The following is a 57155-nucleotide window of genomic DNA, read 5'->3' on the forward strand; positions in this document are numbered from 1 at the left end:
CGGCCGCGATCGTACGGGGCGGCACCGTGATCGCCGTGGTGACCCGCCGCCGCCGCGGCTCGCACCGCTGACGCGCCCCGGGCCGCCGGGTCGGCGGCCCGGGGCTCCGGGTCGGCGGCCCGGGGCTCCGGCGCGGGTGGCCGTGACGCGATATCCCGTGGCGGAACAGCGCGTGCGCCTGGCTACCCTGGTGGGGTGAGCGATCAGAGCACTCTCCCCGCGACCGACGACCTTCCCGAGCAGATGCGCGTCCGGCGCGAGAAGCTGGACCGGCTGCGGGCCGCCGGCGTCGACCCGTACCCGGTCGGTTTCCCCCGTACCTCGACCATCGCCGAGCTGCGGGACAAGCACCCGGGCCTGGCGCCGGACACCGCGACCGGCGAGCGGGCGGGCATCACCGGCCGGGTCGTCCTGGCCCGCACCGGCGGCAAGCTCTGCTTCGCCACCCTGCGCGACGGCTCCGGCGACCTCCAGGTGATGCTGTCCCTGGACAAGCTGGGCGAGGAGCGGCTGGCGGCCTGGAAGACCGACATCGACCTCGGCGACCAGGTCGGCGTCGAGGGCGAGGTGATCACCTCCCGCCGCGGCGAGCTGAGCGTGATGGTGGACCGCTGGGAGCTCACCGCCAAGTGCCTGCGCCCGCTGCCGGACAAGCACAAGGGCCTGACCGACCCGGAGGCCCGGGTCCGCCAGCGCTACGTGGACCTGATCGTCAACCCCGAGGCGCGCGAGATGCTGCACCTGCGCACCCGGGTGATCCGCTCGATCCGCCGCACCTACGAGGACCGCGGCTACCTCGAAGTCGAGACCCCGATGCTGCAGCCGATCCACGGCGGCGCCAACGCCCGCCCGTTCCGGACGCACATCAACGCGTACGACATCGAGCTGTACCTGCGGATCGCGACCGAGCTGTACCTCAAGCGCCTGGTGGTCGGCGGCGCCGAGAAGGTCTTCGAGATCAACCGGAACTTCCGCAACGAGGGCGCGGACGCCACCCACAACCCGGAGTTCACCGCGCTGGAGTCGTACGAGGCGTACGGCGACTACGACACCCAGGCCGAGCTGATCCGGGCGATCATCGTGAACGCCGCGCAGGACGCGCTGGGCACCACCGTGGTCCGGGGCCTCGGCCCGGACGGCGCCGAGCACGAGATCGACCTCGCCGAGCCCTGGCAGGAGGTCTCGGTCTACCCGGGCATCTCCGCCCACCTGGGCACCGAGGTCACCCCGGCCACCTCCGTGGACGAGCTGCGCAAGCTCGCCGACGAGGCCGGCATCCCGTACGAGAAGGAGTGGGGCCACGGCCAGATCGTCCTGGAGATGGTCGAGCGCCTGCTGGAGCACCACGCGATCAAGCCGACCTTCATCAAGGACTACCCCACCGAGGTGTCCCCGCTGACCCGCCAGCACCGCTCGATCGAGGGCGTCGCGGAGAAGTGGGACCTGGTGATCTTCGGCACCGAGATCGGCACCGCCTACTCGGAGCTGATCGACCCGGTCGAGCAGCGCGCCCGGCTGACCGCGCAGTCGCTGCTGGCGGCCGGCGGCGACGTCGAGGCGATGCAGCTGGACGAAGACTTCCTGCGCGCCCTGGAGTACGCGATGCCGCCCACCGGCGGCCTCGGCCTCGGCGTGGACCGCCTGATCATGCTGCTCACCGGCAAGAACATCCGCGAGACGGTGCTGTTCCCGCTGGTGAAGCCGGAGAAGGCGGGCAGGGCCGAGAAGGCCACCGAAGCCGACGAGGACACCGAGGAGTAGAACTCATGGAGTACGTCAGCGCGATCGTGCCGCCGCTGGTCATGGCGATCGGTTTCGCCTTCCTGGTGCGGGCCATCATCCGCAGCCAGGGCGGCGCGCAGAAGGCCAAGGAGGACGCCGCCGCCGAGGCGATGGCGACGCGTTCCCCGGCCGAATAGTCCGACCGCAGACCGGCGCGCCGTTCCCCCTTTCGGGGAGCGGCGCGCCGGTTCCGTTTGCCATTTGCCGCCCTTTGTCCGATTCGGTCCTATCCTGGGCCGCACTATGGTGCGGCAACTCGGAGAACTCGAGAACGACATCATGACCCGGGTGTGGCAGTGGAACCGCCCGGTCACCGTTCGAGAGGTTCTGCAGGATCTGCGTTCGGAACGTGAAATCGCGTACACGACCGTGATGACGGTGCTCGACAAGCTCTATCGAAAGGGCTGGGTGCGCCGGGAGCGCGCCGGGCGCGCATACCGATATGAGCCGGTCTCCTCGCGCGAGGCTTACACCGCCGCGCTGATGAACGACGCCTGGGCGACGAGTGACAATCCGGCCGCGGCGCTGGTGCACTTCTTCGGGATGATGTCTCCGGAACAGCGCGAGTGGCTGCGCGACGCGCTGCGAGTGGCGGCCGTCGATACCGAGGAGACCCGCGCGCCCGAGGCACGATAAGTTCCCAGGCATGGAGGTCACCATCCGCCGTGCGCGGACCACCGACGTGCGCGCCGTTCGCCGGCTCATCGACGCGTACTCCCGCGACGGCATTCTGCTCGACAAGCCGACCGTCACCCTGTTCGAATCCGTCCAGGAGTTCTGGGTCGCCGAACGCGACGAGGACGGCCGCGTGGTGGCCTGTGGCGCCCTGCACGTGATGTGGGAGGACCTGGCCGAGGTGCGTACCTTGGCGGTCGATCCGGTCTGCAAGGGCCTGGGCATCGGCCACCTGCTGCTGGACAAGCTGCTGGAGACGGCCCGCTGGCTCGGCGTCCGTCGGATTTTCTGCCTGACGTTCGAGGTGGCGTTCTTCTCGAAACACGGCTTCGTCGAGATCGGCGAAAACGACGATCGTACGGCAGACCCGGCAGTCGTGGCCACAGAAGTCTATGAAGAACTTCTGCGCTCGTACGACGAAGGCGTCGCCGAGTTCCTCGACCTGGAGCGGGTGAAGCCGAACACACTGGGCAACTCGCGCATGCTGCTGCACCTCTGATCCTGCTCCGCGGGCACGACCGGCGGCACAGGGGTTTGTGTTTTCCGGGAAAAGGCGCTTTCCTTTCACTAGGCAATGGACCGTTATCGCGGAAAGGGAAGCCCGTGGCACAGAGGGTTCAGGTCATTCTGGAAGACGATCTCGACGGCGGCTCCGCGGACGAGACGGTGACGTTCGCTCTGGACGGCGTGGCCTATGAGATCGACCTGAAGAGCGACAACGCGGAGAAGCTTCGCGGCCTGCTGGCCCCGTACGTCGAGAAGGGCCGGAAGCAGAGCGGTCGACTGACCGCTCCGCGTCGCGGCGGCGCCCGCAGCGCCGGCCGCTCCGCCGCCTCCGCCGGACAGGCCGACACCGCCAAGATTCGCGTCTGGGCGAAGGAGAACAACTTCCCGGTCAACGACCGCGGCCGGGTTCCGAGCAATGTCCGCGAGGCGTACGAGAAGGCCCACGCCTCCGTCTGAGCCCTCGCGGCTGCCCGCGGTTCGGGCACCCGGTGTTCTCCCGGGTGCCCCGGGGCGGCCTCGACCGGCACTCGCCGTTCGGGGCCTCGGCCGTCCTGACGGCCCGTCATCCCGGGCGTTCGACCGGCCGACTTCTCGCCAGGCGAACAAGCACCCCCCGGAAACCACGCGAAACCCGCCGCCCGACCGGGTATGAATGCAGGTGGACGGGGTCGCAGGAGCCCGGCCGGAGCACTGCGCGGGGCCGGTCCACCGGTTCCACCGGACCGTGTTCGCCGTTGGCGTAGCGGTATCCGGTGCATCGGGCCCGCCGCTGGGAACACCGTCTCCCAGCATCAGGTTGGGAAAGGTGTCGGCTGGTCGCGCAGCATGTTTCTCCCGCTCCGGTGGGAGTTCCGTAGCCGCGCCGCTGAGCGGGACTAGCATGCGGAAGGACAGGGCGGGGACGGCCCCCGAACTGACCGACCGCTCTGAGGAGCGATTAACGATGTTCGAGAGGTTCACCGACCGCGCGCGGCGGGTTGTCGTCCTGGCACAGGAAGAAGCCCGGATGCTCAACCACAACTACATCGGCACCGAGCACATCCTCCTGGGCCTGATCCACGAGGGCGAGGGTGTCGCCGCCAAGGCGCTGGAGAGCCTCGGCATCTCGCTCGAGGCGGTCCGCCAGCAGGTCGAGGAGATCATCGGCCAGGGCCAGCAGGCCCCGTCCGGTCACATCCCCTTCACCCCCCGGGCGAAGAAGGTCCTGGAGCTGTCGCTCCGCGAGGCCCTTCAGCTCGGCCACAACTACATCGGCACCGAGCACATCCTGCTCGGCCTGATCCGCGAGGGCGAGGGCGTCGCCGCCCAGGTCCTGGTGAAGCTGGGCGCCGATCTCAACCGGGTGCGCCAGCAGGTGATCCAGCTGCTGTCCGGCTACTCCACCAGCAGCGGCAAGGAGTCGGCCACGGCCGGCGGCCCGGCCGAGGGCACCCCGTCCACCTCCCTGGTGCTCGACCAGTTCGGTCGGAACCTGACGCAGGCCGCCCGCGAGGCCAAGCTCGACCCGGTGATCGGGCGCGAGAAGGAGATCGAGCGGGTCATGCAGGTGCTGTCCCGCCGCACCAAGAACAACCCGGTGCTGATCGGCGAGCCCGGCGTCGGCAAGACTGCCGTCGTCGAGGGCCTGGCCCAGGCGATCGTCAAGGGCGAGGTCCCGGAGACGCTCAAGGACAAGCAGCTCTACACGCTCGACCTCGGCGCCCTGGTGGCCGGCTCGCGCTACCGCGGTGACTTCGAGGAGCGCCTGAAGAAGGTGCTCAAGGAGATCCGCACCCGCGGCGACATCATCCTGTTCATCGACGAGCTGCACACCCTGGTCGGTGCGGGCGCCGCCGAGGGCGCGATCGACGCCGCCTCCATCCTCAAGCCGATGCTGGCCCGCGGTGAGCTCCAGACCATCGGCGCCACCACGCTGGACGAGTACCGCAAGCACCTGGAGAAGGACGCCGCGCTGGAGCGCCGCTTCCAGCCGATCCAGGTCGCCGAGCCCTCGCTCCCGCACACCATCGAGATCCTCAAGGGCCTGCGCGACCGGTACGAGGCGCACCACCGCGTGTCGATCACCGACGCCGCCCTGGTCGCCGCCGCCACCCTGGCCGATCGGTACATCTCGGACCGCTTCCTGCCGGACAAGGCGATCGACCTGATCGACGAGGCCGGTTCCCGGATGCGCATCCGCCGGATGACCGCGCCGCCGGACCTGCGCGAGTTCGACGAGAAGATCGCCGAGGTGCGCCGGGAGAAGGAGTCCGCGATCGACGCGCAGGACTTCGAGAAGGCCGCGTCCCTGCGTGACAACGAGAAGCAGCTGCTCCAGGCGAAGGCCAAGCGGGAGAAGGAGTGGAAGGCCGGCGACATGGACGTCGTGGCCGAGGTGGACGAGGAGCTCATCGCCGAGGTCCTGGCCACCGCCACCGGCATCCCGGTCTTCAAGCTGACCGAGGAGGAGTCCTCGCGTCTGCTGCGCATGGAGGACGAGCTGCACAAGCGGGTCATCGGCCAGGAGGACGCCATCAAGGCGCTCTCCCAGGCGATCCGCCGCACCCGGGCCGGTCTGAAGGACCCGAAGCGCCCCGGTGGCTCGTTCATCTTCGCCGGCCCCTCGGGTGTCGGTAAGACCGAGCTGTCCAAGACCCTGGCGGAGTTCCTGTTCGGGGACGAGGACGCGCTGATCGCGCTCGACATGTCCGAGTTCTCGGAGAAGCACACCGTTTCGCGGCTGTTCGGCTCCCCGCCCGGATACGTGGGTTACGAAGAGGGCGGCCAGCTCACCGAGAAGGTGCGCCGCAAGCCGTTCTCGGTGGTGCTGTTCGACGAGGTCGAGAAGGCCCACCCGGACATCTTCAACTCGCTGCTGCAGATCCTGGAGGACGGTCGCCTGACCGACTCCCAGGGCCGGGTCGTGGACTTCAAGAACACGGTCATCATCATGACGACCAACCTCGGCACCCGGGACATCTCCAAGGGCTTCAACCTGGGCTTCGCGGCCACGGGTGACGTCCAGACCGGCTACGAGCGGATGAAGGCGAAGGTCGGCGAGGAGCTCAAGCAGCACTTCCGTCCCGAGTTCCTGAACCGCGTCGACGACATCGTGGTGTTCCACCAGCTGTCCGAGGCGAACATCATCGAGATCGTCGACCTGATGATCGCGAAGGTGGACCAGCGTCTGAAGGACCGCGACATGGGCATGGAGCTCAGCGTCGAGGCCAAGAAGCTGCTGGCGAAGCGCGGTTACGACCCGATCCTGGGCGCCCGTCCGCTGCGCCGCACGATCCAGCGGGAGATCGAGGACCACCTGTCCGAGAAGATCCTGTTCGGTGAGCTGCGGGCCGGCCACATCGTGGTCGTCGGTGTGGAGGGCGAGGGCAAGGACGCCAAGTTCACCTTCCGCGGTGAGGAGAAGTCCCCGGTGGCGGACACTCCGGCGGCGGTCACGGCGACCGGACCGGATCTGACGAAGTAAATACGTCACAAAGCGGGTTTCGAGCCGCCGCCCCCGACCTGATCAGGTCGGGGGCGGCGGCTTTTCGCTGCCCGGTTTTTTCAGTTGAAAAACTGTTTAGGTTTCCGTGCGCTGTGAATGCGGGGGTTCGGGGGCCCGAACGGGTGGGCTTCGGCGCGGTACGAGTGCGACCGACCCGGAGATCACAGGCACCGTAGGTAGATTGACGGATCGTCAGATGATTTGAGTCGGCGGAGCATAGCGGCGTGACCATGCCAGGGTCAAGGTCTTTCTTTTTTACTCGACCTTGGGTCAAATGTCGTCCACCTGTCTTGCATTGGTTCACCGGCCCGGCCATCCGCCACGCCGGTAAGGGGAGGACGTCCCACGTTGAAGATGACCAAGAAGGTCGCCGCGGCCTCCGCCGCCATCGCGGTGTCGGCCGCGCTCGGCGTCGGCATGCTGCCGGGCACGGCTACCGCCGCCCCGGCGACGCCGGTGGCCAAGGACCCGGCCGACGCCATTCAGAACGACACCGTGCCCCGCGAGCTGCAGAGCCCGCTCACCGACAAGGTGCAGGCCGAGCAGAAGGCCGCGATAGAGCAGCTGGTCAACGGCACGGCGAAGGTCGAGAAGCACGGCAACGGCAGCTCCATCAAGCTGGGCCGCGACAAGTACGTCGAGCTGTCGCGTGAGCGCACCGACCGGATCTTCACGATCCTGGTGGACTTCGGCGACCAGGTGGACAGCACCACCAAGACCCCCGACGGCAAGGTGAAGTACGGCGGCACCCCCGGCCCGGCGCACAACCAGATCGCCTCCCCGGACCGCGCCAAGGACAACTCCACGGCCTGGCAGGCGGACTACAACCAGGCGCACTACCAGGACATCTACTTCGCGGCGAACAAGCCGTCGCTGAAGACCTACTACGAGAAGCAGTCCTCGGGCCGCTACTCGGTCGACGGCCTGGTCACCGACTGGGTGCGGGTCCCGTGGAACGAGGCCCGCTACGGCTCGGACTACTGCGGCCAGCACGTCTGCGCCAACGCGCAGGACCTGATCCGCGACGGCATCAACGCCTGGGTCGACTCGCAGAAGGCCCAGGGCCGCACCGACGCCCAGATCAAGGCCGACCTGGCGCAGTACGACCAGTGGGACCGTTACGACTTCAACGGCAACGGCAACTTCAACGAGCCGGACGGCTACCTGGACCACTTCCAGATCGTCCACGCCGGTGAGGACCAGTCGGCCGGCGGCGGCGTCCAGGGCACCGACGCCCTGTGGGCGCACCGCTCGTACGTGTACGCCAACCAGGCCGGCAAGACCGGTCCGGAGAACAACAAGCTCGGTGGCACCGCGATCGGCGGCACCGGCCTGTGGGTCGGCGACTACACCATGCAGCCGGAGAACGGCGGCCTGGGCGTGTTCGCCCACGAGTACGGCCACGACCTGGGCCTGCCGGACCTGTACGACACCAGCGGCACCGGCATCGACAACTCGGCCGGCTTCTGGACCCTGATGTCCTCGGGTTCCTGGCTGGGCGAGGGCCGCAACGAGATCGGCGACATGCCGAACGACCTGGACATCTGGTCGAAGCTGAAGCTGGGCTGGCTGGACTACGACACCGCCAAGGCCGGCAAGGACTCGGTCAACCTGCTCGGCCCGGCCGAGTACAACAGCAAGCGCAAGCAGGGTCTGATCGTCGACCTGCCGAAGAAGACCGTCACCACCGAGATCAACACCCCGTTCGCGGGTGGCAACGAGTGGTGGAGCGGCAGCGCCGACAACCTGAACGTCACCCTGACCCGTGACGTCGACCTGACCGGCAAGACCTCGGCCTCGCTCACCGCGAAGGCCTGGTACGACCTGGAGCAGGACTACGACTTCGCGTACGCCGAGGTCTCCACCGACGGCGGCCAGAACTGGTCGTCGCTGGCCGGTACCTTCAACGGCACCGCGCTGCCGGAGAACTCCATCTCCGGCAACTCGAACGGCTGGGGCGACCTGTCGTTCTCGCTGGACGCGTACGTCGGCAAGGCGATCAAGCTCCGCTTCCACAACACCACCGACCCGGGCGTGCACGGCAAGGGCCTGGCCCTGGACGAGATCGCGGTCACCGCGAACGGCACCGCCGTGTTCACCGACGGCGCCGAGAACGGCGACAACGGCTGGACCGCGTCCGGCTTCTCCCGGATCACCGGCAAGTTCGCCAAGGACTACGACCAGCACTACCTGGTCGAGAACCGCCAGTACGTGTCCTTCGACAGCACGCTGAAGACCGGCCCGTACAACTTCGGTTCGGCCGCCCGTCCGGACTGGGTGGAGCACTACGCCAACCAGAACGGCATCCTGATCTGGCTGTGGGACACCTCGCAGTCCGACAACAACGTGGCCAACCACCCCGGCCAGGGCCTGGTCCTCCCGATCGACGCCCACCCGGCCCCGCTGAAGTGGAACGACGGCACCCTGATGCGCCCGCGCTTCCAGGGCTACGACTCGACCTTCCGCTTCGAGCGCACCACCGGCCTGCAGCTGCACAAGGCCGACGCGCTGACCAAGATCCCCAGCGAGCGTGGCGTGACGGTCTTCAACGACCGCAAGAACACCTACTGGGACAGCGCGAACCCGTACAGCAGCGTCCAGGTGCCGAAGACCGGTACCCAGATCGAGGTGCTGTGGCAGTCGCACAACCAGCTGGAGGCCCTGATCTCCGTCAAGCGCAACAAGTGACGCTCGGCTGAGCACGGCTGAACAGCGGGGCCCCGGCGGTTTTCGAACCGCCGGGGCCCTGTGCCGTTCCCGGTCACAGCAGCGCGAGGAAGCCCGTCATCGCCTCGGTGACCTCGGCGGCGGTCCACTCCAGGGCGGCGGCGGAGACCGTCACCTCGGTCATCGCCGTGCCGGGCTGCGGGCCGGGCTCCAGCCAGCCGCCGAACAGCGACACGCCCTGCTCCTCGGCCTGCCGGTGGCCGGCCTCGATCAGGCGCTCGGCGGGGTGCGGCAGCCAGAGCTGGAACTGGTGGGTGTGCGGCGGCTCCGGGTTGATCCGGGCGCCGGGGGCCTCGGCGAGCGCGGCGGCGATCACCTTGGCGTGCGCCACGTACGCGGGCAGCCGGGGCAGCTCGTGGTCCAGGCCGGCCAGCGCGGACAGCACGGCGGGCCACTGCTGCCAGAGCTTGCCGCCGTAGCGGTGCCGCCAGACCTTGATCCGGCGGACGAACTCCTCCTCGCCGGCGACCAGGGCGCCGCTGTGCCCGCCGAGCGACTTGTAGCAGGAAACGTAGACCGACCCGGCGCGGGCGCAGATCTCCGGCAGGCCCCGGCCGAGGTGCGGGGCGGACTCCCACAGCCGGGCGCCGTCCAGGTGGACCGGCAGGCCGCGGTCGGCGGCGAAGTCGTACAGCGCGGTCAGCTCCTCCCAGCTGGGCAGCACGAACCCGGCGTCGCGCAGCGGGAGTTCCAGCATCAGCACGTCGAACGGCTCGTCCAAGGCGGCCAGCTGCGCGGCGGTGGGCTGCCGGGGCCCGGTGGTCTGGGGGACGCTGCGCAGGCCGCTGAGCACCTGGTGGGCGCGGCGTTCGTGGACTTCGGGGTGGGCGAGCGGGTGCATCGCGACCACCGGGCCGTGGGTGTCGGCCCAGGCCTTGAGGGCGGCCTGCTGGGCCATGGTGCCGGTCGGGAAGTAGGCGGCGTCGGGCTTGCCGAGCAGTTCCGCGGTGCGGACCTCCAGGGTGCGGACGATGCCGTTGCCGTACAGGTCGGTGGGTTCGTCGAGCGGGTAGGGGCCGTCGGCGAGCGCGGCGAGGTCGGCGAGCGACTCGCGGACGGTCTGCGGGCGGCTGCCGGACAGCAGGCGGTCGGCCCGGCGGCGGGCGGTGAAGCGGCGGTCCTGCACCGGAATGTCGTTCATCAGCTGATCATCTCCGACGGCTGGGTGGGATCGGATGGCGCAGCTGGTTCGGAGGCCGGTTCTACCCGGGGCGGTTCGGGTTCAAACCGGGCGCTTCCCGGGTGCTTCCCGGTGGCGATGGTCACAGGCCCGCGGAGAGGTACGACGGGCGGTAGGAGGTTTCCGGGCCGACCGGCCGGTTCGTCCGACCACGCGGGCCGCTATTTCGTGAGCTTCGCCCACTAGGCGCCGTCGTAGGTCACACTCTTGGGCCTGCCCCGGGGGGTCGTTTACAACCGGAGTCGTTCCACCAGTTCGGCGAGCCCCACGGCTCGGTCCCCGCTCTGGCCCCGTCCGTGAGGTACCGACTCCCGATGCGCAACTTCCCCGTCACCGGCCGCCGGATTCTCCAGGCGATCAGCATGCGCCACGTCCAGTCCGTCACCGGCTCCGACGCCTCCGCCATCGTCCCGGCCCGCCGGGGCCCGGCCACGGCGGTCGCCACCGGCGCCGCCGTGCTCGCCTTCGGCGCGATGCTGATCCCCGGCGGGCACGCCGCCGCGCAGACCGTTCCGGCACTGGGCGAGTCGCCGTTCAGCACGGCCGAGGTGCAGCCGGGCGAGCTCCAGCTGACCGAGCCGGCCGTCCAGGAGGACACCACCGGCCCGCTGGCCGTGATCGCCGCCAACCTGGAGCGGCTCGCGGACCCGGCGGCCGAGGAGCACCCGGCCGAGCAGCACGCCGACGAGCACCAGGAGCAGCCGCAGCCGGCCGAGCAGCCGGCCCCGGCCCCCGAGCCCGAGCCCGCTCCGGCCCCGGCCCCCGAGCCCGCTCCGGCCCCGGCCCCCGAGCCTGCCCCGGCTCCGGCCCCCGAGCCCGCGCCCGCTCCCGCTCCCGCTCCCGAGCCCGCTCCGGTGAAGCCGGACTGGTCCTCCCCCGCCCCGGGCGCGACGATCAGCAACCCGTACCACAAGACCAACGCCTCGTACGCGGCCGGCTACCACACCGGTACCGACTTCGCGGTCTCGGTGGGCACCCCGCTGGTGGCGGTCGGCAACTCGACCGTGGTGTCGGCGGGCTGGGCCGGCGCGTACGGCAACCAGGTCGTGCTGAAGCTGGAGGACGGCCGCTTCGCCCAGTACGCGCACCTGTCGCAGCTGGGTGTGAAGGCCGGCCAGCACGTGCAGGCGGGCGACCGGATCGGCAAGTCCGGCAACACCGGCAACTCGACCGGCCCGCACCTGCACTTCGAGATCCGCACCGCCAACCAGTACGCGAAGGTGATCGACCCGATCGGTTACCTGAAGGGCCACGGCGCGAACAACTTCTGATCCGCCGCTCCCCCTCCTGTCGACCGGAGCCCGTCGACCGTCGAGCCGTCCGTGCCTCAGCGCGCGGGCGGCTCGATGTGTGCGGCGACCTCCAGGGCGACCTCCAGGGCCGCCTCCATCGCCTCGTCCGGGGTGGTGCCCGAGCTGGTGTGCGATTCCTGGCCCGGATCGCACACTTCGGCCTTGAGCAGGAACATCGCCGAGTGCATGGAGGTCAGTGCGACGGTGGCGCGCAGCTTGTCGCGGAAGGTCGGCTCGGGCCCGTGCAGCAGGTTGATCATCTTGATCATCCGGTCCTTGAAGGCCAGCCCGGCGGCGGACTCCCGCAGTGCGGGCTGGTTCTCGTGGAAGAAGCGCAGCAGCGGCGCCCGCTCACCCATGCCGGCGGCGAAGCGGCGCAGCAGTTCGTCGCGCAGTTCCGGCGACCAGTCCTTGCCCTCGCCGAACGCGATGGCGTCGTCCAGCGGGGCGGCCATCTTCTCGACGATGCCCCGGACGATGTCGTCCTTGGTCTTGAAGTGGTAGTAGAGGGCGGCCTTGGTGACGCCGAGGCGGTCGGCGATCTCGCGCAGCGAGGTCTTCTCGTAGCCGTGCTCGGCGAACAGCTCCAGCGCCACGTCGATGATCCGCGCTCGGGTGTCGCTGCGGGGGCTCTGGGGAGTGGTCATCGCTGGCGGCCTGCCTCGTGAAGCGGTGCGGACGGGTGTCAAGGCCCGGTTCTGTTGGCATTCTCCCTGCCCAGAGGGGCTGCTCCGAAACTGGCTTGACGACCGGCTAGGTCACAACTTACCGTGCCGAACGGCAATTAACTAGCCGGTCGTCAAGTAAGTACCGCCGCGGGACAGCATCGCGGCACCTGCGCCCCCGGGAGAGACGCATGACAACCCAGCAGTCCGAGGCGGTTCCGGAGGACGGGCCGTCCGTCGATCTCGGCAAGCCCGCCGACGAGTTCGAGCAGCGGCCGCACCGCGAGGTGCGCCTGGTGATGATCGGCCTGGTGATCACCATGCTGCTCGCCATGCTCGACAACCTGATCGTCGGCACCGCGATGCCCACCATCGTCGGCGAGCTGAACGGCGCCGAGCACATGTCCTGGGTGGTCACGGCCTACACCCTGGCCACCGCCGCCTCGACCCCGATCTGGGGCAAGGTCGGCGACCTGTACGGCCGCAAGGGCTCGTTCCTGGTCTCGATCGCGATCTTCCTGCTCGGTTCGGCGCTGTCCGGCATGTCGCAGACCATGACCCAGCTGATCGCCTTCCGCGCCGTCCAGGGCCTGGGCGCCGGCGGTCTGATGGTCGGCGTGATGTCGATCATGGGTGCGCTGGTGCTGCCCCGCGACCGCGGCAAGTACCAGGGCATGTTCGCCGCCGTCATGGCGCTGGCCACCATCGGCGGCCCGCTGATCGGCGGCTTCATCACCGACCACCTGAACTGGCGCTGGACGTTCTACGTCAACCTGCCGCTGGGCGCGATCGCGCTGGCCTTCATCGTCGTGGTGCTGAAGCTGCCCAAGATCCGCTCCAACGCCAAGATCGACTACCTGGGCGCGATCCTGCTGACCATCGGCATCGTCTCGATGGTCCTGATCACCACCTGGGGCGGCCACGAGTACGCCTGGGGCTCGAAGCAGATCCTCGGCCTGGGCGCGCTGGCCGTCGCCTCGATCATCGGCTTCTGCTACGTCGAGCAGCGGGTCGCCGAGCCGATCCTGCCGCTCAAGCTGTTCCGCAACCGCAACTTCACGATGGTCTCGATCATCGGCTTCATCGTCGGTTTCGCGATGTTCGGCGCGGTCACCTTCCTGCCCACCTACCAGCAGATCGTCCAGGGCGCTTCGGCGACCAACTCCGGCCTGCTGCTGATGCCGATGATGTTCGGCATGCTGGTGATCTCGCTGGTGGTCGGCCAGGCCATCACCAAGACCGGCAAGTACCGGATCTACCCGATCATCGGCACCGTGGTGATGGGCGGCGGCTCGCTGCTGCTGTCGACCCTGTCGGTGGACACCTCCAGCTTCGCCTCGTCCTGCTACATGGTGGTGCTCGGCGCCGGCATGGGCTTCCTGATGCAGGTCACCATGCTGGTCGCGCAGAACAGCGTCGAGATGAAGGACATGGGCGTCGCCTCGTCCTCCGCGACCCTGTTCCGCACCATCGGCGGCTCCTTCGGCGTGGCGCTGTTCGGCACCCTGTACATCAACCAGGTCGACAAGAGCGTCGAGAAGCTCCCGCCGGAGGTCCTGCAGCACATGCAGCAGGGCGGCGGCGGCGAGGGCATGTCGGCGATGAACCCGGCCACCCTGAGCAAGCTGCCGGCCGACGTGCTGAACGCCTACCAACACGGCATCGCCAACGGCATGCACACCGTCTTCCTGTGGGGCGCGGTGATCAGCCTGATCGCCGTGGCCGCCTCGCTGTTCGTGCGCGAGGTCAAGCTGCGCGGTGGCGCGGACGCCGCCGAGGCGAAGGCCGAGGCCGCGCTCGAAGGCGCGATGTGACGCCCGTCCAGGCATGACGACGGCCCGGGACCGACTGGTCCCGGACCGTTCCGCGTCCGCTACTGCGGCAGCCGGTAGGTGCCCGGGCCGACCGGCTCGACCAGGCCGTCGGCGACGAGGCCGTCCAGCGCCCGGGCGCGCTGGATCGCGTCCGGCCACACCACGTCCAACTGGCCCTGGGAGACCAGGCCGTGGGCGTCCCGCAGCACCGCCAGCAGCTTGCCGCGCACCTGCCGGTCGGTGCCCTCGTAGGTCTGGCCGCGCCGGGCCGGGCCCTGGTACGGCGGGCAGCCGGCCCGCTGCCAGGCGCACTCGGCGAACAGCGGGCAGGCGCCGCACTCGGGGCCGCGCGCGGTGCACACCAGGGCGCCCAGCTCCATCACGGCGACCGCCCAGGTCGCGGCCCGCTCGTCGCCGGCCGGCAGCAGCTCGTGCGCGGTGCGGCGCTCGGCGGCGGTGGTGGCGTTCGCCGGGTACTCGACGCCGGTGACGGCGCGGGCGAACACCCGGCGCACGTTGGTGTCCAGCACCGCGTGGCGCTGCCGGAACGCGAACGAGGCGACCGCGGCGGCCGTGTACTCGCCGACGCCGGGCAGCGCCAGCAGCGCCGCGTGGTCGTCCGGCACCACACCGTCGTGCTGCTCGGTGATCGCGGTGGCCGCCGCGTGCAGCCGCAGCGCACGGCGCGGGTAGCCGAGCCGGCCCCACATCCGCACCGCCTCGCCGGGCGCGGCGGCGGCCAGCGCGGCGGGGGTGGGCCAGCGCTCCAGCCAGGCCGCGTACGCGGGCAGCACCCGCTTCACGGGCGTCTGCTGGAGCATGAACTCGCTGACCATCACCGCCCAGGGCGAGGCGTCCGGGGTCCGCCAGGGCAGGTCGCGGGCGTTGGCCTCGTACCAGCCGATGACGGTCGAGTGCAGCGCCTGGAGGGCGGCGGGGGCGGGAGTCGAAGCAGTGGCAACCATGGCCCCCCGATCCTGCCACGAGGAGCGGCGAGGGCTTAAAGCCCCAGGTCGTCGAGCTCCTTCAGCAGGTCCGCCCGCGGGCTCGCGGATGCGGCGGCGCCGCCCTTGCCGACGGCGGGCGGGCCGTCCTGGACGGCCGGGCCCTGCGGCGCGGCCGGAGTCCTCTTCGGGCCCCGGGTGCGGAATATCCAGGCGCCGGCCAGACCGCCGACCAGGCCGCCCAGGTGCCCCAGCCAGGACACCCCGGGGGTGCCCGGGATCGCCGTGGTCAGCAGGTACGCGAAGGACGCGCCCATCACCACGCCGATCAGCGAGTCGATCAGGTTGCGGTCGATCAGGCCGCGCAGCACCACGTAGCCGAAGTAGCCGAAGATCACGCCGCTGGCGCCGACGGTCACCACGTCCGACCGTTCGAACAGCCAGACCGACATGCCGCTGGTCACCACCAGCAGCGCCGTCAGGCCGAGGAACTTGCGCACGCCCCGGTAGGCGGCGAGGAAGCCGAACACGAACAGCGGGCCCGAATTGCCTTCCAGGTGCTGCCAGTTCAGGTGCAGGAAGGGTGCGGCCAGCAGGCTCGGCAGGCTGTCGACCTGGCGCGAGACGATGCCGTGCTGCAGGGCTATCTGTCCGTCCATCGCCCAGTTCGCCACCTGCACGGCCCAGATCATGCAGAGGAAGCCGAACACGGTGAAGAACGCCCGGCGCGCCTCGGCGATCAGCTGCGCGGGATCGAGGGTCGCGGGGCCGGGAGCGGAGTCGAGCGGGGAGGCCATGAGGGCGACTATAGGGCGGCGCACCGTCGTGTCGAGTCCCCCGGGAGGAGCAAATGGCGGATCATGTGAAAGAAGTGCCCCTGCTGAGGTGTTGATGCGTCAACAGGCGCACATGGTCTCGTAGAGTTTGCCCGTGCCTTCTCTGCGCCAGCCCGTCGGACCGCTGCCCGCCTCGATCTACTGGCGGCGCCGCGTCGTGGTTCTCGCCGTCCTCGCCGTCGCCCTGCTCCTGGTCGGCTGGCTCGCGTTCGGCACCGGCGGGGACGGCAAGCAGCAGAAGGCCGCCGAGACGAACAGTCCGCAGCCCGCGCCCGCGCAGTCGATCACGCCCGGCGCCTCCCCCAGCGGCTCCGCCATCACCACCCGGCCCGGCGGCCCGGCCCCGGGCAGCGGGGCGGCGGGCGAGCTGATCGTGACCGGCGGCGGCAGCGGCGGCTCCGGTTCGAACGGCGGCGGCGGGACGGGCAGCGGCGGCGGTTCCGGTTCGAACGGCGGTGGCGGGCGCGCCGCGTCGCCCGGCCCCTCGCCGGCCGTCAACACGCCCGAGGTGATGGCCCTGCCGGTGTGCGCGACGTCGCAGCTCTCGCTGGAGCTGGCCTCGGCGCAGAACTCGTACCCGGCCAAGGACAAGCCGCGCCTGGCGCTGACCGTCCGCAACTCCTCGGGCTCCGCCTGCCGGGTCAACCTCGCGCACGAGCACTCGGCGCTCACCATCACCTCCAGCAGCAACGAGCGGATCTGGTCGTCCGCCGACTGCATTCCGAACAGGGTCGACGCCTGGGCGCAGATCGCCGGCAACAGCGGCGTCACGGAGACCTTCAGCTGGGACCGCAGCCGCTCGAAGCCGCAGTGCGCGACGCCCGACCCGAATCCGGCGCAGCCCGGCAACTACCTCGTCCAGGCCGACCTGACGGGGCCGGCGGGTGGGCCGCTCTCGGCGCGGACGTCGATCAGGCTCGAAGGCTGACGTCGCTGCGCGGGCCGGGGCAGCACAGCCCGTCCGCAAGGTCGCGATCACGTGCAAGTCACTGACCTGCGGCGCGATCTTGCGGACGAGGTGCGTTCCCCCTCGCGCAGTTCCCCGCGCCCCTGTATTCGCGCCCACCTGCCCTGGTTCAGCTCGGCCAGCTCGTGCCGCGGAGGGAGCGGCCGAGGGTGAGGGGCAGGAGGCCGGCGGCGAGGAGGCCGGCGAGGGCGAGCAGGACGGTGCGGGCGGGGAGGTGGTCGAGGAGCAGGCCGGCCGTCATGGTGCCGACGGGCAGGCCGCCCATCAGGAGCGTCATGGTGGCGGCCACGGCGCGGCCGCGCATCGCGTCGGGGACCTGCTGGAAGACCAGGACGTCGACCATGACCCGCAGCGCGGGGATGCCGAGGGACATCACCAGCAGAGTGGCGAAGACCGCGAGCGGGCCCTCGGCGAGGACCAGGACGCCGAACAGCAGGGGGGCGCTCCAGGCGACGGCGAGCAGCAGGGCGCCGGGGGCGAGGGCGCGGTGGAGGCGGCTGACCAGGGGGGCGCCGAGCAGGCCGCCGACGGCTTCGCCGGCGAGGGCGAGGCCGGTGCCGGCCTCGGAGGTGCCGTGGTCGCGGAGCAGGACCATGACGGCCAGCAGCATCGCGGAGCCGGCCACGTTGAGCGCGACGGCGACCAGCACGGTGGCGCGCAGGGTGGGGTCGGCGAAGAGGTGGCGGAGTCCGGCGAAGACCGCGCCCTTCTCCTTCTCGGCCGGGGGGTCGGTCTTCTCGGTGTCGAAGCGGACGGCGATCGACGCGCCGAGTGCGGCGGCGGAGGCGGCCACGGTGGCGAGGAAGGGGACGGCGCGGCCGAGGCCGAGCAGGAGGCCGGCCAGTGGCGGGCCGGCCAGCGCGGCGCCGTTGACCCGCAGTTCGTCCTGGGAGAGGGCCTGGCGGAGTTGCTCGGGCGGGACGACGGCGCGCAGCGCGAGCATCCGGGAGGGGCCGCCGTAGGCCATGGTGGCGCCGATGACGGCGGCGGCGAGCAGGGTGTGCGGCACCGTGAGCCGGTGGGTGAGCAGGGCGACGGCGACGCTGAGTGCGACGATCAGGCGGGCGGTGTCGGCGGCGATCAGGACGCGTCGCCGGTCGTGGCGGTCGGCGACGGCGCCGCCGTGCAGGCCGAACAGGACGGAGGAGCCGAACTGGACGGCGCCGAACGCCCCGGCGAGGGTCGGCGAGTCGGTCATGGCGAGCAGCAGCAGCGGGTAGGCGGTGTCGGCGACGCAGGTGCCGAGCATGGCGGCGGCCGAGCCGGCCCACAGCGTCTGGAACCGGCGGTTGCGGCGCAGCGGTATCGCCGCGGGCACCGTCGTCGCCGGGTTGTCGGTCACCGTCATCACTCCACCCCGTTCACACCTTGGCAATCATTCACGTCTGCGTGAATGGTTGCACGGCCGCGAATGATTGCGCAAGGGCTGAACGGTGTGGCTGAATGGCCGGGTGGTCGATCAGATGAAGGAACGCGAGGTCAGCGACGTCGCGACGTTGAAGGCGCTGGCCGATCCGCTGCGGCTGGCCGTGCTCGGGGCGCTGATGAAGCGGGACCCGCAGCCGATGTCGGTGAAGGAGGTCGCGGCCGAGCTGGACGAGGCGCCGACCAAGCTGTACCGGCACGTCAAGCAGCTGGAGCAGGCCGGGCTGGTGTTCGTCGCGGAGACCCGGCTGGTGTCCGGGATCGTGGAGAGCCGCTACCGCTCGGCCCAGCACTCACTGCGGCTGTCGCCGCAGGTCTACACCGAGGGCGACGAGCCGCCGGCCGCGCTGGGCGCGATGCTGGCGGCGCTGGACCTGGTGCGGGCCGACTTCCGGCGCAACTTCCTGGCCGGCCGGATCGACCTGACCCCGGCCGCGCAGGGCAACCGGCTGCCGAGCAAGTTCGCGCACACCACGATGCGGCTCAGCCCGGAGCGGCTGCGGAAGCTGCGCGGGCGGCTGGACGAGGTGCTGGACGAGCTGTTCGCCGAGCCGGAGTCGACCGGCCCGGACGCCGTCGAGGTGACCCTGTTCGCGCTGATGTACGCGGTGCAGTCGGCCCCGGAGGAGTGACGGCCGCTCAGACGTAGCGTTCCAGGATGGAGGACTCGGCGAGCCGGGACAGGCCCTCGCGCACCGAGCGGGCCCGGGTCTCGCCGACGCCCTCCACGGTCTGCAGGTCGTCGATGGAGGCGGCCAGCAGCTTCTGCAGGCCGCCGAAGTGGTCGACCAGCCGCTCGATGACGGTGTTCGGCAGGCGCGGGACCTTGGCGAGCAGCCGGTAGCCGCGCGGGGAGACCGCGGAGTCCAGCGACTCGGGGGCGCCGGTGTAGCCGAGCGCCTTGGCGACCGTCTGCAGGTCGAGCAGCTCGGCGTGGGTGAGCGCCTCCAGGTCGTCCAGCACCTCGGCGACGGTGCGGCCCTTCTTGGCGGCCCGGTCCGGGAAGTAGTCGCGGACCACGAGCTCGCGCTCCGGCTCGACGCCGGCGATCAGCTCGTCCAGCTGGAGCGACAGCAGGCGGCCGTCGGTGCCGAGCTCCAGCACGTAGCCGGCGATCTCGCCGGCGATCAGCCGGACCATCTCCAGGCGCTGCACCACGGCGGAGACGTCCCGGACGGTGACCAGGTCCTCGATCTCCAGCGCGGACAGCGTGCCCGCGACCTCGTCGAGGCGCAGCTTGTAGCGCTCCAGGGTGGCCAGCGCCTGGTTGGCGCGGGACAGCACGGTGGTGGAGTCCTCCAGGACCCGGCGGGTGCCATTGACGTACATCGCGATCAGCCGCATCGAGTGCGAGACCGCGACCACCGGGAAGCCGGTCTGCCGGTTGACCCGCTCGGCGGTGCGGTGGCGGGTGCCGGTCTCGTCGGTGGGGATGTTGGCGTCCGGCATCAGGTGGACGCCGGCCCGCAGGATCTTGGTGATGTCCTTGTCGAGGATCACCGCGCCGTCCAGCTTGCACAGCTCGCGCAGCCGGGTGGCGGTGAACTCGACGTCCAGCACGAAACCGCCGGTGCACAGGGCGTCCACGCTCTTGTCGAAGCCGAGGACGATCAGACCGCCGGTGTTGGCCCGGAGCACCCGCTCCAACCCGTCGCGCAGCGCCGTACCCGGCGCGACCGCACTGAGGGAAGCCCGCAGCAGGGCCTCCTCGCGGGTGGACTTGTCCGCCCGGTCGATGGCTGCCACGTGACTCCTTGGGGCGACCCGGACCGTGTGGCGCGGCGCCCGACGGTCTGTCTGTTATTACTGCACTTGACGGCAGTGAGCAGGTGCAGTCTAACTGCGTACGGCAGCAACGGGACGAGGGTCAGGCCAGTTCGTCCGCGTCGAGCGGCTCCCAGCCGTCCATCAGCTCGTCCGGGTACGCCCGAACCGGGGCGGCGGCGTGCTCCCGCGCGGGGGCCCGGCCGGCCGGGACGCCCTGCGGCGCGGCGTCCTGACGGGCCTTCGAACGGGGGCGGCGGCCGGGGATCGCGCGCAGCGCCTCGCCGATGTCGGACACCTCGACGACCTTCATGCCGGGCGGCACCTTGCCCGGGTCCGGCGGCACCAGGGCGTGCGTGAAGCCGAGCCGGTGCGCCTCGGCGAGCCGCCGCTGCACGCCCGTCACCCGGCGCACCTCGCCGGCCAGGCCGACCTCGCCGATCGCGACCAGGTTGTTCGGCAGCGGCGTGTCGGTCGAGGAGGAGGCCACCGCGAGGGCGATCGCCAGGTCGGCCGAGGGCTCGGTGAGCTTCACGCCGCCGACGGTGGCGGTGTAGATGTCCTGCTTGCCGAGCTTCACGCCGCCGTGCCGCTCCACCACCGCCAGGATCATCGCGATCCGCGGCGACTCCAGGCCCGAGGTGGTGCGCCGGGGCGAGGGGATCTGCGAGTCGACCATCAGCGCCTGCACCTCGGCCACCAGCGGGCGCTTGCCCTCCAGGGTGACGGTCAGGCAGGTGCCGGCCACCGGCTTGTCACGGCGCGTCAGGAACAGGCCGGACGGGTCGGCGAGGCCGACGATGCCCTCGTCGTGCAGTTCGAAGCAGCCGACCTCGTCGGTCGCCCCGTAGCGGTTCTTCACGCCGCGGATCAGCCGCAGCCGGGCGTGCCGGTCGCCCTCGAAGGACAGCACCACGTCGACCAGGTGCTCCAGCAGGCGGGGGCCGGCGATCTGGCCGTCCTTGGTGACATGGCCGACCAGCAGCGTCGCCATGCCGCGCTCCTTGGACGCCCGGATCAGGGCGCCGGCCACCTCGCGGACCTGCGCGGGGCCGCCGGGCGCGCCGTCGAGCTCGGCGGAGGCGATGGTCTGCACCGAGTCCAGGATCAGCAGGCTCGGGTTGACCGCCTCGATGTGGCCGAGCACCGCGCCGAGGTCCTGCTCGGCGGCCAGGTAGAGGTGCTCGGAGAGCGCGTTGATCCGGTCGGCGCGCAGCCGGACCTGGCCGGCGGACTCCTCGCCGGTGACGTACAGGGTGCGGTGCCGGTCGGTGGCGGCCTTCGCCGCGACGTCCAGCAGCAGGGTGGACTTGCCGACGCCCGGCTCGCCCGCGAGCAGCACCACCGCGCCCGGGACCAGGCCGCCGCCGAGCACCCGGTCGAGCTCCGGCACGCCGGTGGAGCGGGCGGTCGCCACCTGGCCGTCCACCTGCGCGATCGGCTTGGCGGGCGAGGAGACCGGGCCCGCCGCCGTGGTGCGGATCGGCACCGCGCCGTACTCCTCGACCGTCCCCCACGCGTTGCACTCGGGGCAGCGGCCGACCCACTTGGGCACCTGGTTGCCGCACTCGGTGCAGCGGTACGCCGGGCGCGGCTTGGCGGTGGTCTTGGTACGGGCAGCCATGCGCGCCACGGTAGCGCCTCGCACCGACAGGGCCCGGCGGGCGGGCGTCAACGGCGCGGGTCAACGGCGGGCGTCAACGGCGGGCGTCAAGCAGGCGAACAAGGGAGCGGTGGTGTTACCCGAAAGAAGGACAAGCGGCGTAAACCTGCCGGGCGGAGGGTTTGGGCTGCCTACCGTCGACGACGTGACCACCGGCCAGCTCCACCCCGTCGAACCCTCCCCGGCCCTGCGGGCGTACGGCGCCTGCGTCGACGGGCTGTTCACCTACTGCCTGTCCGTGCTCTGCGACCACGACGCCGCCGCGACGGCCGTGCTGGAGGTCCGCGACCTGGCCCGGCGGCACGGCGGGCGGCTCACCGAGCCGGCGCTGCTGCGCGCCTGGCTGTACGCGCTGGCCCGGCACCGCTGCCTGGCCCGGCTGAACGGCGGCGGCGCGCCCGTCGGCCCGCCGCCGGGGGCGGAGGCGCTGTGCGAGCGGCGGCGCGAGCTCGCCTCGCTGGCCTGGCCGGAGGCGGCCGGCACCGACCCGGAGCAGCGCGAGGCGCTGGAGCTGGCGGTCCGGCACCGGCTGGAGACCGGCGAGGTCGCGGCGGTGCTCGGCCGCTCCGACGAGGACGCGGCCGCGCTGCTGGACGCCGCCGGCGCCGAGGTCGGCCGGACCAGGACGGCGCTGCTGGTGCTCGGCGTGGGCGCCTGCCCGCAGCTGGCACGGCTCGGCGGGGGCGGCGCGGAGTCCTGGCGGGGCTGGGTGCTCGGCGCGGCGCTGCGCCGCGAGCTGGTGCAGCACCTGGCGCAGTGCCCGACCTGCCGGGGCACGGCGGAGCGGGTGGCCGGGCAGCTCGGGCAGGGCCTGGCCGGGCTGCCGGGCCTGCCGCTGCTGACCGCCCCGGCCCGGCTGCGGCCGGCCCCGGCGGCGGCGGGCGGCACCGCGTTCCTGTCGGGCGCGGCGGCCGGCCGGCGGGCCGCGCGGGGGCCGGCGGGCGGTGAGCCGCAGTTCGACCGGCGCGGCTTCCCCCGGCACCGGGTGGTGCTGCCGGCCCGCGGCTCGGCGGTGCGCCAGCGGGTGGTGACCACGGGCGTGCTGGCGGCGGTGCTGGCCGCGCCCGTGGTGGCGCTGTGGAGCGCGCACCGCGACGGCGCTCCGGACGGGCCCGCGACGGCGGTTTCCTCCGTGCGGGTGGACGAGCCGCAGGAGCGACCGGCGGTGGCCGCTCCGCCCGCCGTGAGCTCCGTGCAGTTGGCGGGCGCGGTGGCCGCAGAAACGTCCCTGCCGACGGTTCGGGGCCAGGCGGTGGCGGTGCCCGGGCACGAGGCGCCCCCGCCGTCCGAACCCGCGCCGACCGGTGCGCCGTCCGCCACCCGGGAGCAGTTGACCGTGGAGGCCGGCGAGTACGGCAACCGCACGGTGCTCACCCTGACCAACTCCGGCGACCGGGCGCTGACCTGGCACGCCGTGCCGGACGTCGACTGGCTGCGGCTCAGCCGGGACTCCGGCACCCTGGCGCCGGGGCAGCGGATCACCGTCCTCGTCACGGTGGACGAGACCCGGGCCCCGCAGAGCCGGTGGACGGCGCACGTGGCGCTGCGGCCGTCCACCGCCGTGGTCACCCTGGAGGGCGGCACCGAGCACCGCGGGGTGCCGCGGCCGGGGCCGGTGCCCAGGCCTGTCACGACGCCGACGAGTGTGCCGGACGGCACGCCGTCTCCGAGTGGTTCGGGGAGCGCGTCGTCGTCGGAGCCTGCGGCTTCGCGGCCGTAACCGGGCAGGGACTGCGACAAGCGCGGGGCCCTCCGCGAGGTCGCGATCGAGTGCAAGTCGTTGTCCTGCCTCGCGATCTTGCGGACGTGTGCGTTCCCCCTCGCGCAGTTCCCCGCGCCCCTGTTTTCGCACCCTCCCACGCCCGCCCTGGTGGGGCTAGCGCGGCTGGATCGGGGGGAGGCGGTAGGTGCCGTCGAGGATGGCGTCCTGGGGCTGGTACATCCGCACCATCGGGCGGAAGCCGGAGGACGGGGTGGGCAGCCAGTTGGCGAACTCGTCGGGGTCGGTGGGCTGCCGGTGCTGGAGGTGGAGGGTCAGCGAGCCGTCGGGGGCGTACACCAGGCCGGGGGTGCGGTCGCCGACGGAGAACCGGTCGATGTCGTTGGGGACCAGCAGGTACTCGGGGGTGTCGTACATCGTCACGGACCAGAACGCGCCGACCGGCGGCGGCTGTTCGAAGCGCAGGGTGTAGGAGCGGGCGCCGTCCAGCGGGTGGCCGTCGGCGTCGTGGTAGGTGGTGGCGTAGGCGGCCTCGTAGGCGTGGTTGCCCCACAGGGCGGTGCGGGCGGCGACGGCGCGGGTGAGGTAGGTGGCGCGGCGGTCGGCGACCTTCCACTGCGGTTCGTCGCGGGTGCCGGGGCCGAGGTGGTCGAGGTTGTAGTCGAACAGGTGCAGGGTGACGGTCCATTCGCCGGTGGGTTCGGCGGTGCCGATGCTCGCGGCCTCCACCCGTTCGCGGCCCGCGGCCAGGCCCTTGGCGAGCGACTGCGTCCACTCCGTGGGGCCGTCGCGGTACGGGGAGCGGCCCCGGTCGAGCAGGCCGATCGGGGCGAAGCGGTGCTGGAACTCGACGTCGGCGGGGCCGGGCGGGAACGCCGACATCCACACCCGCAGACGTTCCAGGAACCGCAGTTCCTCGGGGACGTCGGCGGCGGGCGCGGGCAGTCCGGCGAGCCGGTGGCCCTTCTCGACCGGGGTGAGCGTCAACTGCTCCTGCAGCGCCCGCACTCGGGGCAGGTCGTCGGGTCCGGTGCAGGCGTGCCGGGCGGCGATCGCGGCGACCAGGGTCGGCGAGGTGATCACCGGCACGCCCTCGGGCGCGGTGCCGTGCCAGTGCGGCGGGGCGATCAGCCAGGTCTGTTCGGCGGTGCCGGTCGAACGGCGGCCCAGGTAGGCGAAGTTGTTGGTCCAGGCGTCGATGAACTGCAGCACGTAGTAGGCCCCGGCGGAGTCAGGGACGTGCAGCAGCAGCGGGCCGCCGGTCAGGTCGAGCGGGGCCACCGAGTACACGGTGTCGTTGTTGACCGACACGAAGTGCGAGCCGGGGGTGGCGAGTTCGGCCGCGTGGCCGAAGGTGTTCCACTCGGTCGGGCCGATCGAGCCGATGCCCCGCCGGTGGATGGTGTCCACCATGGTCAGGTCGGCGACCAGCGGGTAGCCGTACACGAAGGCCTCGGCGGCCAGCATCTCGGGCGTGGCGTCAACCATGGCGAACGTCCTTTTCTGCTCGGCGGGTTCAGCGGGGGGTGGGTGTCGGCAGCTGCCAACTACCGTCCAGCAGCTCGGGGTTCGGCCCGTAGGCGCGCACCACGACCTGGTAGGGGCCGGCCGGTGCAGGCAGCCAGTTCGCCAACTCGTCCGGGGCCGTGGGGCGTTGGTGCTGGAGGTAGAGGGTGAGCGAGCCGTCGGGGGCGTACGCCAGGCCGGGGGTGCGGTCGCCGATCGAGTAGCGGTCGATCTCGTTGGGCGCCAACCGGCGCTCCGGGAAGCGGTACATGGTCGCGGACCAGAAGTAGCGGGCCGGCGGGAGCCGCCCCGCTTCGAAGCGCAGGACGACGGGCAGCCGGCCGCCCGCCTCGGACTCCCAACCGCCGTACCAGGCCTCCTCGGCGGGCAGCCCGTACAGGCCGGTGAGCGCGCCGCACGCGCGGTCCAGGTGGCGGGTGCCGAGCTGCTCACGGGTGCCGAACAGGGCGCCTCCGGTGGACGTGTTCCGGGCGGCCGCGGCGAGCTGTCCGCGGCCGTCGCCGATGCCCGCGAGCATCGCCCCGCGCACCTCGGCGGGCAGTGCGGCAGGTTCGAAGTCGCCTGCGCCGACGCCGAGTTCGAGGAGGCGCTCGCGCAGTTCGGCGTCGGCGGGCAGCACCGGGAAGAAGCCGAGCAGGAAGTCCAGGAAGGTGAAGAACTCCAGCGAGCCGAGCACCTCCTCGCCGCGCCAGACCGGCCACACCGGCTCGGACGCCACCGGCCGCGGGGTGCCCAGGTGCTCGCTGAGCGGCTTGAGCCGGTACCCGTCCTGGACCTGCCGCAGCTCCGGCACGTCGGCCGGCCCGGCCAGGTAGGTCCGGGCGACGATGCCCACCAGGTTGGTGTCCGTCCGCACCACGCCGTCGAAGCCGTCCGGCGGGTTCGCCCGGTGGCCGGGGCCGGCGATCAGGTGGCGGCCGCCGCCGCTGCCGGTGGTCCGGGTGCCGAGGAAGCCCGCGTACGCGGTGTCCAGGTCGTGCACCGGCAGCACGTGGTACCGCTCGGTGGCGGGCGCCTCCAGCACCCACGGTTCGGCCCGCAGGTCGAGCCACGCCCAGGAGTACGGGGTGTCGTTGTTCGGCGTCACCACGTCCGTGTCGGCGGGGGTGAACGGGCGCGAGAAGTGCCGGAACACGCCGAAACCCCCGACGTACCGGGGGTCCGCGTCGTCGACGGCCTGCACGTACAGCGTCCCGTAGTTCGCCAGCACCGGGTAGCCCCAGATCCACGCCTGCGCCGCCGTCCGCCGGACCGCCGCCGGATCCACGCTGGCCGGGCCGCCCATGCCGTCCGCCCTTCTCCCCGGAACAACGGGATCATTGAGACATACCGGTACACCGGGGATGCTATGCGGCCGTGCGGCCGGCCGGGTGTCCCGACTCTCCGACACACCGTCAGCGGGCGCTCGGGCGCGGGTGCCGGCCGGTCTGCGGGCGGCGGAAACGCTCTGCCCTCAGCAGAGAACCGGGACGGGCGGGCGTGCGGCGGGCACGCTGCTCCCATGGAGATCCTTCTGCTCGGCGGTTCCAAGTTCCTCGGCCGCGCCTACGCCGCTCAGGCGCTGGCGCGCGGCCACCGCGTCACCACCTTCAACCGCGGGGTCAGCCGCGCCGACCTGCCCGGCGTCGAAGCCGTCCACGGCGACCGCACCTCGCTCGACGACCTGCACCGGCTCGTCGACGGCCGGCAGTGGGACGCGGTGATCGACACCTCCGGGCAGCAGCCGCACGACGTCGCCACCACCGCCCGCCTGCTGCGCGACCGGGCCGGCCACTGCGGCTTCGTCTCCTCCGTCCACGCCTTCGCCGACTGGCCCGCGCTGCCCGTGGACGCCGACTCCCCCACCCTCGACTGCGCCGGCGACGTCGGGCCCGACCAGCCCTTCGCCAACGCCCTCAAGGCCGGCTGCGAGCGCGCCCTCCTCGACAACTTCGGGCCCGCGGCGATCCTCAACTGCGGCCTGCTGATCGGCCCCCACGAGCCGATCGGCCGCCTCCCCTGGTGGCTCGACCGGATCGCCCGCGGCGGCCGGGTGCTCGCGCCCGGCGCCCCCGAGAACCCGCTCAGCCTGATCGACGCCCGCGACTTCGCCTCCTTCGGCCTCGACCTCGCGGAGCAAAGCGCGACCGGGCGCTTCGTCACCACCGCGCCGATCGGGTCGGCGACCATGGGGGAGTTCCTGGAAGCCTGCCGCACGGCGACGGGGTCGGACGCGGAGTTCGTCTGGACGCCGGACGAGACGCTGCTCGCCGCGGAGGTCGCGCCCTGGGTGGAACTGCCGCTCTGGGCCCCCGTCGCGGAGGGCTGGCACGGGACGTGGCGGGCCGATTCGTCGCCCGCGATCGCGGCGGGGCTGCGCATTCGGCCGCTGGTGGAGACGGTGCGCGACACGTGGGCGTGGCTGGAGGACGGCGGGCGGGCGGAGGTCGCCTACCGGCAGTTGGACACGCCGTTGGGGATTGCGGCGGAGAAGGAGAGCAGGCTGCTGGAAGGGTGACCGACCAGGGGCGCGAGGGAACTGCGCGACAAGCGCCAACGGGTCCGTGAGGGCGCGATCAATGGCAAGTCATTGCCCGCAGCGCGATCTTGCCGTGGGACGCCTTCCGCTGCGCGCAGTTCCCCGCGCCCCTGTCTTCGCGCTCACCTGCCTACCCCTGTCAGTAGCTGCGGCGCGTCACCAGTTCCGCCAGTGCGAGCAGCTCGTCGGTGCGGGACGGGTCCGGGACGGCCAGGGCGAGGTGGCTGATCGCGGTGGCCATGCGGTCGCAGCTCTCGGTCTGGGCCCAGGCGCGGCCGCCGGCGCGGTCGACGGCGGTGGCGGCGGTGGCGAGGTCGGCAGGGCTGAGCGGGCGGCCGGAGGCGTAGAGGGCGGCGAGGCGGGCGCCGTCGGGGGTGCCGGAGGAGAGGGCGTGGACGACCGGGAGGGACTTCTTGCGGGCGGCGAGATCCGCGCCGACGGGCTTGCCGGTGATCGCCGGGTCGCCCCAGATGCCGATCAGGTCGTCGATCAGCTGGAAGGCGAGTCCGATCTCGCGGCCGAAGGCGTCCATCGCGTCGGCGGTGGCGTCGTCCGCGCCGGCGTAGAGCGCGCCGAGGGCGCAGGCGCAGCCGAGGAGCGCGCCGGTCTTGCTCTCCGCCATGGCGAGGCATTCGGCGAGGGTGACGTCGGAGCGCTGTTCGAAGGAGCAGTCGGCCTGTTGTCCGGCGCAGAGTTCGACCACGCAGTCGGCGAGGCGGCGGACGGCGGCCGGGGCGGCGGGGTGGGGGTCTTCGGCGAGGATCCGCAGGGCGAGGGAGTGCAGGGCGTCGCCGGCCAGGATCGCGCCGGTGGTGCCGAACACCCGCCAGGCGGTGGGGCGGTGGCGGCGGGTGTGGTCGCGGTCGAGGACGTCGTCGTGCAGCAGGGTGAAGTTGTGCACGAGTTCGACGGCGGCGGCGGCGCGGACGGCGTCCTGCGGGCGGCCGCCGACGGCCTGGGTGGCGGCGAGCACCAGGGCGGGACGGATCGCCTTGCCGGCGCCGGCCGCGCTGGGGGTGCCGTCGGCCTCCAGCCAGCCGAGGTGGTAGCCGGCGATCTGCCGCATCGAGTCCGGGAGGGTGTCCACGGCGGCGCGCAGGGCCGGGTCGACGGTGGTGCGGGCGCGGCCGAGCAGGGCGTGGGCTTCGGCGGTGTCGCGGGCGCCCTCGCTGTGCTGTTCGCGTTCGAACACGGTGGTGGCCATGCTGAGTCCTCCCCCTGGGCCCGCCCCGGGTGCGGGGCGGGGCGGATCTCCGCGCCGGCCGAGTGCCGATGCGGGTGACGGGCGGGCCCGGGACGGCGGGCCCGCCCGGTGGTCAGTCGTGCCAGTTGGCGATGTCCACGTTCTCCAGCACGCCGATGGCGTCGGGGACGAGGATCGCGGCGGAGTAGTAGGCGCTGACCAGGTAGGAGATGACGGCCTTCTCGTCGATCCCCATGAAGCGGACGTTCAGCCCGGGCTCGACCTGGTCGGGAAGCGTGCCGGGGCGCAGGCCGATCACGCCCTGGTTGTCGTCGCCGACGCGCATCGCCAGGATCGAGGTGGAGCCGTTCACCACCGGGATCTTGTTGCAGCTGTAGATCGGGACGCCGCGCCAGGTGGGCACGGTCCTGCCGTCCACCTTGATCGTCTCGGGGTAGAGGCCGCGGCGGTTGCACTCGCGGCCGAAGGCGGCGATGGCCTGCGGGTGGGCGAGGTAGAACTTGGTGCTGCGGCGGCGGCAGAGCAGCTCGTCCATGTCGTCGGGGGTGGGCGGGCCGGAGTGGGTCTGGATCCGCTGGCTGTACTCGGCGTTGGCCAGCAGGCCGAACTCCGGGTTGTTGACCAGCTCGTGCTCCTGGCGTTCGCGCAGTGCCTCGACGGTCAGCCGGAGCTGGTGCTCGGTCTGGTTCATCGGCTTGTTGTAGAGGTCGGCGACCCGGGTGTGCACCCGCAGGACGGTCTGGGCGACGCTCAACTCGTATTCGCGCGGGGCCAGTTCGTAGTCGACGAAGGCGCCGGGCAGTTCGTGCTCGCCGTGGTGGCCGGCCGACATGCCGATCTCCGCCTCGCCCTTGCGGTTCTGCGGGAGTCGGGAGTCCGCGACGAAGGCGAGGATCTGGTCGCGCAGTGCCTCGGAGCGGTCCGCGATCTCCTGGAAGGCGGGCCAGGACAGCACCATCACGGTGCCGGCGGTGGCGGCCTTGACGCTGTAGGGCCAGCGGCGGTCCGCGACGGTGAGCGCCTCGTCGCCGATGTGGTCGCCGTCGGCGAAGGTGCCGAGCACGGTGGCGTCGCCGTAGGGGCCGGTGCCGACCTTGTCGACCTTGCCGTGCGCGACCAGGTAGACCTCGTCGATCTCGCGGCCCTGCTCGATCAACAACTCGCCTGCGGCGAAGTCCCGTTGGACGAAGCGGCCGGCCAGTTCGGTGAGCAGCTCGTCGTCCTCGAAGCCGCGCAGGACGGGGACCTCGCGCAGGGTGGGCGGCACCACGGAGACCTCGCGGCCGGTCTGCACGAAGCCGACCCGGCCGCGGCCCACCGCGTAGGAGAGGCGGCGGTTCACCCGGTAGGTGCCGCCGTCGACCTCGACCCAGGGCAGGGCGCGCAGCAGCCAGCGGTTGCTGATCTCCTGCATCTGCGGGGCGGACTTGGTGGTCGACGCGAGGTTCTTGGCCGCCGCCACCGAGAGGCTGCTCTGCGGCCTCGCCTGGGGAATTCCGGCGGTTGTTTCGGTCGTCATTTCCGAGAGCCTCGTGATCGCGTCGACGGCGGTTGGCGGCAACCATGCTGACGGGCGGTCAGGGCACTCGGCAATCACTCGTGCGGGTGATTCAGGTGTGCGGGGTGAATAGTGCGACCAGTGCACCGGGTCATCGCCGCCCGATCCGCGCGAGCCTTCCGGCGGCCGTCCGCGCGCCCCGCCGCACACCCGCGCGAGCCCCGGCCGGACCCCGGTTTCGAGGCGTCCGGGCAGCTCATCAGGCCGTTGTTCGAATCACTCCGGAACAGCGCTAAGGTGGCCCCCACACCGCGTGGTGAACGCCGCCGCAGCGCAGGCGAACCGGTCGGTGAACCCCCATTGGCACGCCCTTCTCCGGGGAGACCTTCCGTGACCGCGCCTGTCCGCGTCTGGCTGAACCGCACCTACGCCGAGAACGTCTTCTTCATCGAGCTGCTGCGGTCCGCGCCGCGCCCGGTGCACGTCCTGGCCACGCACGTCGACCCCGATTCGCCGGTGCTCGCCGCCGCCGACCTCGGGCTGCTGGAACCGGACCTTCGCTCCGCCGAGAGCTATGTGGAATTCGCGCTGGAATTCTGCGCCCGGCACCGGGTGGACGTGTTCCTGCCCCGGCTGCACCAATTGGCGATATCGCTGCGCCGCCGCGAGTTCGAGGCCCTCGGCACCACGCTGATCTGCCCGCCCGCGCCGGCGATCGCGCTGTTCGACAGCAAGGCGGAGGGATACCGCGCCCTCGACGCCGCCGGCCTGCCCACCCCGCTGTGGCGGCACGCCGACACCGCCGCCCAACTCCTGGTCGCCGTCGAGGAGATCGAGGCCACCGGCGCCACCGCCTGCCTGAAGCCGGCCGGCGGGGCCGGCGGCGAGGGCTTCCGGATCCTCACCCGCGAGCCGTTCAGCCTGCGCCGGCTCGCCGGGTATGTCGACGCCCGGGTCCAACTCGACCAGGTGGTGGCCGCGTTGAGGTCCTCCACCGCCCCCGCGGACCTGCTGGTGATGCCCTACCTGAGCGGCCCCGAGGTGTCGGTGGACTGCCTCGCCGACCAGGACGGCCGGGTGCTGGCCGCCGTCGGACGCACCAAGCAGGGCCGCCGCCGGGGCTTCACCGTCGACCCCCGCTACCTGGAGCCGGCCCGCCGCCTGGTCGAGCGGTTCGGCGTCGGGCACCTCTCCAACGTCCAGTTCCGGCACGAGGCGAGCGGGCGGCCGGTGGTCCTCGACATCAACACGCGCCCGTCCGGCGGCCTGCACCAACTCCGGCTCTGCGGGCTCAACCTGCCCGCCGCCGCGCTCGAACTCGCGCTCGGGGGACGGCCGGTGCTGCCCGCAGCGGACGAACTCGCGCTCGGCGACTACACCTTGGTGTCCGGCATCCAGGCCGTGCTGCCCCGCCGGGGCGCGGCGCCCGCGCTGGAGCGGCTCGACGGGGCGCTCGCCGGCTGAGCGGCGGCCCCGGGCCCGGTCGGCCCCGGGTTCAGTCCGCCGGCCCGGACCAGTCCAGGGTCGGCGGCAGGACGCCCTCCAGGGTGAGCAGCCACCGCTTCACCTCCACCCCGTGCCAGCCGCCGCCGAAGCCGCCCAGGCCGTCGGACGCCACCACCCGGTGGCACGGCACCAGCAGCGGCAGCGGATTGGCCCCCATCATCTGGCCGACCGTCCGGGCGGGTATGCCCGGCTCGGCCAGCTCCTCGAAGACTCCGCTGCGGGCGGCGAGCGCACCGTAGGTGATCGTCCGGCCGTAGCCGACCTCGGTCAACAGGCAGCGCAGGACCGCCAGTTGGGGGCCGGTCGCGAAGCGCCAGTCGATCGGGAGGTCCAACTCCCGGCGCTGCCCGGCGAAGTACTCGCCGACCCGGGCCTCGACCAGCGTGCGCTTGCGCGCGTCCTCGCACTCCGGGACGCCGACCGGGCGGCCGGCGAAGACCTCCGCCGCGAAGGTGGCCGCGGCGACGCCCTGCGAGGTCACCCCGAACTTCATCGGGCCGCTCGGCAGGGGCGTGGCCACGGTCACCCACGACAGGTCCATGCGTTCAACGTACCGGGCGGCGGGGGACGGGGGGCGGCGGTTGTCAGAGGTGGTCGCGCAGGTACTCCGAGAGGTTGTGGCACCAGGTGGCGAGTTCCGCGCGGTCCGGGGGGTCGCCGCCGGAGAGGGCGGCGGTGGCGGCGGCGGGGAGCTGGCCGGTCGCGGCGAGGCGGGAGAGGCCGGACAGCACGGCGCTGAGGCGCTCGGCGTCGTCGTGGCTGAGCATCACGAGCGCGTCGGTGTGGCTGATGGTCATGGAACCGGGCATCGCGTTCTCCTCGGGTCGTCCCCCGGGTGGCTGCCCCCTCGGTCCACGGTACGACCGGCGCGGCGGGGCCGCGCGCACGGTGCTCGCCCGTTCGGCGCGCTCGGATGGCCGGGGTCGGCGGGCCGCTGGACGGTCGGAGCAGGATCGTCCGGGCGGCAGGGAGCGCAGATGGCTGAGCAGGCGGCGGAGCCCGGGATCCGCGCGTTGCTGCGCAGTCCGGGCTACGGCCGGCTGCTGCTGGTGTCCGCGCTGGTGGGTGTGCCGGTCTCGTTGGCGGCGTTCGGCTTCGTCGGCCTGGAGCACGAGCTGCAGCACTGGGTGTGGGAGTCGGCGCCCGAGGCGCTGGGGTACGGGCGGGCGCCGTGGTGGTGGCCGGTTCCCGCCCTGGCGTTGGCGGGTCTGCTGCTGGCGCCGATCGTGACGCGGCTGCCGGGGCGGGGCGGGCACGTGCCGGTGCACGGGCTGGGCGGGCCGCCGACGCTGCCGGTGGAGGTGCCGTCGGTGGTGCTGGCCGCGCTGGCGTCGCTGCCGCTGGGCGCGGTGCTGGGCCCGGAGGCGCCGTTGATGGCGGTGGGCAGCGGGTTGGCGCTGCTGGCGGCGGGGCGGGCCCGGCGGGCGGCGGGCGGGCCGGCGGTGCCGCTGCTGGGTGCGGCCGGGTCGACGGCGGCGATCTCGACGATCTTCGGGAGTCCGCTGGTGGCGGCGGTGATGATGATCGAGGCGGCGGGTCTGGGCGGTCCGCAGCTGACCCTGCTGCTGCTGCCGTGCCTGCTCTCCTCGGGGGTGGGGGCGCTGGTGTTCACCGGGTTCGGGCACTGGACGGGGCTGACCATCGGGGCGTTGGGCCTGCCGGTGGTGCCGAGGGCGGCGCTGCCGGACGCGGGGGACTTCCTGTGGGGCGTGCCGCTGGCGGTGGTGATCGCGGTGGTGATGGTCGCGGGCCAGACGCTGGGCCACCGGTTCGCGGGCTTCACGGCGCAGCGGACGGGGGTGCGGACGGTGCTGTGCGCGCTGCTGGTGGGGCTGTGCCTGACGGGATACGCGCTGGCGACGGGCCGGTCGCCGCAGGAGGCGGCGTTGTCGGGGCAGGCGACGCTGGGGCAGTTGGCGGCGGATCCGCAGGCGTGGTCGGTGGGGGCGTTGTTGGCGCTGGTGGTGTTCAAGGGGCTGGGTTGGGGGGTGGCGTTGGGGTCGTTGCGGGGTGGGCCGATCTTTCCGGCGGTGCTGGTGGGGGCGGCGTTGGGGGTGGCGGCGGGCGGGCTGCCGGGGTTGGGGGTGGCGGCGGGTCTGGCGGCGGGGTTGGCGGCGAGCAGTGCGGCGGTGACGCGGTTGCCGGTGACGAGCACGGTGCTGGCGGCGGCGCTGCTGGGTGACCAGGCGGCGGATTCGCTGCCGCTGGTGATCGTCTGCGCGGTGGTGGCGTTCCTGACCGCGACGTTCGTGCACCGGGTGGCGGAGGGCGGGCCGCCGACGGCGCCCTGACCGGTTCTCGGCCGCGGGGCGGCAAAGTTTGAGTCAAAACGGTGAACGCCCCGCGAACCGGTCGTGGACTCCTGTCGCACAGGCCCCACCCATCTCCCTCCCACCACCTGGGAGCAGGAGCGTTCGTCGTTTTCGCTGCTGAAACCTGACGGTCGCCGGCCGATCGGAAATGGACACTCCCCGGCCTGGTCCGGTCAACTCCGAAAGGCCCTGCGACAGGCGCGGATCCGCAGGTGGCGCGGGTTGCGGGCGCGGCGGGCCGGCGAGCGGCGGGCGGCTGCCGCCAGGTTGGCCAGGACAGCCCTCACCACATGGTGGGAAGCCGAGAAAAAGTTGGCCTCGCCGCCGGAAGCGAACCCCCGTTCACAGCCGGCGTCACGGCCGGGACTCCGTTCCGGCCGGACCGACGAGCCCTCTGGAGGGGACCATGCGTAACGACATCCTCGTGCAGCAGGACACCGACCTCGACCTCGACCTGCGCATCGCGGAGGTCGCCGAGGAGACCCAGGCCTTCGGCCAGGGCACGTACACCTCCCCGAGCAGCTACGCGATCGGCACCCGCTGCCCGATCTGCTGCTGACGTCACGTCGGTGGAGCATCTGCGCGGGGCGGGCTGCGGCCGCCCCGCGCTTCTTCGTCCCCCGCAGTTTCCCGCCGTCTCCGACCTTGAGGGGCACCACGAACGTGCGAGCAGAGCAGGACCTGTTCGAGATCCGCGAGCCGGTACTGGTGCGGATGGCCAGCACGCCCCGGACGGGCGCCGAGACCCGGATCGACCCGGACGACCCGGTCCCGGGGGTACGCCGGCTGGCCGCGAACCCGCTGCTGCGGCAGGCCGTCGAGGTGGCCAGCGGCAGCCTCGCACTCAGCCTGCAACGCCTCGGCGAGCCCGACGGCGCGGCCGCGCTCGGCCGCAAGCGGACGGTCAGCGCCGCCCGCACCCTGACCCGCTACGCCCGCCGCTCGGGCGGCCGGCCGACGCCGTTCGGCCTGTTCGCGGGGGTCGGCCGGGCGTCGTTCGGGGCGGCCGCGAAGTCCTCGCCCGCCGGGGCCGGGCAGGTCCGGGTGCGGCTGGACGGCGGCTGGCTGCACCGGCGGGTGCTGGCCTGGCTGGCTGTGCCGGAGGTCCGCCGCCGGGTCGAGGTGGTGCTGGACGACCTGTCCGTGCTGCGCGACGGCCGGCTGCTGCGGCACACCGGCGAGCGCGAGGTCTCGGTGCGCGACAACGCGCTGGTCGCCCGGGTGCGCGAGCTGGCGGCCCGGCCGGTCGGCTACGCCGCGCTGCTGGCCGACCTGGCGGAGCGCTTCCCGCAACTGTCGGAGGAACGGATCGACACGGTGCTGGCCGGGCTCGTCCAGCACGGCTTCCTGCTGACCTCGCTGACCCCGCACCGGATCGACGACGCGCTGCTGAGCCGGATCGAGTCCGCCGTGGACGGGGCGGTGCCCGGCGCCGCCGAGGGCCTGCGGGCGGTGCGCGCCGCCGCGGCCGCCCACGAACTCGACCGCCCCGGCGAGGGGTTGGAGTCCTGGCGGGCCCTGCTGCGGGAGGTCCGGGCGCTGGACCCGGACGACCGGGCCGGGGAGCGGCCGCCCGTCCAGGTCGATCTGCGGATGCCCGCCGACCTGGTGCTGCCGGAGGCGGTCGCCGAGGAGGTGCGGCGGTACGCGGCGGCGATCTGGGCGATCACGCCCGAGTGGACCACGCTGGAGCACCTGCGCGACTACCGGGAGCGGTTCGTCGAGCACTACGGCACCGCGAGCGCCGTCCCGCTGGGCGACCTGGTCGACCCGCAGCGCGGCCTGGGCCTGCCCGCCGAGTACGGCGGCGCGCTGCCCGCGCACTCCCGCTCCGGGCCCGGCGACGACGCCGACCGCCCGCGCCGCAACGCCGTCGCCGAACTCGTCCAGCAGGCCGTCATGTCCGGCCGCGACCTCGAACTGGACGACGCCGACATCGCCCGGCTCGCCGACGCCGCCGGCCACGCCCCGGGCAGCAGCCGGCCGCCGCGCACCCTGGAACTCTGCTTCCAACTGCTCGCCGACTCCGCCGACGCCCTCGACCGCGGCGAGTTCCTGCTGCTCGGCAGCCCGCACATCGGCTCCTGGACGGCCGGCGCCACCGCCGGCCGGTTCGCCGACCTGGCGGGGCTGACCGACGGCCTCGCCGCGCTCGCCGCCGGGCCCGCCGAGGACGACGTCCTGCCCGTCCAGGTCGAACTGGCGCCGCGCGACCCGCGCTCGCTGAACATCGTCCAGGTGCCGCCGCTGCTGCCGGACCGCCTGCCGATCGGGGTGCCCGCCGACCGCGACGACCCGCACTGCCTGGACTGGCGCACCCTGCTGGTCGCCGCCGGCGAGGGCGGACTGCGCCTGCTGCACCCGGAGACCGGCCGCCAGGTCGTCCCGGTCTTCCCGCACATGCTCGCCCTGGACGCGCAGGCCCCGCCGGTCGCCCGCTTCCTGTCCGAGCTGTCCGCCGCCCGCCCCCGGGTGTGGTCCGGCTGGGACTGGGCGGGCCTGGACACCCTGCCCTACCTGCCCGCCGTCCGCTACGGCCGTGTCCTGACCACCCCGCGCCGCTGGCTGCCCGGCCGCCGCCTGCGCGACGCCGCCCGCACCCCCGGGCCCGCCGCCTGGGCCGAGGGCCTGCGCGAATGGCGCGAACGCTACCGGGTGCCCGACCGGCTGCTGATCGCCAGCAACGACCGGATGTTCCCGATCGACCTGCGGGAGAGCTGGGACGCGGAACTGCTGCGCGCCGAACTCACCGCCCCCGAACCGAGGTTCCAGCTCTTCCAGGACCTCACCGCGGACGGCGCCGGGCTCGGCTGGAACCACGGCCACAGCACCGAGATCGTCGTCCCGCTGTTCCGCGCCCCGGCCCCGCAGCCCGCCGACGCGCGGCCGCCGCTCGCCAAATCGGCGCTGCGCCTCACCCCGACCGCCGTCCACCTGCCCGGCGAGGACTGGCTGTTCGCCAAGCTGTACGCCGACCCGTCCACGCACGAGACGCTGCTCGCCGACCACCTGCCCGCGCTGCTCGCCGACCTCGGCGAGGACATCGACCGCTGGTTCTTCCTGCGCTACCGCGACCCCGAACCGCACCTGCGGCTGCGCCTGCACGGCGACCCCGCCACGCTGACCGGCCGCGTGCTGCCCACGCTGTCCCGGCACGTCCGGCAGCTGATCGGGCGCGGCGCGGTGCGCACCATGGCGCTGGACGTGTACCGGCCGGAGACCGACCGCTACCTCGGGCCGGATGCCCAACAGGCCGCCGAGGAACTGTTCCTGACGGACAGTCAGTCCGCCGTGGTGCAGCTGCAGGCCCGCCGGCGCGGGGCGGCCGCCGTGCCGGACGAGGTGCTGGCCGCCGTCGGCCACGCCGTGCTGCTGGACTCGCTCGGCGACTGGGACTGGGCCGGCTGGGCCGACCACCTGTTCGACAAGAGCCCCGACCACCAGGTCTACCAGCGCCACCGCGCCCTGACCGACCGGCTGATCCGCCCCGGCGACGCCGCCCGGCACGCCGCCGAACTGCTGGGCGTCCCCGCGCTGGACACGCTCTGGACGGACTCCCCCGCGCCGCGCGCCTTCGGCCGGCTGCTGCTGGCCGCCCCGGAGGCCGACCGGGACGAGGCCCTGATGTCGCTGCTGCACATGCGCCACAACCGCCTGTTCGGCATCGACCCGGCCGCCGAGGCCCGCGGCTACGCGGTCCTGCGCGGCGCGGCCCGCACCCTCCTGGGCCGCCGCGCCCACTCCGGCGGGACCCGGTGACCGCACACCGGCCGGGCCCCGCCGGGACCGGGGGACGGCAGTGGCCTGCGGCCGGGCGGTGGGACGCCGACACGCCGGAGTCGACAGCACCCCACCGGCTGCCCGAACCCGGCCACGCCGAGACCGGGGCGGCGGGCCGGCGAACCCCCGTGACTCCGCCTGCCGAAACCCGGAACGCGCTCGCTCCGACGCCGGCTCACCGACTCACCGCTCCTGGCGCGGCCCACGCCGGGGCCGAAGGCCGGCGACGGCGCTCGGCTCCGCGCACCGCCACGCCCGCCGACGCAACCGGCCGAGCAGCCATCCGGCGCCCACACCCTGCCGAGCCGCCGAACCCGGGCGGGCCGTCCGCGCGGCGGCGGTCGTTCGCCCCGGCCGTGCGTTCTCTCTCCGTTCCCGTTCCTTTCACCACCCGGAGCCCGCTATGACCGTGACCGATCCCCCCGCGACGTCGACGCGCCGGGCCGAGCTGCGCGAGGCGGCCGGGGCGGTGTCCGACCGGATCCTCGACAGGCTGGCCGATCCGGCCGCCGTGATGGCCGCCACCCGGATCCCGGCCGAGGCGGCCGACGACGGGGTGGCGGAGGGGGTGTGGGCCGAGTTGACGCTCGGCAGCGGCAGTCCGGGCCTGGCGCTGGCGTTCAGCGGCGGCGCCCGGCCGGGCACCGACCGGGTGGCGCGGGCCCACGGCTGGCTGGCCGTCGGCACCCGGGCCGCCGCCGACGGCGACACCACGCCCAGCGGGATCTTCAAGGGCCCCGGGGCGCTGGCCTTCGCCGTGCTGGTCGCCAACCGCGCCACCGGCGGCTACGGCAGCGCGCTGCAGCGGCTGGACGCCTACCAGCGGCAGCTGGTGCGCACCGCGCTGCCCGCCGTGCCGGACGGGCCGCTGCCCACCATCGGCCACTACGAGGTGGTGCGCGGAATGACCGGCGTCGGCCGGTACCTGCTGGCCCGCGCCGAGACCTGCGGCGAGGAGCTGGAGCGCGTCCTCGGCTACCTGATCGAGCTGTCGCTCGGCGAGGTCGAGCACCGCGGTGTGCGCGTCCCGCGCTGGTGGGCGCTGGACGCGCCGCGGATCGGCCAGGAGCACCTGTTCGCCGACGGGCACCTCAACCTGGGCCTGTCGCACGGCGTCCCCGGCCCGCTGATGTTGCTCGCCCTGGCCTGGCGGGACGGCGTCCGGCTCCCCGGGCAGCTGGAGGCGATGGAGAGCGCCGCCGCCCTGCTGCTGCACTGGGCGGTGCGCGACGAGCACGGACCGTACTGGCCGGCTCACCTGAACCTCGACCAGTACCTGGCCGGCCCCGACTCCTATGCGAAACCGGCGAGTTGGCCGTCCTGGTGCTACGGCGCGCCCGGCGTCACCCGCGCCCTGCAGGTGGCGGGCGCGGTGCTCGACCGGCCGGAGTGGACGGCGGTGGCCCGCGACTCGGTGGAGCGGCTGCTGACCAGGCCGCTCGACGACTGGGGCATGACGGACCACGCGCTGTGCCACGGCTGGGCCGGCGCGCTGCACCAACTCGGCCGCCTGAACGAGCATTTCGGCGACCCGCGGATCGAGGACCGGCGCGACCTGGTCGCCGCCCGGCTGATCGACGCCTTCGACCCGGACGCCCCGTTCGGCCTGCGCTTCTCGATGACTGTCAAGCCGTTCGCCTCCGACGTCTCCGGCTACCTGGACGGCGCCGCCGGCGCCGCGCTCGCCCTGGACTCGTACGCCTCCGGCGGCACCCCGCACGACTGGGACATGCCGCTGCTGCTGTCCTGACCCTCCCGGCAACGGGGCCGGCCCCCGGCCGTGGCGGGTGCCACGGCCGGGGGCCGGCGGGTTGTGGGGGTGTCAGGCGTTGGGCAGGGCGGCGGTCAGCGCGGTCGGGACGCGGACCACGTCGAGGAACGAGTAGCCGTTGGTCCCGAACTCGCTGGTGGCCATCGGGCGCTTGTGGCCGTTGTTGACGACCATCCAGACGGTGGTGCTGTCGGGCGACAGCAGCATGGTGCCGTCGGCCGGGGCGCTCTTGGCGGCGGCGGTCGCCTCCCAGGCGCCGGGGACGCCGCGCAGCGGCTGCTGGTCGTAGCCGAGCGCGGTGAAGTCGGCGGCGGAGAGCGCGACGGCCTTGCCGCCGGCCATCACGTAGCGGGTGGCCTCCTGTCCGGTGGCGTTGGTGATCACGGTGCCGTTGGCGAGCGGCTTGGCGGCGATCTCGGCCAGCCAGGTCTCCGGGGCGCCGGTGGTCGCACCGGCCCGCCAGACGTCGTTGTACTCGGGGAGGGTCAGCGGCAGGGCGGAGCCGTTGGCCGTGACGTACACCGTCGGGTCGGAGCCCGTCTCGCTCTTCAGCAGCACGGCGTCGGCGGGCTTGGCGGCGGCCGCCCGGGCGAGCCAGGAGCCGGGGACGCCCATCAGCGGGCGGTCGTTGTAGCCGTCGGCCGTCCACTCGCCGGCCGAGATGTGGGCGGCCGCGCCGGCCACCATCACGTAGCGGCCGTTGTCGGTGCCGTTCTGGTTCATCACCACGGTGCCGTTGGGCACCGGCCGGGCCGCGGCCTCCTTCAGCCAGGCGGCCGGGACGCCCACCCAGCGGCGGGTGCTGTAGCCGTCGTTGGCCCACTCGGTGCCGGAGATCGGCAGCGCGGCGCCGCCGACCATCACGTAGCGGCTCGGGTCGGTCCCCGCCTGGTCCTGCACGACCACGCCGCTGCCCAGGGTGCGCTGGACGGCGTCGTTCAGCCAGGAGGTGGGGACGCCCATCTGCGGCTTGGTGCTGTAGCCGCCGGAGATCCAGTCGTCGCCGCCGATGTGCAGGGCGACGCCGTCCACCACCACGTAGCGGCCGTTGCCGCCGGCCTGGTCCATCACGACGGTTCCGTTCGGCGGGACGGCGGGCAGCGCGTTGAACGCGCCGTCGTCGACGGTGACGATGTGGCTGAGGTCGTAGTGGTCGGCGTCCACGTCGGAGCCCTGGATGGCCAGGCCGGCGCCGCCGACGATGACCTTGACGGTCGGGCCGGAGCCCTTCACCAGGGTGCCGGCCGGCAGGCTGGACGGGTTGCCGCTGTTGCCGGGGAACACCGGGGAGATGAAGCCGCTGATCCGCTGGCCGGCGACGCTGGTGCCGATCGCCGCGTTGCTGATGGTGTAGGTGGAGACGATGCCGTCGGAGTACTGGGCGTGGTTCTGGTTGCCGCCGACTATGGTGATCGAGCTTCCGTTGACGGCCGTCACCAGGTTGACGTGCGCGGCCCAGTCGGTGGCGGAGCTGTAGTCGTAGACGATCGCGTCGCCCACCTGTGGGGTTCGGTGCAGGGTGCCGTGTCGGACGCCGTAGTCGTAGAAGCTGGCGGCGGCGGCGGACAGCTCGTTGGTGTAGGAGACGCCGTTGCGACCCCAGACCCAGCCCGCGAAGTCGGCGCACCAGGCCTCGCGTTCGTGGCCCGCTCCGTCGCAGGAGTTGCCGCCGCCGTTGCCGGGGATGTACCCGCCGCCGTTGTTGCCGCACGGGCCGTGGCCGATCTGGCTGTTCGCGGTGGAGACGATGCCGGCCGTGTCGGCCTGCGCGAGGCCGGCCCCGAGGGTGGTGACGGCGCCCGCCGCGACCATGGCGGCCAGGCCGGTCTTGCAGAACTTGTCGGTGATTCCCATGATGTGGAACTCCTTGGATGATGGACGCCCCCGGAGAGGCGGTCCGAACCGGTGGAACAGGTCTGGGGGCGGGCCGGACGGTCGCCCGGCCCGTCGAGGTGGATCAGAGGGTGGTGGCGAGCACCTGCGTGGAGCCGTCGGGCAGGGCGGCGAGCGCCACCCGCTGGGCCATGAAGCACGGTTCGCCGTCGTGGCCCGGCGTCAGCTGGAAGGGCGTCCAGCTGCCGTTGGTGAGCCGGTCCCGGGAGTACGCCCGGTTGTCGTCGCCGATCGCCAGGACCTGGGACGTCCCGTTCGGCAGGCCCGCGATGGCCACTCCGAAGGCGTGCATGTTCGCCGTCCCGATGCCGTCCAGCGGCGCAAAACCGGCCCAACTGGCGCTGGTAAGGCGGGTGTTGTGGTAGACGTTGCCGTCGCTGCCGATCACCGCCACCTGCGAGGTGCCGTCCGGCATGCCGGCGATGGCCACCTTGCTCGCCTGCATGGTCGGGGTGCCGACGCCGTTGAGCGGCGCGAAGCCCGTCCAACTCCCGCTCGTCAGACGGGTCTCGTGGTAGACGTTGCCGTCCGCGCCGACCACCGCCACCTGCGCGGTGCCGTCGGGCATCCCGGCGATCGCCACCTCGCGGGCCTGCATGGTCGGGACGCCGACGCCGTTGAGCGGCGCGAAGCCGGTCCAACTCCCGTTCGTCAGACGGATCTGGTGGTAGACGTTGCCGTCCGCGCCGATCGCCACCACCTGCGAGGTGCCGTCCGGCATCCCGGCGATGGCCGCCTTGCTCGCCTGCATGGTCGGGGTGCCGACGCCGTTGAGCGGCGCGAAGCCGGTCCAGCTCCGGTTCGTCAGGCGGATCTCGTGGTAGACGTTGCCGTCGGTGCCGATGCCCACCACCTGCGCGGTGCCGTCGGGCATCCCGGTGATGGCCGCCTCGCGGGCCTGCATGGTCGGGGTGCCGACGCCGTTCAGCGGCGCGAAGCCGTCCCAACTCCCGTTCGCCGCACGGATGTCGTGGAACAACTGGCCGGCCGGGACGACCGGGTCCTGGGCCACCTGGACGTCCAGGTAGTCGCCGTCGATCTGCAGCGAGTAGCCGCCGTAGCTCTCGGTGACGTTGCCCGAGTACTGGTGCACCCGCTGGTGGCCGGACCAGTACGAGGCGGGCAGCGCCGGGTCGTCGGTGTCGGCGGGCCGCCCCCAGCGGGCGAAGAACACCACGTCGGGCATCGTCCAGGAGGAGGCGTGGTTGGCCAGGTCGGCGATGCCGCTGTCGGAGCTGCTGTAGATGGCGGAGCGGTAGCCGCGGGCGTGCAGCCGCTCGGTCCAGGCCGACTCGAAGGCCAGCACCTTGCTGCTGTAGGTCGAGGAGTAGGCCTCCATGTCGTAGTAGAGGACGCTGCCCGGGCTCAGCCCGAGGGCGGACGCGTTGTTGATCGCGTCGTCGGCGGCGGCCGCGCCCTGGGCGGCCGGGGAGGTGATGTCGCCGGCCTGCGGGCCGACGTACAGCGGCATGAAGTGCCAGCCCGCGGCGGCCTGTTGGCTCACCCAGCCGGCGGTCAGGTTGGGCTGGGCGCAGGCCCGCTTGGCGCCGCCGATGTAGATGCCGACGGCGCGGTACGGCGAGTTGGCCATCCAGGCCGACATCAGGGAGCTGCTGGGGGCGGCGCAGGCGTCGAAGCCCTTGCCGGTCCAGTTGGTGGCGGTCGCGGGGACGGCCGAGGCCGTGAGCGCCCGGGCGCCGGGGGTGGTCCGGGCGGGTGCCGTGTCGGGGATCGCGGTGCCCTTCAGGATGCCGGTGACCAGCGCCCGGTCGGTGTCGTAGCCGGCGGTGATCCGCACCGTCCCGTCGGCGGCGTCGATCTGCCGGCCGGTGTCGTTGACGGTGGTGCCGACCGGTTCGCCGTCGGCGGGCTGCACCAGCAGCGCCTCGGTGCGGCCGACCAGGTGGGTCGGGCAGTTCTGGTCGGTGCCGGGCGTGCCGAGGTACAGGGCGTGCTGGTCGAAGCGGATGCAGGTGTCGGGGGCGGCGGACAGGTCGATCACCGGCCAGTCGGCGGGGACGGTGAACGTCCGGCCCAGGTAGTCGACGTCCTTGGTGGCGGCCTTGCTCCCGCCCGCCGCGAACGCGGGGGCGGCGGAGAGGACGGTGGCGGCGAGGGACGCGGTGGCGACGGCGGTGGCCAGGGCCCGGCGGTGCGGCTTCACGGGGACAGCTCCTTCTCGATTTCGGCGTGGCGGTGCCGACCCGCCGACGGCGTGAACTGCCGTGCGGGTGCTGATCGGTATGGGCTACGGGTGGGTGGTGGAGGGGGAGGGGGCGGCGGTCAGTGCGCCGCGCGGACCGGCTTGAAGTCGCCGTGGCCGGCGAAGTACGGGTAGGGGATGGTGCGGTGCTGCACACCGGCCGAGGTGAACTCGTAGCCCAGGTAGGAGGTGTGCGCGTCGTCCGCCCAGTGGTCGAAGACCACCGCGTGGCCGAAGCCCGACGGGTTCACCAGGCCGTCGCCGGGGGCGAGTTCGTCACGGCTCGCGAGCGGCGCCACCGATCCGGTGGAGAGCAGCTCGGCCGGTTCCATCGACTCGGTCAGACGCCAGGCCATCGCCGCGTAGCCGCCCGCGTCGGTCCGGTACCCGCCGAAGCTGCCCGTCGGGGAGCAGGCGAGGCCCGCGTCGACCCAGCCCTGCGCCCGCACCAGCGGGTCGGACGACTCCGGGGCGAAGTTCCCGAACACTCCGATCCGCGGCATCGCGCCGGACGGGTGGCAGCTGTCGTTGCTGTCGGCGTGGGCCGGGGTCGCGGCCAGCAGGACCGCCGACACCCCCGCGGTGAGCAGCGCGGCAACGGTACGGCGGGCAGTGAGCGAACGACGCATGGCAATCTCCCTGGCTCTTCCGGTCGGCCGGCCGCCCCCCGATGAGGCAAAGCCGCTCATTCCTGACTTTCCGTCAGCTGGCTTCACCTGCCGACATGAAAGAGCTTGGGCCACACGCATAATCCGCCGATAACATCGACCTAACGCGTCCCAGGGGGCCGTTGCAGGTGCGACCGACACGGGGGTTACGGCCATGCGGTTCGGATTGCTCGGCAGTCTCCAGGCCCATGACGGCGTTCGGGACTGCCCCGTGCGCGGCCCCAAGGCTCGCACCCTGCTGGCGGTGCTGCTGATCCACGCCAACCAGCCGGTCTCGTTGGACCGGCTGATCGACGCGCTGTGGGGCGAGGAGGCCCCCAGCACCGCCGAGGCCTCGCTGCGCAACCTGGTCGCCCGGCTGCGCAGGTCGCTCGGCGACGAGAGCGGCGAGCGGCTGCGCGCCGCCCCCTCCGGGTACCGACTCCTGGTCGCCGACGAGGAGTTGGACAGTCGCCGGTTCGAGCTGGCGGTCCAGCGGGCCCGCGCCGCGCACGAGGCCGCCGACTGGCCCCGGGTGCTCGCCGAGACCGCCGCCGCCCTGGAGCTGTGGCGCGGCGAACCGCTCGCCGACCTGCCGGACGGCGCCGACCTCCAGGCCCGCCGCGACCAGTGGCGGGAACACCGGCTGCAGGCCCTGGAGTGGCGCTTCGACGCGGAACTGCGGCAGGGCCGCCCGCACGGACTGGTCGCCGAACTCACCCGCCTGGCCGGCGAACACCCCTTGCGCGAGGCCTTCCACGGGCAGCTGATGCTCGCCCTGCACGGCTCCGGGCAGCGCGCCCAGGCCCTCACCGTCCACCAGCGGCTGCGCCGCGCCCTGGTCGACGAGCTCGGCATCGAACCGGGGCCCGCCGTGCGTGCCGTGCACGCCCGGATTCTCGCCGACCAGCCCGAACCCGCCCCCGCGCCCCGGGCCGCCCGTCCGATCCCCGCCCAACTCCCCACCGCGCCCGCGCACTTCGTCGGGCGCGCCGAACAGCTCGACACCCTGCGGCGGGCCCTGCTGGCCGGCACCGACCGCCCCGGCCTGGCCGTGCTCAGCGGCATGGCCGGCGTCGGCAAGTCCGCGCTCGCCGTGCACTGCGCCGACACGCTGCGCGGCCGCTTCCCGGACGGCCAGCTCTTCCTCAACCTGCGCGGCGCGACCGCCGGCCTGACCCCGCTCGGCCCGCACCAGGCCCTCACCGCCCTGCTGCGCGGCGTCGGCACCAACCCCGCCGACGTCCCCGACGGGGTCGACGACGCCGCCGCCCTGCTGCGCAGCACCCTGAGCGGCACCCGCACGCTGCTGCTGCTGGACGACGCCGCCGACCTCGCCCAGATCCGCCCGCTGCTGCCGTCCGGCCCCGGCTGCGGCGTGCTGGTCACCAGCCGGACGCCGATGCTGGCCCTGGACGGCGCGGTCCACCTCCGCCTGGGCACCCTGACCACCGACGAGTCCATCGCGCTGGTCGAACTCGCCGCCGGCCGGGCCGGCAGCGGGCTCCGGCTGGCCGGCATCGAACACACCCATCTGGCCCGGCTGGTGGAGCTGTGCGGCCGGCTCCCGCTCGCCCTGCGGATCGTCGCCGCCCGGCTGGCCGCCCGCACCGCCCCGTCCGTCCGCAACCTGGTGGGCCGCCTGGAGGACGACGAGGACCGCCTCGACGAGCTGGAACTCGACGACCTGAGCGTCCGCCAGTCGCTCGCCCTGGCCCACGAGGCGCTGCGCGGCTCCGCGCGCCGCCTGGACCGCCGGGCCGCCGACGCCCTGGTCGCCGTCGGCGCCCTGGACCTGCCCGAGTACTCCCCCGGGCTGCTCTCCGGCGTGCTCCGGATCAGCCCGTCGCAGGCCGGCGCCGCCCTCGACCGGCTGGCCGACGTCGCCCTGGTCGACGAGCTCGGCGGCGGCCGGTTCGCCCCGCACGACCTGGTCCGGGACTTCGCCCGCGAGCTCACCGAGGACCCGGCCGCCCGCACCCGCGCCGTCGCCGACGCCCTGCACTGGTACCTCGACGCCGCGGCCGGCACCGCGCGCGTCCTCGACCCGGCGCTGCATGGCGAGCGCGGGCTGCCGGTCGGCAGCGACGCCGCCGACCGGGACCAGGAGAGCGCGTTCGCGTTCGGCGACGGCGAGTACACCAACCTCACCGTGCTGGTCGAGCGGCTGGCCGACGAGCAGTGGGCCGCCCCCGTGCTGCTGGATCTGGTCCAGGCCCTGCTCCCCTACCTGCGCGCCCGCGGCCGCACCCCGGAACTGGTGCACCTGAACGAGATCGCGCTCCGGGTCGCCCGACGCGAGGAGCGGACCGCCGCCGAGGGCCTCGCGCTGGTCGACCTGGCCAGCGCGCACTTCGACACCGGCCGCTTCGCCGACGCCCTCGACCTGGTCGACCGGTCCATCCCGCTCTGGCGACGCACCGGCAACCGGCACCGCCTCCAGGTCGCCCTGAACAATCGCGGCATGCTGCTCCAGGTCCTCGACCGCCCCCGGGAGGCGGTCCTCACCCTGCACGAGGCACTCGACCTCGCCGTCAAACAGGACGACCCGCTCAACGAGGCCCGGGCGCTGTCCGCCCTGGGCAACCTGCTGGAACCCGAGGACCCCGAGCTGGCCATCCCGCTGCACACCCGCAGCATCGACGCCGCCCTGCGCCTGCCCGACCCGGTGCCGATGCAGATGGCGGGCCGCTGCAACATCGGCAACGCCCACCTGCGGCTCGGCCGGCCCGCCGAGGCCCTCGGCCACTTCCGCGCCGCACTCGACCTCGCCGAGACCGCCCCGTGGGCCACCAAGCGCGAGTGCCGCCTCCGCGAGATCGAATCCCTCCGCCGGCTGCGCCGCCTCGACGAGGCGGCCGCACTCGGCCGCCGCCTCCTCGACCTCACCACCGACCTCGACGACACCTACGGCACCGGCCTGGCCGAGCACGCCTACGGCCGCGTCCTGCACGACCAGGGCCGCACCGCCCAGGCGCTCGCCCACTGGCACGACGCGCTGGCCCACCTCGACACCGCCGACACCCCGGTGGTGGCCGAGCTGCACGCCCTGATCGCCGCCACCGACGCCGCCGCCGGGGCCGCCTGACGCCCTGCCTGCCCTCGCGCCCGTGGACGCGGGCTACGGAGTGGGGGCCGGCGGGACGGGGGCGGAGGCGTGGGTGTCGAAGTCGATGACGACGGGCTTCGGTTCGGAGGCGACGGCGGCCTGGACGCGGAACATGGTGCCGTCCGGGTCGATCCAGTAGCGGACGCTGTCGGAGGTGTCGGAGGTGCCGCGCGCGTTGGGCCCGGTCATGACGTCGGTGCGGTGGCCGTTCAGGTCGGCCCGGGAGAGCCAGCGCGCGCCGTTCTGCGTCAGCAGCAGGGCGTTCTCCGGCCGGTCGCTGCCCAGTCCGAGGGCGATGGACAGCGCGGCGTCCAGGGTGTTGCCGGTGGACCGGAGCGGGCGGGCGGACCAGCCGGACGCGGGCGGGGCCGGCGGCGCGGTCGCCGGGGCCTCGGCCGTCGGGAGGACCCGCACGGTGGTGGGCGTCCACTGGATCAGCCCGTCGCTCGACGCGTCGCGCCCACTGCCGTGCACCGTCCCGTAGCCGGTCTTCGTCCGGTAGTCGACGGAGGCGGTGACGACGAGTTCGCCACCGGTGCCCGGCACGGTGATCGTCACCGCCCGGCCGCCGGCCTCGTAGTTGCGGAACCGGGTGAGCGCGAGGCGCCCGGCCTCGTCCGAGGTCAGCGCCCGCGGGCCGGCGGCGCCGTCCTCGCCGCCGACGAGCAGCAGCGCGGCCGTCGCGGCGATCGCGAGGCCCAGCAGGGCCGCCACCGCCCGGCGCACCCGGGGTGTCGCCCGCCGGGCCCACCCGCGCCGGGCCGCCGGGGAGTCCTGTCCGCTTCCGATGCTCCGCACGCGGCGGGATGCTAACAGGCCCCCGACCCGGCCCACCAGGTCGGCCGGAGGCTGCGGAACGGATTCCTCCGAATACGGCCGACAAGGCGTCAACTTGTGGAAGGATCAGGCCACTTGTGGAAATTTGCCTGGACTCGCGGAAGACACGAGGGAGCGCGATGTCGTTGTCCAAACTGGCGCGGCTGGGGCTGTCGGGCCTCTTACTGGCGAGCGGGGCCACCGGCGCGGTGGTGGCGGGTGCGGGGCAGGCCGGCGCGGCGGGCCCCGACGGCACGTTGACGGTGCAGGTGCTGCGGGACTTCTTCGGCACCGGCGTGGTCAACAGCACGATGGACGTGCCGCAGCAGGGCATGAAGGTCGCGGTCACCGACCCGGCCGGGCACCGGGTGAGCGGCACGACCGACGCCACGGGCAAGGTGGTCGTACCGCCGTCGACCGAACTGACGGGCGGCCGGTACCGGGTGGACGTCTCGGTGCCGGAGCCGTTCAGCGGCTACCTGCGGGCGGCGCCCGCGTCGACGGCGGCGAACCACTTCGACAGCTTCACGTCGTTCGTGGACGTCTCCGGCGGCAGGAACGCCTCGGTGATCACGGGCGTCTGGGACGCGGCGGACTACGCGCTGCCGGACACCCGGTACTTCGTGCCGATCCAGAGCGGCGCCGGCGCGACGGACGAGCGGGCGCTGGTGGCGTTCCCGACCGACGCCCGCGGCACCTGCCCGGCGGACCTCGCCTGCCCGACCGTGCTGGCCACCCAGGCCCAGGTGGGCACCACCTCGGCGCTGGCCTACGACACGGACCGCAGGCGGCTGTTCCTCGGGGCGTTCGCCCGGCGGTTCACCCTGTACGGCCCGGAAGGCGGCGACGCGATCTACACCGTGCCGGCCGACGGCAAGGGCGCCCCCACGCTGTTCGCGAAGGTCCCCGGCGCGACGAAGACGGCGCACGACGGCTCGAACATGCTCAAGGACGCCGGGTTCACCAACGCCCCCGGCAAGGAGAGCATCGGCGGCCTGGCCCTGTCCGAGGACGGCTCGACGCTGTACGCGGTGAACATGCTCACCCGCAGCCTGGTCGGCTTCGACGCGACCGGCACCACGGCCGGCAAGCCCGGGACGACGGTGGCGATCCCCGACCCGGGCTGCGCCTCGCCCGACGACTGGCGCCCGGCCGGCCTCGCCGTCCACGACAACACGCTGTACGTCGGCGGCGTCTGCTCCGCCGAGAGCACCCAGAAGCGCGCCGACCTGAAAGCCGTGGTCTACCGCTACGACGGCACCCGGTTCACCGAGGTCCTGACGCACGGGCTGGCCTACGAGCGCGGCGACGTGTGGCCGGGCGCGAACGGACTCGACCGGAACAACCACTGGAACCCGTGGAACACCGACCTGGCGAGCTGGGACGACCGCAATCTGCGCGGCGTCCTGATCGACCCGCAGCCGGAGCTGGCCAGCATGGCCTTCGCCCGCGACGGCTCGATGATCCTCGGCTTCCGCGACCGCTTCATGGACGCGGCGGGCGGCGGACTGGACCCGAGGCCGGGCAACGACGCCAAGGTGCAGGGCATGGCGGGCGGCGACATCACCATGGCCTGCGCGGCGCCCGGCGGCGGGTACGCGTGGGAGGGCACCGGCACCTGCGCCAACCACGCGACGCCCGCCACCGACGGCGGCCAGCCGGCCGGCGTCGTCGAGTACTTCGCGGGCGACTTCCTCGCCGCCCGCGAGCCGAACAACCCGCTGCACCAGGAGACTTCGCTGGGTTCGGTCGCCTACATCCCGCAGCAGCAGTGGGTGATCAGCACCGAGTTCGACCCGGTGTACGCCTGGAGCACCTCCGGCACGGGCTACCACCACGTCGCCACCGGCGCGGGCCCCGGCAACAACGGCGCGGCCAACGGCTACCAGTTCGTCAACGCCAACGGGTTCGGCAAGGCCGGCGGCCTCGGCGACATCGCGTACGCCGCCGCGAACGCGCCGATCCAGATCGGCAACGTGGTCTGGTTCGACGGCGACCACAACGGCGTCCAGGACCCGGGCCAGGTGCTGCTGCCGGGCGCGACCGTCAACCTGCTGGACGCCGAGGGCAAGAAGGTCGCGACGACCAGGACCGACGCGAACGGCGAGTACTACTTCGGCGGGGTCGGCGCGGCCTACGAGCTGACGCGGGGCGCGAAGTACACCGTGCAGTTCGACGTGTGCACCGCGGACACCGCCAACGTCCCCGGCCGACCGGCCGCCACCGAGCTGGAGTTCACGCTTCCGACGGTTGGCGAGGACCGGGTGCACGACTCGAACGTGGTCCCGCCGACACAGGGGCCGCTGTGCAACGGGTACGCGCCCGTGACGGCACCCGCCCACGCGGGCGAGGTCGACCACACGATCGACGCCGGCGTGTACCTCCCACCGCCGCCGTCACCGTCCCCCTCACCCTCCCCGAGCCCCAGCCCTTCGGCCTCCCCCTCGCCGACCCCGAGCCCGTCGAGCACCACCTCGCGGGCACCCTCCGCACCCTCCGGTTCGCTCGCCCAGACCGGCAGTTCGGACCTCGGCCTGCTCCTCTCCATCGGCGCCGGACTCCTCGGCGCGGGCGCAGTCATGACGTTCGTGACCCGCAGGCGCCGCACCGGCCACCACTGACCGACCCGCCCCAAAAACCATCGAGGGCCGGCTCTCTCCAAGAGCCGGCCCTCGACTTCCCTGCCGAGCAGGTGAGTTGCGGAGCCCCCTGTCGGGTTCGAACCGACGACCCCCGCTTTACAAGTTCAGCCACCAGTTCGGTCAGCCTGCCTCGGCCTCGGCGGGCAGAAGCCAGTCGATCCGCCAGCGGCATCCCGTGCTCGTAGGTGTTCAAGCACGTTGATGTCAACCGGTGATGTCACAGCATCAGTGATTGCTGCTGGTGAAGCCCATCGTGGTGGCGTCCTCAAAACCGTGCTCAGCAGCCACCGCAGGTCTCTGCGCGACCCACCCGGAGACGCGCGGTCCGCCATTCACCGCCCCGCCTTCACGAACGGTGCGGACGTGCGTGAACCCGTGATCGACGTAGTACTGCTGAAGGCGCTCGTTCGTTGTCCAGGCGTCCAACCGCAGCCACTTCGCACCCTCGCCGGCCGCGCGGGTACCCGCCCAGTTCAGCAACCGCCCGCCGAGGTCACGGCCCGCGTAGGCTCGCGAGACGGTCAACTTGTTGACGTAGCGCGCGGGTTCGCTGAGCTCGCCTGATGTCCAGAGACCATCCTCAGCATCCGGTGTGAGCGTGATGGTGCCCACGATCTCCGGGCCGTCCCACAGCATGAAGACGGTGCCGGCCTCGATCGTGGCCAGCAGTTTGTCGGCCGGATAGGGGCGACTCCACTGGTCGCTGCCCCGTGCGCGCAACCAACTGGCCGCCTCCGTCCGGAACGCGAGAAGCTGGCTGAGGTCCGCTACCGTTGCTGGCTTGATGATCACGCCTCGGCCTCCCTCGCTACAAGGTTGCCGATCTCGTAGTTCATGTGGTTGAGATCGCCTCGGAACGTCGTGATGGTGCATCGGATCGGCTTCTCCAGCGAGTAGCCGGTCCGCACCCACACCAGCACCGGCACACCGGCTCCCACCTGAAGGAGCCGCGCTTCGTCCGGCGTGGGCATCCGGGTGGAGATGTCGTCGAAGTAGCCGACCTGCTCCACTTCGAGCCCGGCCAGATATCGAGTGGTCCCCTCCTCAATGTCGCCCGGTTCGGCCAGCCGCGGCGCCCTCTCGACCAACCACATCGGATAGCTCGTGGCCTGGGTGGACCACGGCACGCCGTCAACGTAGCGGTGGCAGAACCGCAGGACGGTCGTCGCGCCCTCGGCCACTCGAAGCTGCTCCGCGACTACCGCAGATGCCGGCTGCATCTCGACACGGAACTCCTGGTGAGGACGCCGGCCAGCGTGCGTCACATCGGTGTTGTAGGCGTCGCCGTTCTGAGGGAACGTGAGGTTCTCGAAGCGCGACGCGTTCAGGCTGAACACCTCGTGCGAGCGGACCTCGTAGCCGAGCCCCTGGCTGGCCGAGATCAAGCCCTGTGCCACGAGGACATTCAGGCCCGCGCGCACCGTGTTCCTGGAGGCGTCGAACCGATCACACAGGTCGCGCTCGGAGGGCAGTCGCGCCCCGGGCGGGAACGTCTTTCCGGGGCCGATCTCGATCCGGAGCGCGTCTGCGACTCGGCGGTACAGCGGCTGGCTACTCATACCTCTCATAATGCCCCACTGGGTCAACTGGTTCCTACATGTTGAACCAATGGGCTTGACGATCGCTCTGCGTGAGTGCAGCATCATGTTCAGCAGCTTGTACCTACCAGTTGAGCCAGTGGCTCAAGAGGGACAAGATGCCGTTGATGGCTCATGCCTGATACGCGCTTGACCTGCGTAAACGTGCCCGGAGGGGCGGGGTGACAGCCCCCCGAAGGAAGCGAGCGCTCCTTGAGAACTCAAAAGTGTGCTGATCAACGGACGGCCCGTAGTGGGCCCCTTCGGGGTGAGGGTGCAACTCCCTCCCCGTCCCCTGATGGCCCGGCGCACATGCCGGTGCTGTCTCTCGTCGGGCCCGTGGGTGGGCTGGCGCGCCTTCCTTGGCCGGTCGCGCGCCAGCCCCTACGGGCCTGTTCACCTGACTGAGAGGGAGAGACCCGTGAGGTCGATTGTTGCAGGGCAGGTTGCCGCGGACTCGGAGGAGTTCGCGGAGTTGGCGCTGGGCGTGGACTCGGAATTGTTCGCCGGCGTGCCGGGCGAGTCGGCGCTGGAGTACCGAGCCCGGATGGACGTGGCGCTGGCGGTGCTGGCGGAGCTGGACCGGGAGGACCCGGAGCTGGCCGCCTACGCCGAGCGGCTGCTGGACCGGGCGCCGGTTCCGATGGGGGCGGCCCGCAGGCTGCCGGCCGTCGGCGCGCGCATCGGGCTGGCGGTGGCGGCGTGAGCGGCTTCGGTCCGGTGCTCATGGGCGCTCACGACGCGCTCGCGGAGCGCTCACCGCGTCCGGGGCGGTGGTCGTCGTGAAGGCGTCGGTCACTGCGAATCAGGTCCGGTCGGCGGAGCGGGCGCTGAGCGCTGGGACGTGGACGATCACGTTCGGTGCGGTGCTGTACAGCGTGCTCACGGTGACCCCGTTGATGGCCGGCCACACCCCGAAGGGCTGGGAGTGGACGGCGCCGATTCTGCCGCTGGTGGTGGACGCGGCGGTGGTGATCGTGGTGCGGATGGACAGCGTGCTGGCCCGCCTCGGTGGGGACGGCGGACGCTGGCCGGCGGTGCTGCGGTGGATGACCGGTCTGATGACGGTGCTGCTCAACGTGGGTCTGTCCGCCCTCGACCGGGATGCGGTCGGGGTCGCGGTTCACGCGGTCGCGCCGTTGCTGCTGATCGTCACGGCGGAGACCTCGCTGGCCTACCGCAGGGCCATTGCCGCAGCTCTCACCGCCCGGGAGGCCGCTCAGCGGGCCGAGCGGGCAGAGCGGGAGCGGCTGGCGGATGAGCGCCGGCAACGGGAGCGTGCTGAGCGGCTCGCGCAGTGGGAAGCGCGTGAGCGCCTTGAGCGTGAGCGCCGTGAGCACGACGCCCGGATGGCTGCCGAGCAGCGCGAGCACGAAGCCCGAATCCGCCGGGAGGAGCGCGAGGAGACCGCCCGTCGGGAGGCCGCCGAGCGGGCCGAGCGGGAGGCTCGTGAGCGCGAGATGAGCGAGCGTGAGCACCGTGAGCGCCAGGAGCGCCAAGCCCGCGAGGACCGTGAGCGCCGCGAGCGGATCGCGCGGCAGGAGCGCGAGGAGACCGCCCGCAGGGAGGCCGCCGAGCGGGCCGAGCGGGAGGCTCGTGAGCGCGAGATGAGCGCTCGTGAGCGCCGTGAGCGGCAGGCGGCCGAGCTGCTGGCCGCCGGTCCGGCGGCCGAGCGGCTGCCGGAGGACCGTGCCCGGCAGGTCGCGGCCGCGGCGTTCGAGCTCGGCCTGTCGCAGCGTCAGGCCGTGGAGCTGACCGGCTGGTCCGCCGGCTGGATCGCCGCCCGCTACAAGGAAGCCGCCGCCCCCGAGCGCCACGCTCTGCACGCCGTCCCGGACGCTGAGGCGGTCGCGTCGTGAGCCGCCCCCGCTTCTGGGACCCGGACGGTGAGCGGTTCGGGATCCCGACCTACCCGTGGCGGATGGCCCCGGACGGACTCCTCACCCGCCGCCAGCTCCGCGCACGCGGCCTCCGCCCGGGCGGCCAGCCGGTGGCCGCGCAGATCCTGTGGCGCTCCCGCCGCTCCAAGTGCCCGTGCGTCGCCTACCTCTACCGCGTCCAACTCGCCAAGCCCGTCCGGCCGTTGACGCTGGCCAAGCGCCGGGCGCTGGACGCCGCCAACGCCGCCCGCCGCACCTGCCCGCAGTGCCGGCGCGACGCCGGATACGTCCTGCCCGCGCATCTCGGCACCTGCCTGCCGTGCGCGGATCGCATGCCCCTTGCTGCCTGACTTCCCCGAACAGGAGAAACCCATGAAGTGCGAGCGCTGCAACATCGCCAAGTCCGACGTCAAGACCGTCGCCGACCCCTACGTCATGGAGATGACCGGCGAGCGGAGCATGGTCCGGCTGTGCGGGGACTGCTACGGCGACCTGTGCGACGAGATCTGACCATGAACGTCTCGTGTGTGTTCTGCGCGATCGTGGCCGGCACCGCGTCGGCCGCGGTCGTGCATGAGTGGCCGGACGCGATCGCGATCCGCCCCCGCTCCGGGGGCGTCCACCCGGGCCACCTGCTCGTGATCCCGCGTGTCCACGTCGCCGACGTCGGCGCCGACCCGGTCGTCTCGGCGGCCGTGATGGCGCGCGCCGCCGAGCTGGCCGCCACCCTGCCGGCCGCGAACGTCATCACCTCCAAGGGCACGGCCGCCACGGCGACCGTGTTCCACCTGCACATCCACGTCGTCCCGCGTGCCGACGGCGACGACCTGCCGCTGCCGTGGACGCCGCAGCACACCGCCCGCCCCCGCATCCCGATGGGAGACCAGCAGTGATCAACATCGTGATGGCCCGCGAGGAACTCCCCACCGTCCCGGGCCCGAGCGTCTTCCTCGCCGGACCGACCCCGCGCCTCGGCGGCCCGGTCGAGTCGTGGCGGCCGGCCGCCATCGCCGAACTCGACCGCCAGTGGCGCGAGACCGTGACGCTGACGGTGTACTCCCCGGAGTCCCGGGGCGGTGTCCGGGCCGCGCACTACGACGACCAGGTCGGCTGGGAGACCGCCGCCCGCGAGGCCAGCAGCGTGATCCTGTTCTGGATCCCCCGCGACCTCGACCACATGCCCGGCTTCACCACCAACGTGGAGTTCGGCCTCGACGTCGCCTCGCGCAAGGTCGTGCTCGGCTGCCCGCCCGACTGCCCCAACCCCGAGCGCAACCGGTACTTGAAGTGGGTCGCCGAGCGGCACGGCGCGCCCGTCCGCGACACCCTCCACGGCACCGTCGCCGCAGCGCTGGAGTTCGCCCGGCCCACCGACCGGCTGTTCATCGACTACATGGCCGCTTTCGAGGCGGCCATCCTGCACGCCAGCAGCTGCCCGACGTGCGGGGCCGACCAGCCGTGCGAGACCGGCGAGAGCACCTGGACCCGGTTCGTCGAGCTCCAGGGCCGGTGGAACAGCACCAAGAACCTGCCCGCCCGCGCCTTCGAGGGAGTCGCCCGATGAGCCGTCACCTCGCCGCCGTCCCGCAGCAGGACGGCGAGTCGGTGGACATGGAGCGCCTGGCGCTGCTGGTCGCCGCCCGGCTCAACGCCGGCCAGAACACCACCCTCCTGCCGACCCCTGCCGCGCCGCCCGCACCGGCACCGGTCGCGCCCGGATCGGCGAACAACGCGACGGCGGCCCGCTTCGGCGGGTACGTCGCCGCCGGGGCGGGGGCGGCTGCGGTGCTGATCCCGGTGCTGCTGGCGGCGACGGCCGCGCTGGTGGCGGTCGGGATGGCCGCGCTGGCGCTCGCGGTCTCGGCGCTGGTGATCCGGTGGATCATCCGCGACATGCGGGAGGGGACCCGGTGACCGCACCCGCCTACCGCGCCGTCCTCTCCAGCCGGGGCGGAACGTCCTGGCGGCTGTTCGTGGCCTTGCCCGGCCGGGTCGCCGACTGGCCGGAGGCACAGTTCCCGGGCGCCGGGGTCCCGACCGTCCGTGACCGCGAGGCCGCCCTTGAGGGCCTCGGCTACCGGCTCGCCGCCGGGGCCGACTGGGACTGGTGCGAGGACGACGGCACCGACGGCCGCGTCACCCTGCTCGCCAGCACCCTGGCCCGGCCCGCCTGACGGCTGCCCGTCCCCGCCCGACCCGTCAAGGGCCGGGCGGGGGTGGGGAGCCGGGACAGTCCCGGCCCGCACGGGGAGGCACCGCGATGGCCAACTACTCGACGCCGTACGGCAACGGCTCGACCAACAACAGCACCCGCAACGGCTTCGGCTCGGGCGCGTCCTTCAACCCGTCGTTCGGCGTCAACGTCAACGTGAACAAGGGCGGCTCCGGCGGCGCGAACGGCTTCGGCGCCGCGGCGAACCCCGGCGTCGGCCTGGACCGCTCCAGCGCCCTGGCGCTGCCCGAGCCCGCGTTCTACTCCGCCGCCGACGTCCGCTCGTACTGCGAGGCCCTGCGCGCGTTCACCGTCTACGCCTCCATCGAGGTGGCGGTGGCCGCCGAGATCCTCAAGGCCACTTTGGAGCAGGCCCCGGCCGGCCCGGGCGCCCACCTCTTCGAACAGCGCATGAAGGCCCGCACGGTGGGCCGCAAGATGTTCCGCGCCGCCGAGGCGCTGGCCGACGCCGCGAAGGACGCCGCCGCCGTCTGGGCCGCGTTCCAGCGCGAGTACGCCGACGTGATGACCCCGCAGCCGCGCCCGCAGGCGCGCCCGTTCCAGTTCTGACCAGGAGGGACGAGGACATGTCGAAGTCGAAGGACAGTGCCGCCG

General features: G+C 72.9%; 48 protein-coding genes and 1 pseudogene (1 of these 49 running past the window's edge). 30 read left to right on the forward strand and 19 right to left on the reverse strand.

What is annotated here, in order from left to right; translation table 11 throughout:
- Nucleotides 1-204: 204 nt before the first annotated feature.
- From lysX to ACWEMJ_RS14415, 7 genes and pseudogenes are all read left to right on the forward strand, one after another.
- A pseudogene (gene lysX / locus ACWEMJ_RS14385) lies at nt 205-1761 on the forward strand (bifunctional lysylphosphatidylglycerol synthetase/lysine--tRNA ligase LysX); the annotation flags it as partial.
- 5 nt (nt 1762-1766) lie between these two features.
- Nucleotides 1767-1919, forward strand: a complete 153-nt coding sequence (locus ACWEMJ_RS14390; protein ID WP_180290497.1) for a hypothetical protein — start codon at nt 1767-1769, stop codon at nt 1917-1919.
- Between the two features lie 106 nt (nt 1920-2025).
- Nucleotides 2026-2418 carry a BlaI/MecI/CopY family transcriptional regulator gene (locus ACWEMJ_RS14395; protein ID WP_452137337.1) on the forward strand — a complete coding sequence of 131 codons (393 nt, stop codon included), beginning with the start codon at nt 2026-2028 and terminating at the stop codon, nt 2416-2418.
- A gap of 10 nt (nt 2419-2428) precedes the next feature.
- Entirely contained in the window at nt 2429-2956 is a 528-nt protein-coding gene (locus tag ACWEMJ_RS14400; RefSeq protein ID WP_452137338.1) for an amino-acid N-acetyltransferase, read from the forward strand.
- A gap of 104 nt (nt 2957-3060) precedes the next feature.
- Nucleotides 3061-3420, forward strand: a complete 360-nt coding sequence (locus ACWEMJ_RS14405; RefSeq protein ID WP_452137339.1) for a histone-like nucleoid-structuring protein Lsr2 — start codon at nt 3061-3063, stop codon at nt 3418-3420.
- A gap of 487 nt (nt 3421-3907) precedes the next feature.
- A complete protein-coding gene (locus tag ACWEMJ_RS14410; protein WP_452137340.1) occupies nt 3908-6427 on the forward strand; it encodes an ATP-dependent Clp protease ATP-binding subunit in 2520 nt (839 codons plus the stop codon).
- A 375-nt stretch (nt 6428-6802) separates the two neighbouring features.
- Nucleotides 6803-9136, forward strand: coding sequence for an immune inhibitor A domain-containing protein (locus ACWEMJ_RS14415; RefSeq protein WP_452137391.1), 2334 nt, complete (start codon nt 6803-6805; stop codon nt 9134-9136).
- 73 nt (nt 9137-9209) lie between these two features.
- Here the strand turns inward: ACWEMJ_RS14415 and ACWEMJ_RS14420 are convergent, their stop codons facing one another.
- Nucleotides 9210-10316 (reverse strand): threonine aldolase family protein, encoded by a 1107-nt coding sequence (locus ACWEMJ_RS14420; protein WP_452137341.1) that lies wholly within the window; start codon nt 10314-10316, stop codon nt 9210-9212.
- A gap of 353 nt (nt 10317-10669) precedes the next feature.
- On the opposite strand from ACWEMJ_RS14420, the gene ACWEMJ_RS14425 reads away from it, so the two are divergent.
- Nucleotides 10670-11626: a M23 family metallopeptidase gene (locus ACWEMJ_RS14425; RefSeq protein WP_452137342.1), complete on the forward strand. Its 957-nt coding sequence runs from the start codon at nt 10670-10672 to the stop codon at nt 11624-11626.
- A gap of 56 nt (nt 11627-11682) precedes the next feature.
- Here the strand turns inward: ACWEMJ_RS14425 and ACWEMJ_RS14430 are convergent, their stop codons facing one another.
- A complete protein-coding gene (locus tag ACWEMJ_RS14430; protein WP_452137343.1) occupies nt 11683-12294 on the reverse strand; it encodes a TetR/AcrR family transcriptional regulator in 612 nt (203 codons plus the stop codon).
- A 209-nt stretch (nt 12295-12503) separates the two neighbouring features.
- Here ACWEMJ_RS14430 and ACWEMJ_RS14435 point away from each other — a divergent pair, with 209 nt between their 5' ends.
- Complete coding sequence (locus ACWEMJ_RS14435; RefSeq protein WP_452137344.1) at nt 12504-14126, forward strand: MDR family MFS transporter; 1623 nt, start codon at nt 12504-12506, stop codon at nt 14124-14126.
- Between the two features lie 59 nt (nt 14127-14185).
- Here ACWEMJ_RS14435 and ACWEMJ_RS14440 read toward each other — a convergent pair whose 3' ends face one another.
- Nucleotides 14186-15091 (reverse strand): A/G-specific adenine glycosylase, encoded by a 906-nt coding sequence (locus tag ACWEMJ_RS14440; protein ID WP_452137345.1) that lies wholly within the window; start codon nt 15089-15091, stop codon nt 14186-14188.
- Nucleotides 15092-15126: 35 nt separating this feature from the next.
- Nucleotides 15127-15867: a rhomboid family intramembrane serine protease gene (locus ACWEMJ_RS14445; protein WP_452137346.1), complete on the reverse strand. Its 741-nt coding sequence runs from the start codon at nt 15865-15867 to the stop codon at nt 15127-15129.
- 133 nt (nt 15868-16000) lie between these two features.
- Between ACWEMJ_RS14445 and ACWEMJ_RS14450 the strand changes: the two genes are divergently transcribed.
- On the forward strand, nt 16001-16834 hold the full coding sequence (locus ACWEMJ_RS14450; RefSeq protein WP_452137347.1) for a hypothetical protein: 834 nt from the start codon (nt 16001-16003) through the stop codon (nt 16832-16834).
- A 148-nt stretch (nt 16835-16982) separates the two neighbouring features.
- On the opposite strand, the gene ACWEMJ_RS14455 is transcribed toward ACWEMJ_RS14450, so the two are convergent.
- Entirely contained in the window at nt 16983-18221 is a 1239-nt protein-coding gene (locus tag ACWEMJ_RS14455) for an MFS transporter (RefSeq protein WP_452137348.1), read from the reverse strand.
- A gap of 103 nt (nt 18222-18324) precedes the next feature.
- On the opposite strand from ACWEMJ_RS14455, the gene ACWEMJ_RS14460 reads away from it, so the two are divergent.
- Nucleotides 18325-18930 (forward strand): helix-turn-helix domain-containing protein, encoded by a 606-nt coding sequence (locus ACWEMJ_RS14460; protein WP_452137349.1) that lies wholly within the window; start codon nt 18325-18327, stop codon nt 18928-18930.
- 7 nt (nt 18931-18937) lie between these two features.
- On the opposite strand, the gene disA is transcribed toward ACWEMJ_RS14460, so the two are convergent.
- The gene (gene disA, locus ACWEMJ_RS14465; protein WP_043914862.1) at nt 18938-20044 is read right to left on the reverse strand and encodes a DNA integrity scanning diadenylate cyclase DisA; all 1107 of its coding nucleotides are present in this window, start codon (nt 20042-20044) and stop codon (nt 18938-18940) included.
- Between the two features lie 121 nt (nt 20045-20165).
- Nucleotides 20166-21686, reverse strand: a complete 1521-nt coding sequence (gene radA / locus ACWEMJ_RS14470; RefSeq protein ID WP_452137350.1) for a DNA repair protein RadA — start codon at nt 21684-21686, stop codon at nt 20166-20168.
- Nucleotides 21687-21870: 184 nt separating this feature from the next.
- Between radA and ACWEMJ_RS14475 the strand changes: the two genes are divergently transcribed.
- Nucleotides 21871-23445, forward strand: a complete 1575-nt coding sequence (locus tag ACWEMJ_RS14475; RefSeq protein WP_452137351.1) for a BACON domain-containing protein — start codon at nt 21871-21873, stop codon at nt 23443-23445.
- 156 nt (nt 23446-23601) lie between these two features.
- On the opposite strand, the gene ACWEMJ_RS14480 is transcribed toward ACWEMJ_RS14475, so the two are convergent.
- Together ACWEMJ_RS14480 and ACWEMJ_RS14485 are read right to left on the reverse strand one after the other, a co-directional pair.
- The gene (locus ACWEMJ_RS14480; protein ID WP_452137352.1) at nt 23602-24933 is read right to left on the reverse strand and encodes a DUF1254 domain-containing protein; all 1332 of its coding nucleotides are present in this window, start codon (nt 24931-24933) and stop codon (nt 23602-23604) included.
- A gap of 28 nt (nt 24934-24961) precedes the next feature.
- The gene (locus tag ACWEMJ_RS14485) at nt 24962-26257 is read right to left on the reverse strand and encodes a DUF1254 domain-containing protein (protein ID WP_452137353.1); all 1296 of its coding nucleotides are present in this window, start codon (nt 26255-26257) and stop codon (nt 24962-24964) included.
- A 216-nt stretch (nt 26258-26473) separates the two neighbouring features.
- Here ACWEMJ_RS14485 and ACWEMJ_RS14490 point away from each other — a divergent pair, with 216 nt between their 5' ends.
- Complete coding sequence (locus ACWEMJ_RS14490; protein ID WP_452137354.1) at nt 26474-27469, forward strand: NAD-dependent epimerase/dehydratase family protein; 996 nt, start codon at nt 26474-26476, stop codon at nt 27467-27469.
- Between the two features lie 160 nt (nt 27470-27629).
- On the opposite strand, the gene ACWEMJ_RS14495 is transcribed toward ACWEMJ_RS14490, so the two are convergent.
- Together ACWEMJ_RS14495 and ACWEMJ_RS14500 are read right to left on the reverse strand one after the other, a co-directional pair.
- Nucleotides 27630-28694 carry a family 2 encapsulin nanocompartment cargo protein polyprenyl transferase gene (locus tag ACWEMJ_RS14495; protein ID WP_452137355.1) on the reverse strand — a complete coding sequence of 355 codons (1065 nt, stop codon included), beginning with the start codon at nt 28692-28694 and terminating at the stop codon, nt 27630-27632.
- A 112-nt stretch (nt 28695-28806) separates the two neighbouring features.
- Complete coding sequence (locus ACWEMJ_RS14500; protein WP_452137356.1) at nt 28807-30213, reverse strand: family 2B encapsulin nanocompartment shell protein; 1407 nt, start codon at nt 30211-30213, stop codon at nt 28807-28809.
- Between the two features lie 369 nt (nt 30214-30582).
- Between ACWEMJ_RS14500 and ACWEMJ_RS14505 the strand changes: the two genes are divergently transcribed.
- Nucleotides 30583-31656, forward strand: coding sequence for an ATP-grasp domain-containing protein (locus ACWEMJ_RS14505; protein ID WP_452137357.1), 1074 nt, complete (start codon nt 30583-30585; stop codon nt 31654-31656).
- 31 nt (nt 31657-31687) lie between these two features.
- Here ACWEMJ_RS14505 and ACWEMJ_RS14510 read toward each other — a convergent pair whose 3' ends face one another.
- Complete coding sequence (locus ACWEMJ_RS14510; protein ID WP_452137358.1) at nt 31688-32239, reverse strand: methylated-DNA--[protein]-cysteine S-methyltransferase; 552 nt, start codon at nt 32237-32239, stop codon at nt 31688-31690.
- Between the two features lie 43 nt (nt 32240-32282).
- Entirely contained in the window at nt 32283-32507 is a 225-nt protein-coding gene (locus tag ACWEMJ_RS14515) for a hypothetical protein (protein WP_452137359.1), read from the reverse strand.
- Between the two features lie 168 nt (nt 32508-32675).
- On the opposite strand from ACWEMJ_RS14515, the gene ACWEMJ_RS14520 reads away from it, so the two are divergent.
- The 4 genes from ACWEMJ_RS14520 (at nt 32676) to ACWEMJ_RS14535 (ending at nt 39540) form a co-directional block, all read left to right on the forward strand.
- Entirely contained in the window at nt 32676-33989 is a 1314-nt protein-coding gene (locus ACWEMJ_RS14520; RefSeq protein WP_452137360.1) for a chloride channel protein, read from the forward strand.
- Nucleotides 33990-34416: 427 nt separating this feature from the next.
- On the forward strand, nt 34417-34569 hold the full coding sequence (lanA, locus tag ACWEMJ_RS14525) for an SCO0268 family class II lanthipeptide (RefSeq protein ID WP_452137361.1): 153 nt from the start codon (nt 34417-34419) through the stop codon (nt 34567-34569).
- Between the two features lie 155 nt (nt 34570-34724).
- Entirely contained in the window at nt 34725-37769 is a 3045-nt protein-coding gene (locus ACWEMJ_RS14530; RefSeq protein WP_452137392.1) for a lantibiotic dehydratase, read from the forward strand.
- Between the two features lie 424 nt (nt 37770-38193).
- A complete protein-coding gene (locus tag ACWEMJ_RS14535; protein WP_452137362.1) occupies nt 38194-39540 on the forward strand; it encodes a lanthionine synthetase C family protein in 1347 nt (448 codons plus the stop codon).
- 72 nt (nt 39541-39612) lie between these two features.
- On the opposite strand, the gene ACWEMJ_RS14540 is transcribed toward ACWEMJ_RS14535, so the two are convergent.
- The 3 genes from ACWEMJ_RS14540 to ACWEMJ_RS14550 all read right to left on the reverse strand — a co-directional run bounded on the left by ACWEMJ_RS14540 (nt 39613) and on the right by ACWEMJ_RS14550 (nt 44286).
- Nucleotides 39613-41415, reverse strand: a complete 1803-nt coding sequence (locus ACWEMJ_RS14540; RefSeq protein WP_452137363.1) for a CHAP domain-containing protein — start codon at nt 41413-41415, stop codon at nt 39613-39615.
- A gap of 103 nt (nt 41416-41518) precedes the next feature.
- The gene (locus tag ACWEMJ_RS14545; RefSeq protein ID WP_452137364.1) at nt 41519-43618 is read right to left on the reverse strand and encodes a glycoside hydrolase domain-containing protein; all 2100 of its coding nucleotides are present in this window, start codon (nt 43616-43618) and stop codon (nt 41519-41521) included.
- Nucleotides 43619-43737: 119 nt separating this feature from the next.
- Nucleotides 43738-44286 carry a hypothetical protein gene (locus tag ACWEMJ_RS14550; protein WP_452137365.1) on the reverse strand — a complete coding sequence of 183 codons (549 nt, stop codon included), beginning with the start codon at nt 44284-44286 and terminating at the stop codon, nt 43738-43740.
- Between the two features lie 250 nt (nt 44287-44536).
- Here ACWEMJ_RS14550 and ACWEMJ_RS14555 point away from each other — a divergent pair, with 250 nt between their 5' ends.
- Complete coding sequence (locus tag ACWEMJ_RS14555; RefSeq protein ID WP_452137366.1) at nt 44537-47392, forward strand: BTAD domain-containing putative transcriptional regulator; 2856 nt, start codon at nt 44537-44539, stop codon at nt 47390-47392.
- A 33-nt stretch (nt 47393-47425) separates the two neighbouring features.
- On the opposite strand, the gene ACWEMJ_RS14560 is transcribed toward ACWEMJ_RS14555, so the two are convergent.
- A complete protein-coding gene (locus ACWEMJ_RS14560) occupies nt 47426-48103 on the reverse strand; it encodes a hypothetical protein (protein ID WP_452137393.1) in 678 nt (225 codons plus the stop codon).
- 266 nt (nt 48104-48369) lie between these two features.
- On the opposite strand from ACWEMJ_RS14560, the gene ACWEMJ_RS14565 reads away from it, so the two are divergent.
- Nucleotides 48370-50850 carry an SdrD B-like domain-containing protein gene (locus tag ACWEMJ_RS14565; protein WP_452137367.1) on the forward strand — a complete coding sequence of 827 codons (2481 nt, stop codon included), beginning with the start codon at nt 48370-48372 and terminating at the stop codon, nt 50848-50850.
- A gap of 246 nt (nt 50851-51096) precedes the next feature.
- On the opposite strand, the gene ACWEMJ_RS14570 is transcribed toward ACWEMJ_RS14565, so the two are convergent.
- Complete coding sequence (locus ACWEMJ_RS14570; RefSeq protein WP_452137368.1) at nt 51097-51663, reverse strand: GNAT family N-acetyltransferase; 567 nt, start codon at nt 51661-51663, stop codon at nt 51097-51099.
- Nucleotides 51660-52430 carry a GntR family transcriptional regulator gene (locus ACWEMJ_RS14575; RefSeq protein ID WP_452137369.1) on the reverse strand — a complete coding sequence of 257 codons (771 nt, stop codon included), beginning with the start codon at nt 52428-52430 and terminating at the stop codon, nt 51660-51662. Before ACWEMJ_RS14575 ends, ACWEMJ_RS14570 begins: the two co-directional genes overlap by 4 nt.
- A gap of 439 nt (nt 52431-52869) precedes the next feature.
- Here ACWEMJ_RS14575 and ACWEMJ_RS14580 point away from each other — a divergent pair, with 439 nt between their 5' ends.
- The 10 genes from ACWEMJ_RS14580 to traB form a co-directional block, all read left to right on the forward strand.
- Nucleotides 52870-53154, forward strand: coding sequence for a hypothetical protein (locus ACWEMJ_RS14580; protein ID WP_452137370.1), 285 nt, complete (start codon nt 52870-52872; stop codon nt 53152-53154).
- Between the two features lie 124 nt (nt 53155-53278).
- Complete coding sequence (locus tag ACWEMJ_RS14585) at nt 53279-54307, forward strand: DUF2637 domain-containing protein (RefSeq protein ID WP_452137394.1); 1029 nt, start codon at nt 53279-53281, stop codon at nt 54305-54307.
- Nucleotides 54304-54678: an RRQRL motif-containing zinc-binding protein gene (locus tag ACWEMJ_RS14590; protein WP_452137371.1), complete on the forward strand. Its 375-nt coding sequence runs from the start codon at nt 54304-54306 to the stop codon at nt 54676-54678. The genes ACWEMJ_RS14585 and ACWEMJ_RS14590 overlap by 4 nt, the downstream gene beginning before the upstream one ends.
- Nucleotides 54679-54700: 22 nt before the next feature.
- Complete coding sequence (locus ACWEMJ_RS14595; protein ID WP_452137372.1) at nt 54701-54838, forward strand: hypothetical protein; 138 nt, start codon at nt 54701-54703, stop codon at nt 54836-54838.
- 2 nt (nt 54839-54840) lie between these two features.
- The gene (locus ACWEMJ_RS14600; RefSeq protein WP_452137373.1) at nt 54841-55221 is read left to right on the forward strand and encodes an HIT family protein; all 381 of its coding nucleotides are present in this window, start codon (nt 54841-54843) and stop codon (nt 55219-55221) included.
- The gene (locus ACWEMJ_RS14605; protein ID WP_452137374.1) at nt 55218-55892 is read left to right on the forward strand and encodes a nucleoside 2-deoxyribosyltransferase domain-containing protein; all 675 of its coding nucleotides are present in this window, start codon (nt 55218-55220) and stop codon (nt 55890-55892) included. The genes ACWEMJ_RS14600 and ACWEMJ_RS14605 overlap by 4 nt, the downstream gene beginning before the upstream one ends.
- Nucleotides 55889-56242 carry a hypothetical protein gene (locus ACWEMJ_RS14610; protein ID WP_452137375.1) on the forward strand — a complete coding sequence of 118 codons (354 nt, stop codon included), beginning with the start codon at nt 55889-55891 and terminating at the stop codon, nt 56240-56242. Before ACWEMJ_RS14605 ends, ACWEMJ_RS14610 begins: the two co-directional genes overlap by 4 nt.
- Complete coding sequence (locus ACWEMJ_RS14615; RefSeq protein WP_452137376.1) at nt 56239-56502, forward strand: DUF6303 family protein; 264 nt, start codon at nt 56239-56241, stop codon at nt 56500-56502. Before ACWEMJ_RS14610 ends, ACWEMJ_RS14615 begins: the two co-directional genes overlap by 4 nt.
- 86 nt (nt 56503-56588) lie before the next feature.
- Complete coding sequence (gene traA, locus ACWEMJ_RS14620) at nt 56589-57110, forward strand: plasmid transfer protein TraA (protein ID WP_452137377.1); 522 nt, start codon at nt 56589-56591, stop codon at nt 57108-57110.
- 17 nt (nt 57111-57127) lie between these two features.
- Nucleotides 57128-57155, forward strand: partial view of a plasmid transfer protein TraB gene (traB, locus tag ACWEMJ_RS14625; RefSeq protein ID WP_452137378.1) — the 5' end (the start) only. The gene runs 2033 nt beyond the window's last position; 28 of the gene's 2061 nt are visible here — the first part of the coding sequence; its start codon is at nt 57128-57130; its stop codon lies beyond the right edge, outside the window.

The organism is Kitasatospora sp. NPDC004531 (assembly GCF_053602195.1).

What these genes read in the sequence shown, in the direction of transcription:
- ACWEMJ_RS14390 (WP_180290497.1), top strand. Translation starts at nt 1,767, where the DNA reads ATGGAGTACGTCAGCGCGATCGTGCCGCCGCTGGTCATGGCGATCGGT.
- ACWEMJ_RS14395 (WP_452137337.1), top strand. Translation starts at nt 2,026, where the DNA reads ATGGTGCGGCAACTCGGAGAACTCGAGAACGACATCATGACCCGGGTG.
- ACWEMJ_RS14400 (WP_452137338.1), top strand. Translation starts at nt 2,429, where the DNA reads ATGGAGGTCACCATCCGCCGTGCGCGGACCACCGACGTGCGCGCCGTT.
- ACWEMJ_RS14410 (WP_452137340.1), top strand. Translation starts at nt 3,908, where the DNA reads ATGTTCGAGAGGTTCACCGACCGCGCGCGGCGGGTTGTCGTCCTGGCA.
- ACWEMJ_RS14415 (WP_452137391.1), top strand. Translation starts at nt 6,803, where the DNA reads ATGACCAAGAAGGTCGCCGCGGCCTCCGCCGCCATCGCGGTGTCGGCC.
- ACWEMJ_RS14420 (WP_452137341.1), bottom strand. Translation starts at nt 10,316, where the DNA reads ATGAACGACATTCCGGTGCAGGACCGCCGCTTCACCGCCCGCCGCCGG.
- ACWEMJ_RS14425 (WP_452137342.1), top strand. Translation starts at nt 10,670, where the DNA reads ATGCGCAACTTCCCCGTCACCGGCCGCCGGATTCTCCAGGCGATCAGC.
- ACWEMJ_RS14430 (WP_452137343.1), bottom strand. Translation starts at nt 12,294, where the DNA reads ATGACCACTCCCCAGAGCCCCCGCAGCGACACCCGAGCGCGGATCATC.
- ACWEMJ_RS14435 (WP_452137344.1), top strand. Translation starts at nt 12,504, where the DNA reads ATGACAACCCAGCAGTCCGAGGCGGTTCCGGAGGACGGGCCGTCCGTC.
- ACWEMJ_RS14440 (WP_452137345.1), bottom strand. Translation starts at nt 15,091, where the DNA reads ATGGTTGCCACTGCTTCGACTCCCGCCCCCGCCGCCCTCCAGGCGCTG.
- ACWEMJ_RS14445 (WP_452137346.1), bottom strand. Translation starts at nt 15,867, where the DNA reads ATGGCCTCCCCGCTCGACTCCGCTCCCGGCCCCGCGACCCTCGATCCC.
- ACWEMJ_RS14455 (WP_452137348.1), bottom strand. Translation starts at nt 18,221, where the DNA reads ATGACGGTGACCGACAACCCGGCGACGACGGTGCCCGCGGCGATACCG.
- radA (WP_452137350.1), bottom strand. Translation starts at nt 21,686, where the DNA reads ATGGCTGCCCGTACCAAGACCACCGCCAAGCCGCGCCCGGCGTACCGC.
- ACWEMJ_RS14480 (WP_452137352.1), bottom strand. Translation starts at nt 24,933, where the DNA reads ATGGTTGACGCCACGCCCGAGATGCTGGCCGCCGAGGCCTTCGTGTAC.
- ACWEMJ_RS14485 (WP_452137353.1), bottom strand. Translation starts at nt 26,257, where the DNA reads ATGGGCGGCCCGGCCAGCGTGGATCCGGCGGCGGTCCGGCGGACGGCG.
- ACWEMJ_RS14490 (WP_452137354.1), top strand. Translation starts at nt 26,474, where the DNA reads ATGGAGATCCTTCTGCTCGGCGGTTCCAAGTTCCTCGGCCGCGCCTAC.
- ACWEMJ_RS14495 (WP_452137355.1), bottom strand. Translation starts at nt 28,694, where the DNA reads ATGGCCACCACCGTGTTCGAACGCGAACAGCACAGCGAGGGCGCCCGC.
- ACWEMJ_RS14500 (WP_452137356.1), bottom strand. Translation starts at nt 30,213, where the DNA reads ATGACGACCGAAACAACCGCCGGAATTCCCCAGGCGAGGCCGCAGAGC.
- ACWEMJ_RS14510 (WP_452137358.1), bottom strand. Translation starts at nt 32,239, where the DNA reads ATGGACCTGTCGTGGGTGACCGTGGCCACGCCCCTGCCGAGCGGCCCG.
- ACWEMJ_RS14515 (WP_452137359.1), bottom strand. Translation starts at nt 32,507, where the DNA reads ATGCCCGGTTCCATGACCATCAGCCACACCGACGCGCTCGTGATGCTC.
- ACWEMJ_RS14520 (WP_452137360.1), top strand. Translation starts at nt 32,676, where the DNA reads ATGGCTGAGCAGGCGGCGGAGCCCGGGATCCGCGCGTTGCTGCGCAGT.
- lanA (WP_452137361.1), top strand. Translation starts at nt 34,417, where the DNA reads ATGCGTAACGACATCCTCGTGCAGCAGGACACCGACCTCGACCTCGAC.
- ACWEMJ_RS14530 (WP_452137392.1), top strand. Translation starts at nt 34,725, where the DNA reads ATGGCCAGCACGCCCCGGACGGGCGCCGAGACCCGGATCGACCCGGAC.
- ACWEMJ_RS14535 (WP_452137362.1), top strand. Translation starts at nt 38,194, where the DNA reads ATGACCGTGACCGATCCCCCCGCGACGTCGACGCGCCGGGCCGAGCTG.
- ACWEMJ_RS14540 (WP_452137363.1), bottom strand. Translation starts at nt 41,415, where the DNA reads ATGGGAATCACCGACAAGTTCTGCAAGACCGGCCTGGCCGCCATGGTC.
- ACWEMJ_RS14550 (WP_452137365.1), bottom strand. Translation starts at nt 44,286, where the DNA reads ATGCGTCGTTCGCTCACTGCCCGCCGTACCGTTGCCGCGCTGCTCACC.
- ACWEMJ_RS14565 (WP_452137367.1), top strand. Translation starts at nt 48,370, where the DNA reads ATGTCGTTGTCCAAACTGGCGCGGCTGGGGCTGTCGGGCCTCTTACTG.
- ACWEMJ_RS14575 (WP_452137369.1), bottom strand. Translation starts at nt 52,430, where the DNA reads ATGAGTAGCCAGCCGCTGTACCGCCGAGTCGCAGACGCGCTCCGGATC.
- ACWEMJ_RS14595 (WP_452137372.1), top strand. Translation starts at nt 54,701, where the DNA reads ATGAAGTGCGAGCGCTGCAACATCGCCAAGTCCGACGTCAAGACCGTC.
- ACWEMJ_RS14600 (WP_452137373.1), top strand. Translation starts at nt 54,841, where the DNA reads ATGAACGTCTCGTGTGTGTTCTGCGCGATCGTGGCCGGCACCGCGTCG.
- ACWEMJ_RS14610 (WP_452137375.1), top strand. Translation starts at nt 55,889, where the DNA reads ATGAGCCGTCACCTCGCCGCCGTCCCGCAGCAGGACGGCGAGTCGGTG.
- traA (WP_452137377.1), top strand. Translation starts at nt 56,589, where the DNA reads ATGGCCAACTACTCGACGCCGTACGGCAACGGCTCGACCAACAACAGC.